Origin of the sequence: Desulforhopalus sp. IMCC35007 (assembly GCF_005116575.1) — a bacterium.
Classification (GTDB): Bacteria; Desulfobacterota; Desulfobulbia; order Desulfobulbales; family Desulfocapsaceae; genus Desulforhopalus_A.
In genome coordinates, this window is sequence record NZ_SWCN01000001.1 from 57672 (window position 1) to 115342 (window position 57671).

The 57671-nt window shown below is 47.3% G+C and carries 52 protein-coding genes (2 of these 52 cut by a window edge); 33 read left to right on the forward strand and 19 right to left on the reverse strand.

All coding sequences use genetic code 11. The features are described from left to right. From FCL48_RS00255 to FCL48_RS25805, 3 genes are all read right to left on the reverse strand, one after another. On the reverse strand, nucleotides 1–822 hold the 5' portion of the coding sequence (locus tag FCL48_RS00255) for a hypothetical protein (protein ID WP_136870230.1). The gene continues 321 nt to the left of window position 1, outside the view; the window shows 822 of its 1143 coding nt (coding positions 1–822); it begins with the start codon at nucleotides 820–822; the stop codon falls past the left edge of the window. 209 nt (nucleotides 823–1031) lie between these two features. After that, entirely contained in the window at nucleotides 1032–1508 is a 477-nt protein-coding gene (locus FCL48_RS00260; protein WP_136870231.1) for a VOC family protein, read from the reverse strand. A 232-nt stretch (nucleotides 1509–1740) separates the two neighbouring features. Further along, nucleotides 1741–2208, reverse strand: a complete 468-nt coding sequence (locus FCL48_RS25805; protein ID WP_136870232.1) for a DUF3592 domain-containing protein — start codon at nucleotides 2206–2208, stop codon at nucleotides 1741–1743. On the opposite strand from FCL48_RS25805, the gene FCL48_RS24880 reads away from it, so the two are divergent. Further along, nucleotides 2132–2338, forward strand: coding sequence for a hypothetical protein (locus tag FCL48_RS24880; protein ID WP_169309007.1), 207 nt, complete (start codon nucleotides 2132–2134; stop codon nucleotides 2336–2338). The genes FCL48_RS25805 and FCL48_RS24880 overlap by 77 nt on opposite strands. A 396-nt stretch (nucleotides 2339–2734) precedes the next feature. On the opposite strand, the gene FCL48_RS00270 is transcribed toward FCL48_RS24880, so the two are convergent. The 6 genes from FCL48_RS00270 to bamA all read right to left on the reverse strand — a co-directional run bounded on the left by FCL48_RS00270 (nucleotide 2735) and on the right by bamA (nucleotide 12584). After that, nucleotides 2735–3622 carry a DMT family transporter gene (locus FCL48_RS00270; RefSeq protein ID WP_136870233.1) on the reverse strand — a complete coding sequence of 296 codons (888 nt, stop codon included), beginning with the start codon at nucleotides 3620–3622 and terminating at the stop codon, nucleotides 2735–2737. A 68-nt stretch (nucleotides 3623–3690) separates the two neighbouring features. Then, nucleotides 3691–4149, reverse strand: coding sequence for a glycine zipper domain-containing protein (locus FCL48_RS00275; RefSeq protein ID WP_136870234.1), 459 nt, complete (start codon nucleotides 4147–4149; stop codon nucleotides 3691–3693). 105 nt (nucleotides 4150–4254) lie between these two features. After that, nucleotides 4255–5505: a glycerophosphodiester phosphodiesterase family protein gene (locus FCL48_RS00280; RefSeq protein WP_136870235.1), complete on the reverse strand. Its 1251-nt coding sequence runs from the start codon at nucleotides 5503–5505 to the stop codon at nucleotides 4255–4257. Between the two features lie 97 nt (nucleotides 5506–5602). Further along, a complete protein-coding gene (gene yrfG / locus FCL48_RS00285; RefSeq protein ID WP_136870236.1) occupies nucleotides 5603–6274 on the reverse strand; it encodes a GMP/IMP nucleotidase in 672 nt (223 codons plus the stop codon). 4 nt (nucleotides 6275–6278) lie between these two features. Beyond that, nucleotides 6279–9827, reverse strand: coding sequence for a transcription-repair coupling factor (gene mfd / locus FCL48_RS00290; protein WP_136870237.1), 3549 nt, complete (start codon nucleotides 9825–9827; stop codon nucleotides 6279–6281). Nucleotides 9828–9893: 66 nt separating this feature from the next. Continuing rightward, nucleotides 9894–12584, reverse strand: a complete 2691-nt coding sequence (gene bamA / locus FCL48_RS00295; protein WP_240744694.1) for an outer membrane protein assembly factor BamA — start codon at nucleotides 12582–12584, stop codon at nucleotides 9894–9896. Between the two features lie 274 nt (nucleotides 12585–12858). Between bamA and FCL48_RS00300 the strand changes: the two genes are divergently transcribed. After that, on the forward strand, nucleotides 12859–13608 hold the full coding sequence (locus FCL48_RS00300) for a ComF family protein (RefSeq protein WP_136870238.1): 750 nt from the start codon (nucleotides 12859–12861) through the stop codon (nucleotides 13606–13608). Between the two features lie 547 nt (nucleotides 13609–14155). Next, nucleotides 14156–15499: a chromosomal replication initiator protein DnaA gene (dnaA, locus tag FCL48_RS00305; protein ID WP_136870239.1), complete on the forward strand. Its 1344-nt coding sequence runs from the start codon at nucleotides 14156–14158 to the stop codon at nucleotides 15497–15499. 235 nt (nucleotides 15500–15734) lie between these two features. On the opposite strand, the gene hemG is transcribed toward dnaA, so the two are convergent. Beyond that, nucleotides 15735–17129: a protoporphyrinogen oxidase gene (gene hemG / locus FCL48_RS00310; protein WP_136870240.1), complete on the reverse strand. Its 1395-nt coding sequence runs from the start codon at nucleotides 17127–17129 to the stop codon at nucleotides 15735–15737. Beyond that, entirely contained in the window at nucleotides 17126–17809 is a 684-nt protein-coding gene (locus FCL48_RS00315; protein ID WP_136870241.1) for a metallophosphoesterase, read from the reverse strand. Before FCL48_RS00315 ends, hemG begins: the two co-directional genes overlap by 4 nt. Nucleotides 17810–17969: 160 nt before the next feature. Between FCL48_RS00315 and htpG the strand changes: the two genes are divergently transcribed. From htpG to FCL48_RS00365, 10 genes are all read left to right on the forward strand, one after another. Next, complete coding sequence (gene htpG / locus FCL48_RS00320) at nucleotides 17970–19856, forward strand: molecular chaperone HtpG (protein ID WP_136870242.1); 1887 nt, start codon at nucleotides 17970–17972, stop codon at nucleotides 19854–19856. A 325-nt stretch (nucleotides 19857–20181) separates the two neighbouring features. Then, on the forward strand, nucleotides 20182–20568 hold the full coding sequence (locus FCL48_RS00325; protein ID WP_136870243.1) for a hypothetical protein: 387 nt from the start codon (nucleotides 20182–20184) through the stop codon (nucleotides 20566–20568). Next, entirely contained in the window at nucleotides 20568–21212 is a 645-nt protein-coding gene (locus tag FCL48_RS00330) for a protein-L-isoaspartate(D-aspartate) O-methyltransferase (RefSeq protein ID WP_136870244.1), read from the forward strand. Before FCL48_RS00325 ends, FCL48_RS00330 begins: the two co-directional genes overlap by 1 nt. Then, nucleotides 21196–21819 carry a YqaA family protein gene (locus FCL48_RS00335; RefSeq protein ID WP_240744695.1) on the forward strand — a complete coding sequence of 208 codons (624 nt, stop codon included), beginning with the start codon at nucleotides 21196–21198 and terminating at the stop codon, nucleotides 21817–21819. Before FCL48_RS00330 ends, FCL48_RS00335 begins: the two co-directional genes overlap by 17 nt. Before the next feature lie 264 nt (nucleotides 21820–22083). Beyond that, nucleotides 22084–22578 (forward strand): hypothetical protein, encoded by a 495-nt coding sequence (locus tag FCL48_RS00340; protein WP_136870245.1) that lies wholly within the window; start codon nucleotides 22084–22086, stop codon nucleotides 22576–22578. A gap of 30 nt (nucleotides 22579–22608) precedes the next feature. Continuing rightward, complete coding sequence (locus FCL48_RS00345; RefSeq protein WP_136870246.1) at nucleotides 22609–23541, forward strand: methyl viologen-reducing hydrogenase; 933 nt, start codon at nucleotides 22609–22611, stop codon at nucleotides 23539–23541. Beyond that, nucleotides 23538–24965, forward strand: coding sequence for a Ni/Fe hydrogenase subunit alpha (locus FCL48_RS00350; RefSeq protein ID WP_136870247.1), 1428 nt, complete (start codon nucleotides 23538–23540; stop codon nucleotides 24963–24965). The genes FCL48_RS00345 and FCL48_RS00350 overlap by 4 nt, the downstream gene beginning before the upstream one ends. Continuing rightward, nucleotides 24958–25209, forward strand: a complete 252-nt coding sequence (locus FCL48_RS00355; protein WP_136870248.1) for a ferredoxin family protein — start codon at nucleotides 24958–24960, stop codon at nucleotides 25207–25209. Before FCL48_RS00350 ends, FCL48_RS00355 begins: the two co-directional genes overlap by 8 nt. Continuing rightward, nucleotides 25206–25688: an L-2-amino-thiazoline-4-carboxylic acid hydrolase gene (locus FCL48_RS00360; protein WP_136870249.1), complete on the forward strand. Its 483-nt coding sequence runs from the start codon at nucleotides 25206–25208 to the stop codon at nucleotides 25686–25688. Before FCL48_RS00355 ends, FCL48_RS00360 begins: the two co-directional genes overlap by 4 nt. Next, nucleotides 25685–26173 carry a hydrogenase maturation protease gene (locus tag FCL48_RS00365; RefSeq protein WP_136870250.1) on the forward strand — a complete coding sequence of 163 codons (489 nt, stop codon included), beginning with the start codon at nucleotides 25685–25687 and terminating at the stop codon, nucleotides 26171–26173. Before FCL48_RS00360 ends, FCL48_RS00365 begins: the two co-directional genes overlap by 4 nt. A gap of 9 nt (nucleotides 26174–26182) precedes the next feature. On the opposite strand, the gene yaaA is transcribed toward FCL48_RS00365, so the two are convergent. Further along, on the reverse strand, nucleotides 26183–26947 hold the full coding sequence (gene yaaA / locus FCL48_RS00370) for a peroxide stress protein YaaA (RefSeq protein ID WP_136870251.1): 765 nt from the start codon (nucleotides 26945–26947) through the stop codon (nucleotides 26183–26185). Nucleotides 26948–27063: 116 nt separating this feature from the next. On the opposite strand from yaaA, the gene FCL48_RS00375 reads away from it, so the two are divergent. Both FCL48_RS00375 and FCL48_RS00380 read left to right on the forward strand, forming a co-directional pair. After that, a complete protein-coding gene (locus FCL48_RS00375; protein ID WP_136870252.1) occupies nucleotides 27064–27489 on the forward strand; it encodes a hypothetical protein in 426 nt (141 codons plus the stop codon). 57 nt (nucleotides 27490–27546) lie between these two features. Further along, nucleotides 27547–28554 (forward strand): diguanylate cyclase domain-containing protein, encoded by a 1008-nt coding sequence (locus FCL48_RS00380; protein WP_169309014.1) that lies wholly within the window; start codon nucleotides 27547–27549, stop codon nucleotides 28552–28554. 91 nt (nucleotides 28555–28645) lie between these two features. Here FCL48_RS00380 and FCL48_RS00385 read toward each other — a convergent pair whose 3' ends face one another. Next, nucleotides 28646–30028 (reverse strand): PFL family protein, encoded by a 1383-nt coding sequence (locus FCL48_RS00385; RefSeq protein WP_136870254.1) that lies wholly within the window; start codon nucleotides 30026–30028, stop codon nucleotides 28646–28648. Nucleotides 30029–30058: 30 nt separating this feature from the next. After that, nucleotides 30059–30619: a glycine cleavage system protein R gene (locus FCL48_RS00390; protein ID WP_136870255.1), complete on the reverse strand. Its 561-nt coding sequence runs from the start codon at nucleotides 30617–30619 to the stop codon at nucleotides 30059–30061. A gap of 310 nt (nucleotides 30620–30929) precedes the next feature. Here FCL48_RS00390 and FCL48_RS00395 point away from each other — a divergent pair, with 310 nt between their 5' ends. The 8 genes from FCL48_RS00395 (at nucleotide 30930) to FCL48_RS00430 (ending at nucleotide 38458) form a co-directional block, all read left to right on the forward strand. Then, nucleotides 30930–31949, forward strand: coding sequence for a 3'-5' exoribonuclease YhaM family protein (locus FCL48_RS00395; RefSeq protein ID WP_136870256.1), 1020 nt, complete (start codon nucleotides 30930–30932; stop codon nucleotides 31947–31949). A 134-nt stretch (nucleotides 31950–32083) separates the two neighbouring features. Beyond that, a complete protein-coding gene (gene holB / locus FCL48_RS00400; protein WP_136870257.1) occupies nucleotides 32084–33055 on the forward strand; it encodes a DNA polymerase III subunit delta' in 972 nt (323 codons plus the stop codon). Between the two features lie 38 nt (nucleotides 33056–33093). After that, nucleotides 33094–33999 (forward strand): regulatory iron-sulfur-containing complex subunit RicT, encoded by a 906-nt coding sequence (locus FCL48_RS00405; RefSeq protein ID WP_136870258.1) that lies wholly within the window; start codon nucleotides 33094–33096, stop codon nucleotides 33997–33999. A gap of 94 nt (nucleotides 34000–34093) precedes the next feature. Further along, entirely contained in the window at nucleotides 34094–36037 is a 1944-nt protein-coding gene (gene metG / locus FCL48_RS00410; RefSeq protein WP_205747605.1) for a methionine--tRNA ligase, read from the forward strand. Nucleotides 36038–36054: 17 nt separating this feature from the next. Beyond that, nucleotides 36055–36354 carry a YggT family protein gene (locus tag FCL48_RS00415; RefSeq protein WP_136870260.1) on the forward strand — a complete coding sequence of 100 codons (300 nt, stop codon included), beginning with the start codon at nucleotides 36055–36057 and terminating at the stop codon, nucleotides 36352–36354. Between the two features lie 60 nt (nucleotides 36355–36414). Beyond that, nucleotides 36415–37245, forward strand: coding sequence for a DivIVA domain-containing protein (locus tag FCL48_RS00420; RefSeq protein ID WP_136870261.1), 831 nt, complete (start codon nucleotides 36415–36417; stop codon nucleotides 37243–37245). Nucleotides 37246–37426: 181 nt separating this feature from the next. Continuing rightward, nucleotides 37427–37723 (forward strand): DUF167 family protein, encoded by a 297-nt coding sequence (locus FCL48_RS00425; RefSeq protein WP_136870262.1) that lies wholly within the window; start codon nucleotides 37427–37429, stop codon nucleotides 37721–37723. A 27-nt stretch (nucleotides 37724–37750) separates the two neighbouring features. Beyond that, nucleotides 37751–38458 carry a triose-phosphate isomerase family protein gene (locus FCL48_RS00430; RefSeq protein WP_136870263.1) on the forward strand — a complete coding sequence of 236 codons (708 nt, stop codon included), beginning with the start codon at nucleotides 37751–37753 and terminating at the stop codon, nucleotides 38456–38458. Between the two features lie 41 nt (nucleotides 38459–38499). On the opposite strand, the gene FCL48_RS00435 is transcribed toward FCL48_RS00430, so the two are convergent. Next, entirely contained in the window at nucleotides 38500–40191 is a 1692-nt protein-coding gene (locus tag FCL48_RS00435; protein ID WP_136870264.1) for an AarF/ABC1/UbiB kinase family protein, read from the reverse strand. After that, nucleotides 40188–41078: an HDOD domain-containing protein gene (locus tag FCL48_RS00440; protein ID WP_136870265.1), complete on the reverse strand. Its 891-nt coding sequence runs from the start codon at nucleotides 41076–41078 to the stop codon at nucleotides 40188–40190. The genes FCL48_RS00435 and FCL48_RS00440 overlap by 4 nt, the downstream gene beginning before the upstream one ends. Before the next feature lie 358 nt (nucleotides 41079–41436). Between FCL48_RS00440 and dnaG the strand changes: the two genes are divergently transcribed. The 9 genes from dnaG (at nucleotide 41437) to FCL48_RS00485 (ending at nucleotide 52553) form a co-directional block, all read left to right on the forward strand. After that, complete coding sequence (dnaG, locus tag FCL48_RS00445) at nucleotides 41437–43236, forward strand: DNA primase (protein WP_136870266.1); 1800 nt, start codon at nucleotides 41437–41439, stop codon at nucleotides 43234–43236. A 213-nt stretch (nucleotides 43237–43449) separates the two neighbouring features. Next, on the forward strand, nucleotides 43450–45105 hold the full coding sequence (locus tag FCL48_RS00450) for a sigma-70 family RNA polymerase sigma factor (RefSeq protein WP_136870267.1): 1656 nt from the start codon (nucleotides 43450–43452) through the stop codon (nucleotides 45103–45105). 103 nt (nucleotides 45106–45208) lie between these two features. Then, nucleotides 45209–46315 carry a DNA-processing protein DprA gene (gene dprA / locus FCL48_RS00455; protein WP_136870268.1) on the forward strand — a complete coding sequence of 369 codons (1107 nt, stop codon included), beginning with the start codon at nucleotides 45209–45211 and terminating at the stop codon, nucleotides 46313–46315. Nucleotides 46316–46379: 64 nt separating this feature from the next. After that, nucleotides 46380–47066, forward strand: a complete 687-nt coding sequence (gene rpe / locus FCL48_RS00460; protein WP_136870269.1) for a ribulose-phosphate 3-epimerase — start codon at nucleotides 46380–46382, stop codon at nucleotides 47064–47066. 18 nt (nucleotides 47067–47084) lie between these two features. Continuing rightward, entirely contained in the window at nucleotides 47085–48677 is a 1593-nt protein-coding gene (locus tag FCL48_RS00465) for a glucose-6-phosphate isomerase (protein WP_136870270.1), read from the forward strand. Nucleotides 48678–48952: 275 nt separating this feature from the next. Next, a complete protein-coding gene (gene dsrA / locus FCL48_RS00470) occupies nucleotides 48953–50233 on the forward strand; it encodes a dissimilatory-type sulfite reductase subunit alpha (protein WP_136870271.1) in 1281 nt (426 codons plus the stop codon). A gap of 52 nt (nucleotides 50234–50285) precedes the next feature. Continuing rightward, nucleotides 50286–51413, forward strand: a complete 1128-nt coding sequence (gene dsrB / locus FCL48_RS00475; protein WP_136870272.1) for a dissimilatory-type sulfite reductase subunit beta — start codon at nucleotides 50286–50288, stop codon at nucleotides 51411–51413. A gap of 84 nt (nucleotides 51414–51497) precedes the next feature. Beyond that, on the forward strand, nucleotides 51498–51734 hold the full coding sequence (locus FCL48_RS00480) for a dissimilatory sulfite reductase D family protein (RefSeq protein WP_136870273.1): 237 nt from the start codon (nucleotides 51498–51500) through the stop codon (nucleotides 51732–51734). A gap of 72 nt (nucleotides 51735–51806) precedes the next feature. Next, nucleotides 51807–52553: a biotin--[acetyl-CoA-carboxylase] ligase gene (locus FCL48_RS00485; RefSeq protein ID WP_136870274.1), complete on the forward strand. Its 747-nt coding sequence runs from the start codon at nucleotides 51807–51809 to the stop codon at nucleotides 52551–52553. 62 nt (nucleotides 52554–52615) lie between these two features. Here the strand turns inward: FCL48_RS00485 and ahcY are convergent, their stop codons facing one another. Then, a complete protein-coding gene (gene ahcY, locus FCL48_RS00490) occupies nucleotides 52616–53914 on the reverse strand; it encodes an adenosylhomocysteinase (RefSeq protein WP_136870275.1) in 1299 nt (432 codons plus the stop codon). Between the two features lie 35 nt (nucleotides 53915–53949). Then, complete coding sequence (metK, locus tag FCL48_RS00495) at nucleotides 53950–55116, reverse strand: methionine adenosyltransferase (protein ID WP_136870276.1); 1167 nt, start codon at nucleotides 55114–55116, stop codon at nucleotides 53950–53952. 292 nt (nucleotides 55117–55408) lie between these two features. Here metK and FCL48_RS00500 point away from each other — a divergent pair, with 292 nt between their 5' ends. After that, the gene (locus FCL48_RS00500) at nucleotides 55409–56380 is read left to right on the forward strand and encodes an SIS domain-containing protein (protein ID WP_136870277.1); all 972 of its coding nucleotides are present in this window, start codon (nucleotides 55409–55411) and stop codon (nucleotides 56378–56380) included. Between the two features lie 18 nt (nucleotides 56381–56398). Here the strand turns inward: FCL48_RS00500 and FCL48_RS00505 are convergent, their stop codons facing one another. Next, on the reverse strand, nucleotides 56399–57671 hold the 3' portion of the coding sequence (locus FCL48_RS00505) for a ubiquitin-conjugating enzyme E2 (protein WP_169309015.1). It continues 1133 nt past the right edge of the window; 1273 of the gene's 2406 nt are visible here — the last part of the coding sequence; its start codon lies off the right edge, out of view; its stop codon occupies nucleotides 56399–56401.

Consider the following 57671-nt stretch of genomic DNA (forward strand, 5'->3'; position numbering starts at 1 on the left):
CAGGCAATCCAGCTGAGCCTGTTTGATGTCATATTGATACACCTTTGAATGAAACGCCTTGCTGTTGTCAAAGGTCGAAGTGAACAACAGCTTGTCATTGTCCCGGAACAGGCCATGATTTTCGTACCATCCGGGTTTCCCGGGAACATACGACTTTAAGTTGGACAAAACGGGTTTGCTTTCTTCGATAGCGAAGTCCGCAACCTGGATTTTCCACTCGCCGTAACCCTTTAGGAAATCCGGCGCTTTATACATCTCGCTCCACGTCAGCTTGCTGCCTTCGTGTGAGAAATGAGGATGCAATACGCCACTGGTGTCATCATCTGGGGTGTTGGTCAGGCGAAAGAGACGTCGTGTCTCCAGTTCCATCAACCACAAATCGGAATGCCTTCCTAACCCAGGCGTGGCGGCCAGATCCCGTCCCCACCTCCCTTGCTTGGGCTTCTTCTGGGCCTGGAAGACCACGTACTTACCGGATGGATGCCATTCTGGTTGGCCTACATGTCCCTTGCCCAGGACCGCCGACAGATCGCAAGTGAGACAGACTTCATCGCCGCCTTCAGGTCGAATCCGGTAGATGTCGTAATAACCGTCCTCGCTCTTTCGATCCAACAGGATATACTGGCCGTCGTAGGACCAGCTGACCCTTCCACCGCTATCAGAGAGCGGAGTGATCTTTTTTACCCGACAATTTAGCGAGCGGGCTGAGCCGACAATTTGTATCAACTCCGGCGTCTCGGTGATGGATGCATCCACTTTCCCCATATTTGCTATAGTGACGAGACAAAACGCCGTGGTGACAAGCAGTTGAGTGATCTTCAATTTCCTAACTCTGTTTACTGCACGCTATCATGGGGTGAAAGTCCCCTGTAAGTGTTCCTGAATGAGGTATTTAATCTAGCATGAATTACCAGCCGAAGGCAAGGGAGTTACCACGAGGCAGGGTCTGCAAAGAAGCCGGAGTGCAGGTAAGTGCAGACTGGCTTACTGGGGCCGGTACAGTGCCGTATGACATGTCCAGTTCGGCGTTTTCAACGCTTAGGTTCCATGGGATCCGTCCGGGAGGACTGCTGCCCGAGTTGTTTGGCGAGGCCGATGAGAATTCCTTCGGGGCCTCGGATGTAACAGAGTCGGTAGATACTTTCGTAATTGACGACTTCATCGACCACTGTCGCACCGAGCTTGCTGAGCCGGGCAAGGGTATCGTCGAGGTCTTCAACGGTGAACATTACGCGCATGTATCCCAGTGAGTTTACCGGAGCTTTGCGGTGATCAGATTCAATGGCCGGGGCGTCAAAGCGCGAGAGTTCGATGCGGCTGTAGCCGTCTGGGGTACGCAACATGGCAATCTCGACGCGCTGGCCGCGTACTCCGGTAACCCGGCCGGCCCATTCGTCATTGATGGTCATGCGGCCTTCGAGGGTAAGACCGAGTTCAGTGAAAAAATCAATGGCGGCATCGATGTTTTCCACTACGATGCCAACATTGTCCAAACGTTTAACTTTCACGATTTTTCCTTATTGTCGAACAGGCTGTGGGGGAGCGTCCATTTTGGCCGTTTGCATTGACGTACAGCCGACAGTGAATAGTGCAAACAGAATCACATACATGTTCTTCAATTGAACTCCTGATTCCTGGCGTCTAAGGTTGACTTGAACGGAGAGTTTCAGCGAGTCCGAGCGGAGTGAGACGAAGCGATTTCAAACGTTTTGCCATCTGCACCGTTTATGGATTATGACGTCAATTCTTACGTGCATGATATGAAATATAAATAAGAATTGATAAAAACATAAAACCAAACGTAAATAACATTATCGCTTGAGCTCTGCCAATTCCTGGTTCAATTATGGATAAATTATGTGAATTTTCTCTATAATATACCGTCACATATGTACCGACCGGGTATTTGCTTAGAATGTCTTTTGTGAATTCATTTGCAGATGAACCACAACATATCGTACTGGATTTATATTCTTTATTATCAACAAAATATTGGTAAATAACCTCAAGAGAGTAGCCTCTTCTTTCAAACTCTGATTTTTCTATGGAGGATTTAATGATAATTCCTCTTGTTGTAGGGTTATTTGTGGGAAAGAAACCACAGTTCAAATATGTCGAGTAAGCAGAGTAGATGAAAGCACTAAAGGTCAGAAATGCCAAAATTGTTAAAATGCATCCTTTTTCAGTATTATCAGTGGGTTGGTACATTATTGTTTTTGTTCAGATAATTGCAGAATTCAGGGGGCGCGATGCTTGCGGGGGCTCTGAAATGTTTTGTGACCCAAATATTATTGTAGTTCTGGTGTCGTACATGGTTCTGATCAACTTCACCGAATAAAATGAAGTCAGCACTGCCGATAGTTTCATCATTGTTCTTCTCGTAAAACTGGATGGCTCTAGAGTTGTGTACCCATGCCAGTAACCATTTAATAGGGCTGAAACTTCGGGATGCACTTTGTAAAAGTTTGCGACCAATACGTTTCCCGACTCCTATGAAGTTGTTTTGTAACATCCTGGATCTACGATGTAAACATCAATGAAACAGCAGTCTTTTGGTTGACAAGGCAAGAGTGATAATCGGCATGGTCTAAACGAGGTTTTTCTGAAGGATCAAAAACAATTCCTCCGACCAATAAGCAGCCAGCAGCACAAACGTTTGTTGCTTCTGCTCCTACCATAAGACGGTACACCTGTCAGTGTTGCCTGGGGGAGTGAGGGGGGATAGTGCAAGTAACTACTTCTGCGAAAGGTAAACCCCGCCTAAGATCAGACCTCCTGCAAAGAATTGCCAGAGGGTAAAGGCCTCTCCTAAGATAAGCCAGCCGAGAATGACAGAGAATATTGGGATGAGATTGACGAAAATGGCACCTTTGTTTGCCGGAAGACATTTAATTCCATAGTTAAATAAGCCATAGGCTCCAAGGGTGATGACGGCGCCCAGATAGATGATCGCCAGACCGGAGTGGGGCTCAAAACGCAGAGGAAGCTGTGTTGAAGGTAAAAAGAGCAGGGGAAAATAAAACACACAGCCAATCAGTGCCTGGATTGCGGTGAGAAAAAACGGTGAATAGCGGTCGGTCAGCGCTTTAAGTGATATCGTATATCCGGCTGCACAGACCATGGCAAGCAGTTCCAGGAAATTTCCAAGGACCGGATTTGGTGCATCGCTGCTGGGACTGCTTTCGGCGGTCAGCCAGAGCACGCCAAGCACTGCGATAACGGCTCCGGCCCATGCTTTTTTACTCACTTGTTCTTTGAGAAACAGAGCCGCTGAAACCATAACGAGGATGGGGAGCATGGCGGTGATGATACCCGCCTGGGACGCGGTGGTGTTCTCAACGGCCTTTGCCTCAAAAATGAAATAGAGACAGGGTTCACAAAAGGCCATAAAGAGGATCAGTTTATAATCACCCTTTTGGTAGTTGAGTGAACTTGTCAGTCTTTTTCCTATCACGAGAAAGCAGATTGAGGCAACCAGCATACGGCCAAAGATAACAACCATCGGGTCGTACTCACGAAAGGCTATCTTTAAAGCTATAAAGGAGCTGGACCAGAGGACCATCGCCAGAACAAGGGCAAGGGTAGGCAGTGGCAGCAGTTTGCTGCTGGTGGTGGAGATCATGGTCTGGTTATTGGTCCTGGAGGAGCCGGTCCCCTGTCAGGAGGGAACCGGCAGAAATGAAGTGTGTCTTAGTTTTGCAATTCCCATTGGCCCATACTGTTTCTACAGGCAGTGGTATAGGTTTTCTGGGTTTTGCCATCAATGGTTGCGAGGATTTCAGCCCTGCGGCAGAAGGTGTTAGGATTCTGAGGTGGGATGTACGCGGGTTGCGGTGTCACCTGATAGGAGTTGCCGCTGTCTGGATTCTGCCACGATGTCGTTTGACCGGATGGACCAAACTCGTAGGTCTGGTTGAGTTCCCGCTTGTCGTATTTATCCATTTCGTTTCCGACGATGTAACCGAGCATGGTACCAACCGCAGCACCAATCAGTGTTGCCTCGGTATTTCGGCCGATGGCCTGGCCGATGATGGCTCCACCTGCGGCGCCAATACCAGCCCCTTGAGTGCCTCTGCTGAGTTGCTGGTTGGCACAGGAGGTGAGGGTAAGCAGTAATATGGGTAGTAAACCTAGAATTAATTTTTTCATTGTAGTCTCCTCTAAAAAAATGATTGTGGTATGGCCTGCGAAAATGTAGCCGATCCCTTAATTATAAACATCCTTTTTCTCTATGGCGGTAATGATTTATTATCCTTATTCGTTCATCGTATCGGGAGTTTCGCTATTCTCTTCTGAGTCCGGAGTATTTTTACGGTTTTGTGGCGGCTGAAGGCCAAGATTTGAGAAAAACGGTGGCAGGGTAGATGTGTTTTTGCGGTCTGTTGTTTGAACTGCAGCATCCACTCCACCCGTGTTATCTGCTCTATTTTCGCTATCTTCCTGGTCCGTCATAACCGGTTCTTCTCGTGTCTCTGCTGCCGGAGGTGTTGCCTCCAAGCTGACCGGTTTTTGTAGTGCAAGTATCTTGGTATATATTCCGTCAGGTATCAGGCCAGTGCTTGCGGGACGGCTTTGCAGGTGGCTTGCTTCACCAGGCTCTGAAGCCTGTGCAAAGGTGTTCTCAGCAGTATTGTCCAGAGCAAAAATCTGTATCCCGTAATTGTGCAACGACTTGAGGTACCGGGTTGTTTCTTCACTGCCTCCGGTTAACATTTCTGCAGGCAGGGCAATGGCTGTTGCGTAGGAGGCCAGAATACGCAACCCGCTGTTGGTGAAAAGCCAATTGTGGAATGAATCAGACTGCATCGCTAACTCCACTTGATCGGAATCCTTAGCCGTAGCCGCCTCAAAGCGCTGGATCAGAGCGTATTTCTCCTGTTTTTCTGATTGAGACCAGTTGCTGATCTTTTGCAGTTCATCGGGGTCGCTGCTTTGGAGGTAGATCTTGTCACCGGGTAAAAATCCAGCAGTTACCAGTTCCTGGAGAATGGCCAGACTAATCTCTTTACCTTCTGTTCTGTAAAACTGTGGATCCTGGATGTCTATGACCACGCCGGTATTTTTATGAAGGAGGGTGTTGAGTCTTTTTATGAGAACAAGTTCTTCTCTGAGAGAGGCAATACCAAGAGAGAAAACGGGCTCTTCCGTTGTAAATGCGTTGCGCTGCCGGAGTTGCCGCAATTCGCTCATGGTAAAATCCACGGTGTAGTAGCTCCCGTCATCTCTCTGCCTGTCTGCAAATAGTTCAGCAACATCAGTTTGTTTGTCCAGTTGAATTCCCCTGGAGACGATCAGCTGATTGTCTGCACTCATGTTGACGGGAAGCTCCAGGTAATCTGTATTCTGTGTTACTGCAACCGTGGTTGCCACAAGGCTGTTTGCCACAAGATTCTGACTGCCCGCGTCCTGGACAATGATTATGCCGGGGGCGGTCTGCCCGTTACAGGGGGATACTGCGAAAAGAAAGAAGAGTGCGGTGCTGAGATGTCTGTAAAAAATGTTCATGGTGTTGTTCTCGATGAAATTTCAAGAGGTAAACTGCTGTCTCGCTGTCAGACTATATTAAGGTGGTTGATAATTGCAAGAAGAGGTCGCAGACGATTTAAAAAAGAAGGTCCCTGAAGCTCTCGATGGAGGGATAGCTGCCGGAAAAAACAGGGGGGAGCTTCGAGCTGGGTTTTGCTATGTGTATCAGATGTTTAAGCCCGTAGGCCCTTGCCGAATCGAGCACTCGTTCAGTGTCATCCACAAAGAGGGTTCGCTCCTTGTGAAAAGGCTGGATAGTCTGGAGAGTCTCCCAGAACTCTATCTGTTCTTTGGCATGTCCCACATCCTGGGAACAGATGATACGCTTAAAGGCGTCCCCTATCTGTATTTTGCCAAGTTTTACCTCCAGGGTCCTTGGATGGGCGTTTGTCACCAGATAGATCTCTTTTCCTCTGTCTTTCAGGTGCTCGAGAAATTCTGTGACAAAAGGTCGAATATTGATCAGATGAGCTATCTCATCTTTGAGCGCAGCAATATCGAGGTTCAGTCTCTCGGACCAGTAGTTCAGGTCAGTCCACTGGAGGGTGCTTTCCACTTGTTTATAGGTGCTGACAAGAAGTTGCCGGCACTCTTGAGGGTCAACATTGTTTTTTTGGCTGTAGACCTCTGGAACATATTCCTCCCAGAAAAAGTCGTCAAAATATTTATCGAGCAGAGTACCATCGAGGTCGAGGAACACCAAGTCGATTGTATTCCAGGTAAAATCTGGGCTGTGTTGTCTTGTCATGGGCTTAGACTGTCCCCGCCAGCTGGTTCAGGGAGCTGAGTGCATCGGTTATTGTGGTAAAGACATGCTCGATGGAGGTGAGTGTGCCAGGAAAAACCAGGCGCCCATCGGGGGTGAATTTCGGGATGATGTTTCTTTTTTTGCTGGTATGTTTTGCAAGAAAAGACAGCAGTATATCAGGAGTGAGCGGCGTGTCGTCGAGGAAGCTGAAAACAACGGAGTCTCTTCCCTGTTCGAGTTTACTGATACGTAATCTGGCCAGATCCTTTTTCAGAGCGACAACACGCAGGAGGGTCTGCGTCTCGGTTGGAATCGGGCCATAGCGGTCGACCAGCTCGTCTTTGAGATCGATCTGCATTTCATCGCTCGAGGTGGCAAGAGCTGCAATTCGTCTGTAGGTGATATAACGCTGACTGATATCCGGGATATAGGTTTCAGGGATATAGGCGGAAAGCTGGAGGTTGATTTCCGGATCTATATCGTCCGGGGTATCGCTGTTATCTCCACGATGTATCTGGGCCTTGAGATCGGCTACGGTCTTCTGGAGCAGATCAAGATAGAGATCGTAGCCGATGGCCGCAATATTACCGCTCTGACTGACTCCGAGCAGGTTGCCTCCCCCGCGAATCTGCAGATCACTCATGGCGAGTTTAAAACCGCCTCCAAGCTCGTTACAATCCATCAGTGCCCGTAGCCGTTCCTTGGAATCTTTACTCAGGCTGTCAATGGATGGTACCAGCAGGTAGGCAAAGGATTGGGTAGTGGATCGGCCGACACGGCCGCGAAGCTGATAAATTTCGGCAAGTCCAAGGGTATCCGCCCGGTTTATGATGATCGTGTTGGCAGAGGGGATGTCAAGCCCGGATTCGATAATGGTCGTCGCCACAAGAACGTTGATCCTCTTGTTGACAAAAGAAACCATAATCTCTTCCAGTTCTTTTCCGGCCATCTGGCCGTGGGCCACGGCAATTTTGGCATCCGGGACGAGCTGCTGCACCATTGAGGCAATCTTCTGGATTGATTTGACCCGGTTATGGACAAAAAACACCTGGCCCCCTCGGCGGAGCTCTTTGCTGATAGCCTCCTTGATGACCAGTTCGTCAAAACGGGCGACAAAGGTCTTCACCGGCTGTCGGTGTTCCGGTGGCGTGGAGATAACCGAGAGATCGCGGATGGAGAGCAGGGACATCTGCAGGGTTCTCGGTATTGGGGTGGCCGTAAGGGTGAGGATGTCCACCTCCGCCCGGAGTTTTTTCAGTTTTTCCTTGTGGGCCACACCAAACCTGTGTTCTTCATCAATGATGAGGAGACCAAGATTTTTAAACTGTACATCTTTGGAGAGCAGGCGATGGGTACCAATAACAATATCAACCTTTGCCTCGGAGATATCTTTGACCAGACGCCGCTGTTCGGCGCTGGTACGAAAGCGGTTGATGCAGCCGATGTTCACCGGAAAGCCCTTCAGACGTTCTGCGAAGGTTTTGGCATGCTGCTCGGCCAGTACCGTTGTCGGTACCAGGATTGCGACCTGATACCCGTCTTCTACCACCTTGAAGGCCGCCCGGATAGCGACTTCGGTCTTTCCATAGCCAACATCCCCGCAAACCAGCCGGTCCATGGGTTTATCCGAGGTCAGATCGTCGATAACGTCACTGATAGATTTGGCTTGTCCCGGGGTTTCATCAAAGGCAAAAGATTCTTCAAGTTCATGAAACAGCGCTCCTGGAGGAGAAAACTGCCGACCCTCTTTAATTTCACGCTTGGCGTAAATATTGAGCAGTTCCTGGGCCACTTTCCACACTTCTTCCTTAACCTTGGACTTGGTTATTTTCCAGGATTGGGAACCGAGTTTGTCAATTTTAGGTTCCTTGTCCGATAGTCCCTGGTAGCGGGAGATCAGGTTGAGACGGTCGACAGGCAGGTAGAGTTTATCCCCTTCACGGTACTCAATGAGCATGAAATCTTTTTTAACAGACTGGATCTCTATGGTTTCAAGGCCGCGGTAGATTCCAAGGCCATGATCCCGGTGGACAATAATGTCACCTTCATTGAGCTCGGTGAAACGAACCGGCTCTCCCTTGCTTTTCTTTTTAGACTTGCCTCCAACCCGCATCTCACCAAAGAGTTCGCTCTCCGAGAGGATGTGGAGAGCAGGCTCGAGAAAAGAAAAACCTTCAGAAAGAGGGTGGTCACAGAGATACAGGGTCTCCACACTGCCACTGGTGCTGAGCGTATCAAGACTCAGGGGAGATTCGATACGTTCTACTCTGTGCTGGTGCTTACTGAGGAGCTCGGCCAGATTTTTGGTATGTCTGGAAGAACGGCAACAGATAACAACCCGGGCCTGCTGTTGCTGCCAGAGATGGATCTGATCCGTGAGTGGAGCAAGCAGACCAAGCTTTGCCCTCTTCAGGGAAATTTCCTGCTTTAACAGCTGGTGATTGCTGGTGGCAACGCTGACACTCGGGGTACCTTCTCTTGGAAAATCGCTGATCTGAACCTGGGGAAAAGATTGGAATGACTTTTCCAGCTCATCCTGGTCGAGAAAGAGTTGCTGAGGCTCAAGGGCAGGGGTGCCGGACATGCAGGCTGTCTGATAGTTTTTTTCAATTCTTTCCAGGCTGAGCTGCATGCTTTGGCGGATGCCCTCGGGGTCGAGAAGACAGAGCAGACAATTTTTGGGAAGAAAATCGAGAACCGTTGAACTCGGTGTCTTCTCATCCTGGTAATAAAGGGGGAGAAAAAACTCCATTCCGGCAAAACGTCTGCCGGTACTACTGCGCTCCATGAGGCGCGCGGTTTCATCACTTCGCCAGTTATTGATTTCCCCAAGTTCTTCAAAAGTTCGGGCGATTTTTCGCTGGTCTGATTTGTTCCCGGAAAGCAGAATATCGGTAACAGGGAGCAGTGTTGCCTGGTTGATATCGGCTGTTGACCTCTGGCTAAAGGGGTCAAAGGACCTCAGCGAATCGATGGTGTCTCCAAAATAGTCGAGTCGAATGGGGCCGTCATGGAGCAGCCCTTCTTCCATGAGGAAGGGGGGCGGAAAGATATCGATGATTCCACCTCTCAGGGAAAAGTCTCCAATGGACTGGACGAGCGACACCTTTTCATAGCCGAGAAGGTCGAGTTTTTTGAGAAGATCATCCTGATCACACCCTTCTCCTGCTTCTATATACTCGGCGACATCTGCAAGGAGCTGCGCTGGCATGATGCGTCTCAGCAGCGCCTCTATGGAGGTTATGACGATTGGTGTCCGGCCTTCCCGTAATCTGTACAGTGTTGCAATACGCTGGGCGGTGATGTTTTGATCAGGAGAGAGCGGGGTGTAGGGTGGAATCTCCTGACCTGGGTAGACGAGGATTTCACGGTCTGTAAAAAGCTTGAGGTCGTTTTCAAAGCCCGCAATCAGATGTTCGTCAGGAACGATAAAGCAGCACGGGTTATGGGAGTCAATTGTTGCAGCAAAATGGGCAGGACTGCTGCCTCTTAACCCCTGCACTGTGAGGGGTGAGGTCTGGTGGACTTGGGATAGGATTTTATCGTATAACATAAACAAAAATTGCCGGTCATGTAAAATACATAACCGGCATGGAAAGAAAGAGTAAAGGTCCAGGTGTTAGAAAGATCCACCTACACTGAAGTCCCATTCCGATGTGGATTCATCTTCATCAGGATCGAGATTGTATCCCCAGAAGACCTGCAGTGGTCCCATGGGCGAGAGCCAGCGAAAACCAAGACCGGCAGCCTGCTTAATTGAGCTGGTTTCTCCAAAAAATTCTTCATCGTCATCGAGGACCTGTCCAACATCATAAAAGACAACGCCATTGATGCCCTGGGATTCAAGAAGTGGAAAGATAACTTCCGTGTTGGTGTACCACATTTTGTCACCACCAATATCTTCGCCAGTGTCAGGATCTTTCGGGCTGATTGAGGCATACTCAAATCCCCGTATGGAGTTTAGGCCACCAAGGTAGAAACGTTCGTACACAGGAAGTTTGTCGGTTTCATTTTCAAAGACCTGTCCGGCTGAACCTTTGACGTGGAAGACCGTTCTTGCAATCATAGGAAAGTACCAGCTGGTAGATCCTTCGACCTTTGTAAATTGAGCATCTCCTCCTAACGGGCCTCCTGCATATTTTACGCTGACAACATTTCGGGAACCTTTGGTCGCGCTATATTTCAGGTTGGTAGTGTCACGCACAAGAGAAAACTTCATCGCACTGGTGAGATGCAGATCTACAGAGTTGCGGATGATATACGAGGCATCGTCGGAGACATCGGTTAGATCAGTGTCTGTAAGGCTGTAATTACCAAAGAGTTTCCACTTTTCAAACACCGGATAGCCGATCCGTATACCGCCACCGGTAGAATCCTTGGTGTAATCGTCATATTCCCGCTCGGTCTTAAAGAGGTCAGTTCCCCAGGAAAGTTCCGAATCGTTGAGATGCGGATTGGTATAGGCGAGATTGTAGAGTGAACTGCTGCTGCTCACATTGGCGGAAAGTGACACGGTGTCACCACGGCCAAGAAAGTTATTTTCACTAATCTGGCCCATGAGAATAAGATTGTCTGACGTGCTATACCCCATACCAATACTGAATGTACCTGTACTCTTTTCTTTCACCTGGATGATGACATTCATCCGGTCAGGATCAGGCGATGGCTCAGGGGTGATATTGACCTCTTCAAAATAGGCAAGCCGCTGCAGGGCCTGGGTGCTTGTCCGGATAGCCTTGGAATCGAACACCCCGCCTTCGGAGATTCGAAGTTCCCGACGGATGACGTTATCACGGGTCCTGGAATTTCCTTTGATGGTGATACGATTGATATAGACAAGATTGGCCTTATCGATATCAAAGACGATATCCATCCGATTGCCGATGGCAGATTTGGTGATGCGTGGACGAATGCTGGCAAAGGCGTAACCTGACTCAGCGTAGTAGTCCGTCATCTTCATTATATCGTCGCGAACGGTCTGACGGCTGAGAAATTTTTCCTTACGGATGGAAAGCAGGTTGAGCAGGTCATTTTTATTGGTGAGGATATCACCTGTGAAATCCACAGTTCCGACACGAAAGCGTGGACCTTCCTCGATGATGAACTTGATGTAGAGCCACTCATCTTTCTGGGTGATGACTGGCTCGCCGATCTTGGCCTCTAAAAAGCCGTTATTGTTGTAAAAAGCAACGATTTTCTGGCCGTCCTGCTCGATTTTGTTCCTGTCGAGAAGGCCTGATTCGGTAAGCCAGGACATGAACCAGCGTTCTCCAGTGTCAATCTGATCCTGAAGTTCATCGGCTTCAAAGGTGGTATTTCCTTCAAAAGAAATTTCCTTGATGTAAATTTCTTTTCCTTCATCAATGACAAATTCGACCACTGCACCAGCTTCATCGGGATAGCTGATATTCGATGAGACCTTGCTGTTGTAAAAGCCTTTGGTTTTGTAGAGCTGTCTGATGGCCTCTTCTGCCTGGCTGATTTTTGCGGGGTTTAAAATGAAATGTTCTTTAATATTGGCAGCCGCTTTGACATCCTCTTCTTTCAGCTCATCGATTCCCTTATAGAGTACCGATTTGATGACCGGCTTTTCAACAACGCGGAAAATTATTTTTTTCCCTTTTGAACTGTCGCTGACATCAATCTGTACATCATTGAAATAGCCCATCTTGTAAATGGATTTGAGGTCATTGCGCAGGGTTGCCTGATTGTAGATGTCTCCTGGCTTGGTTTCAATCTTGCCCAGGATCGCCCCGGAGTCGATACGCTTATTCCCGTCGGGTGCTATGGAGGCGATTTTGAAGTCCTTACTGAGGTAGTTTGCTATTTCTCCTGCTACTTCAGAGAGCATGACAGGTAGATCGTCGAGGGAGTTACCTGTCTTAAAATAATATGTTGGTGTTGTCGGGGCAAACAAATCAAATAATTTGACATCAAGGGCAACCTGGCTGCCGATGACTGTCAGATTTCCGGCAACAATATTATCAGCCTCTGTTTTTGCAGAGATCTTTTCCAGGACACCGGCGGCTGGTGGCCAGCTCCCGCTGTAATCAGCAAGCTTTTCTGCTTCATTCCTTGGGATAAATGAGAGATCCCTGCCACTGATGGTTGCCTGTACTTTTTCATCAGCCAGCTTAGAGAGCTGGTTTACATTTTCAGCACTCTTAATGTTCAGTGGTAAAAACAGAGTTTTGCCTGAAGATGCCCAACTGTTGGACACCGTCAAAAAAAGAAGACATAACAATCTAATGGATAAAACAAGAGATTTGTGCCCACGGCAATGGGATAACTGGGGGGTTGGTGAAGTCATGAATAATTTCCTGTGAATGAGATCAAAGACCGTCTGTATCGATAACCCAAAGTTGGTTTAATAACTGTTTGGAATACAAACCAAGGCCATACAAAGAGGAGTAAGGCAACGCAGTTATAAAATCTCGCATATTATGCCATGTTTGGAGGTAATTGCAAACCTTGCAGTAGCCAAGAGATGAAATTTATCTGAAAATTTGGTTATAGTTGAGATATTCAGGGGTAAAAGAACAGGGTAATCATTTGATAAAGTGCACAGTAAATGAGCGTTAACCATGTGGATCAAAACAATATATCAAGGATGCCTGGACCTGCTTTTCCCGCCTCGATGCGGTATCTGCCAGATTTATCTGGAGGCTGGGAACCGTAAAACATTATGTCCGGATTGCCTGAGCCGTGTCCGTTCTCTTCAGGAACCTGTCTGCTTGAGCTGTGGGATTGAGGTGTACAGTGCCGGTACGGGCCAGCCGCTTTGTGGAGAATGTCTGAGAAAGCCTCCTCCTTTTGATTTTGCCCGCTCTCTTTTTCGCTATGATGACGATATACGCCTTCTCATCTCACGTTTGAAATACAATAAAGACATGTCAGTTCTCCCCTGTCTCAGTGAACTGATCCAACAGAGCGAACTCACTTTATTTGCTTCCTGTGATTATTATGTTCCGGTTCCCCTGCACAGAAAAAGACTGCGGCAAAGAGGTTTTAATCAGGCATTATGGTTGACAAGGCTTTGTTTTGGGAAACATAATCCACGGATTGCCCCTGCGGTTTTACAGCGAACCATAAACAGTGTGCCCCAGGTGACACTTAATGGCAGGGAGCGCAGGAAGAGTCTGAAAAAAGCATTTATCTGCAGTACAAAAATTGATATTTCAGGGGCATCAGTATGTTTGGTGGATGACGTGTATACTACCGGAACCACGGTGTCGGAGTGCAGTAGAGCACTTTTGGCCGGGGGTGCTGAGAGGGTTGTCGTACTCACCCTGGCAAGGGTAGCTGTCCCCCATCGTGGCAGAGGCGGAAGCTGAAAAAAATTACAGTGTGATTATTTTTTTGTGAGTTCTCTGAAGCCCGCGGAATACCGCAGCTCTGATATCGATGACATCGATAATTTGAGATATTTCGAGTTATTTCTATAAAAATAGAGAAATATTGAAATCTAATAAAAACTGTAATTGTTAATAACTTTGTTGAAACTGTTGTAACCCTGCCATATGTCGCGAGAAAAAGTGAATTCTTTCTAAGCGTGGAAAAATAAGGGGAAAAAGGAGGTATATTTTTTGAACTCAAGCTTTACGGGCTCTCTAGCACTGTGTGCAAAAATTCGTACTTCGGTGGAAAAATTTCGCGATACCGTCTTTGACCAAAAACTCATATTGGAGTTAAGTCTGGCAATAATTTTTACATCAGGTGGTTCCACTGGATGTTTCTGCACGGGATGTATTTTGTTGATGATGCTGGTTCTTATTTGAGTTTGCCGGAAAGGTGGTGGGGTATTTTGTTCCCTAAATGCCTTTGTTGGGTAAATGTGTGTGTATGTGATTTAATTCAGCAGAGAGGGAGAAGATCTTCGGTATGATCTGGGATAAAGTTAAAGAGAATCTTAAAACAACTATGGCGGAAAATATATTCCAGTTATGGATAGAGCCGTTGCAGTTTAAGCAACTCAAAGGTGATCAATTTATTCTTAAAAGTCCTGATCGTTATTTTAGTGCGTATGTTAAACAGAACTTTGCGCCTTCGATAGAAAAGCAGCTGGCTGAAAATGGACTGGAGCAGAGCAGGGTCGTTATCTGTGAAGAGGTTGCCTCCAAACCCGTCGTGCCGGTGGTGAGAAAACAGAAGCCGGCGGCTCGAGTTCAGATGCGTCTTCCTAACGTTCCTGCAAATAATTCAAAATATCGTAATCTGCATCCTCGTTACACCTTTGATCAGTTTATGGTTGGAGAGTCGAATATCCTGGCCGAGTCTGCCTGTCGATCTGTAGCGGTCTCAGACGGTCTGGTTGGTCCCTGTCTTTTTATCAACAGCGGAACCGGACTTGGTAAAAGTCATCTTACCCACGCGGTCGCCCATAAGGTGTTTGCCGAATCGCCGATGACACGCTTACACTACCTTACAGCCAAGCAGTTTGCGGCGGAGATGATTCATGGTATCCAGACCAAGACCATGGATGATTTTAAACGCAAATATCAGGAAAACTGTGATATTTTATTGGTCGAAGATGTCCATTCTCTCACGGGAAAGAAAAAGACCCAGGAAGAACTCAACGATGTTCTGGATATGCTGATCAAATCCGGTAAAAGGGTGATTCTGACAGCCAACAGTGCACCAAGAGATTTACTCGGAATTGATAATGAGTTCCGTTCGAGGATGAGTTCGGGACTGGTAACCTCAATAAAGGCCCCGGATATAAAGACTCGTTCCCGTATCATAGAGCAAAAGGCCATGCAGCAGCAACTTGGCCTCAATGAGGAGCTGGTCGCCTTTCTTGCGAGCCACATCAAAGGTGACGTGAGAAAGATTGAATCCGCCCTTATTGCCCTGAGATCAAAGGCGCAGCTCACCGGCGGCTATATAGATATGGATCTTGTCCGGGAAGTTGTGGAAAATGTTGTGGGAGTGGGACAGGGGCTTACGGCGGCTATGATCTGCGATCTGGTGAGTATTCAATTTAATGTCAGCGTCAAAGACCTGCAGTCGAAATCCCGTAAGAAAATCATTACGGTACCGCGACAGATTGCGATGTATCTTGCCAGAAAGCACACCGAAGATTCTCTGGCTGATATTGGTAAGGCATTCAACAGGGACCATTCTACGGTGCTCCACTCAATAAAGGTGGTCTCAACCAAACTGGTGCGTGATACTTCTGTTAGCGCACAACTTGATATACTCGATGATAAGGTGAGCCAGCTTTAGGAAAAGAAAGCATGAAGCAGGATGGGGGAGGTTGCCCCTGTGAAGATTCGAACAGATAGTGCTGAGTCGTATTGAATGTAGTTTTACCCAGTTTATAATGTAATCCCCCGTAAAAGCAGGTTGCTCTTACGGGGGATTCGTTTTTTCCCTTCTTTTAAATCAGCGCGGACGCGTAAAAAGTCATTGTGTTTCTGTAGCGGGTCTCTGATAACAGTTTGATGTCTGAGGCTCTTGATTAAAAATAGACGCCTTTGAGCTCCGCATCGTACTTTTTGCCCGAAGAGTTAAGGAGTGCTTCAGCGACCCTGGTGCCGCTTTTCATCATGTCATTTAGCCCGATACCCTCCCAGCCAAAGCCGCAGATAAAAAGGCTCTTGTCTTTTTCCTGAACAGATTTTTGCCAGGCAAGTAATTCTGGATATTTCCGTTCAAGTTGGGGGATACCGCCATCGGAGCGAAGGATTGTCGTGTAGACGGGATCCTTTTTAATGTTCAATATGTCTTGGACATCTTTTAGAGCGAGCCGCGTCATTGTCTCCTGGTCAAGGTCAAGACGTTCGGGGTGTCGTCTGCCACCAATGAGAGTTTCAAAAACGACGTGGCCTTCCGGTGCCCTTCCGGGAAACATGTTCGAGGAAAAAAGTGCGCCGAGGGTAAAGCGCTGCTCCTGTTCCGGGGTGAGAAAGCCAAAGCCCGGCGGGATGACAACATCATCGGTAAAGCCGAAGACAACCGTTGAGATCCAGGTCTGGGGAACCGATTGCAGAGGGAGGTATGGGTCCACCTCAGCCATGAGTTTTAAGGCCGCGTTGATAGGCAGACAGCAGACAAGGTTCTGAGCGGTGAAAAGTCGGTCTCCGGCGGTAACCTCCCAACCATGGTTGGTTCTGCGAATGGCGGTTACTCCGCAGTTGAGTCTGAGATTTTTACCGGGGACAAGGTTTTCCGCAAGTCGCTCAACCAGACGAACCATCCCAAGGGGAAAACTGGTCATGGCGGGCATGGAGAGTTTTGGACCACCTTCCTTTTTTTTCTGACGCATCTTTGCCAGCAGGCCACGGAGTACAGAGCCATACTGCCGCTCCAGAGCTCTCACCCCAGGCATAACGCTGTCTATGGTGAGTTTATCAAAATCTCCGGCATAGGTGCCGGTGTAAACTGCGTCTACATAGGGAAGAAGAGCAGGGCCAAACCGGTGACTGATCCACTTTGCCACGGTAGGCTCTCCCTCAAGAACGGGTTTCCACAGATCAGCGAGTACCCGCAGTTTGGCATGCCAGGGAATCAGTGGTGCCATGAGAATTTTGCGGGGTGTCTGGGGGATCAGGTTCAGCCTGCCTCCAAGATAGACGTATCTGACAAAGTCAATCAGTGGTGCCTTCACTGTTTCACTGTCAAGGCCGGTTTCCCGAAGAAGCTGTTTTGATTCCTCGCAGTTATCCAAAAAACCATGGGGGCCTATCTCGGTGATAAAGCCACCTTCTCTGTGGGTTTTGATGACACCACCTGTCCGTCCGTCTTTTTCAAGAATACAGAAGCTGTGGTTTGGGGCCTGGAGTTGTAATTTATGTGCCACGGTAAGCCCGGAAAGCCCGCCGCCTAAAATGAGTGTCTGGTATGTATCGTTCATTGAAGATCTATGTTTATTTCAGAATTTTCTATGGTAATAGCAACCCAGCCGCCGTTGCGTAACATCCCGGGATTGACAATGGGGCAGTTTTCTATGGCATCTGTCCCCTTGGCCTCATGGATATGTCCTGCGACACAAAGGGCGGGTTGATATGTTTCTATAAGGTTGCGGATGGCAGTGGAACCAACATGCTTTCCGCTGCGAATCCGATCAAGCCTGGTATTATAGGGCGGTGTATGGGAGATGAGCAGGATCGGAATTTTCCTTTTGTACAGTGGTTCAGCAAGGGAAACGTACTCCATGCCTTGTCTGTAGACGGCTTTGGCCAGGGTGGAAATCTCTGCTTCTGAAAACTCAGAAGGTGTTGAAAAGGGGGTGAAATTAGAGCCACCAATACCAACAAGACAGACCCTGTCGTCAACCAGCCTTGCCTGGCCATGCAAATTTATTCCAAGGTCCTCCAGATAGGTATTCACCTCGGGTTTGTCGAGATTGCCGAATTGGGCAAGGCAGCGTGGATTTACGGCAAGCGCCCGGTTGAGGACCTGACGCACCTCCTGCTTGCCTCCGTAATTGGTAAGATCCCCATTTAATAGAATAAGGTCTGCATCCTCGATCCCTGGAATTCTTTCAAGATATTCCGGGGCCATGTGTATGTCGCCTACGGCTATGATTTTCATGGTAATTTAAGCGGGCAATAGGTGCGAGTCAGAGGCAGATGACAGCTCTTGACAGGGTAACATGGATGCTTAACATTTTGGCCGAATTTAAATAATACATCAATGGAAAGGAAAGATCATTATTCTTTTCTTTAAACAATTGAATTACGTGAGGTAAAAAATGACAGTAGAAAAAGAAACATTTGAGTTCAAGGCAGAGACAAAAAAACTCCTCGATATTGTAATTAATTCTCTCTACACCGAAAGAGATGTTTTTATCCGTGAACTTATCTCAAACGCAGCGGATGCTCTTGAGAAGTTCAGGCATGAGAGTGTGACTGCCACTGAGATTTTTGATGATCATCTGCCTCTGGAGATTACCATTGCGCTTGATGAAAAGAAAAACACCCTGACCATTACCGATACCGGTATTGGTATGACCCGCGCTGAGTTGGAAAACAATCTCGGTACCATTGCTCATTCGGGTTCTAACACCTATCTCGCAGAGCTTGTAGAAGCTGCGAAAAAAGACGTCAGTCTGATAGGTCAGTTTGGTGTTGGCTTTTATTCGGCATTTATGGCCGGAGCGACCGTTAGGGTGCAGAGCCGTTCCTGGAATAAGTCTGAGGGCAACGAGTGGGTATCCGATGGCACAGGATCATACACTATCACAGAGGTGCCAGGGCTGCACAGGGGCACTAAAATCATCATTGAGCTCAAAGAAGACGCCAAAGATTACGCTCAGGAATGGAAAATAAAATCGATCGTCAAGCAGTACTCTTCATTTGTCGCCTTTCCCATTAAACTCGGTGAAGAGACCCTCAATTCGGTACAGGCGCTCTGGACCAAAAATCGCAGTGACATCAAGGATGAAGAATATGTGGAGTTCTATAAATTCGTTGCAAATGCCGCAACAGACCCCATGTATAAGCTGCATTTCTCAGCGGACGCCCCTCTTGCCATTAATGCGTTACTCTTTGTTCCTGCTGAAAACTTTGAGGGTTTTGGTTTTGGCAAAATGGACCCCGGCGTTAATCTCTACTGTCAGAGAATTCTCATCGATCAGCACTCTAAGACCATTCTGCCTGAATGGCTGAGATTTTTAAAAGGGGTTGTCGATAGTGAAGATCTGCCGTTGAATATCTCAAGACAGGCGTTGCAGGACAATGCCCTGGTTGCTAAAATCCGCAAGGTCATCACCAAGCGTTTTCTGAAATATCTCGATGAGCAGGCGACAAAAGAGCCAGAAAAATATCTGGAATTCTGGTCAACCTTCGGCATTTTTCTTAAAGAAGGTGCAACCTCCGACTACGAATATCAGAAAGAAATTGGCAAGCTTCTACGCTTTGAGTCCTCTAAATCTGAGGCGGGCAAGCCAGTTTCCCTTGCGGATTATGTCCTGAGAATGAATCCGGATCAGGAGGAAATCTATTTCATCAACGGGCCAAACAGGGCGTCCATCGAGGCCGGTCCATATGTTGAGATGTTCAAGCAAAAAGATATAGAAATTCTCTATACCCTTGAGCCAATTGACGATTTTGTCCTCAATCATTTAGGCGAGTTTGATGGTAAGAAGTTGAAGTCCGCCGATGGTGCCGACCTTTCGCTGGCAAAAGATAGCGATGAGGAGAATAAAGAGAAAAACAGTGATGAAGAAAAACAGGCCGGTGAGGATATGGAAACTCTCACCAAGTGGATGCAGGAAGTTCTCGCAGACCATGTATCTGAAGTCTCTGTGTCAAAGCGTCTTGTTGATTCTCCTGCAATGATAGTTAACCCCGATAGCTATATGACCTCTTCCATGGAGCGCATCATGGCCGCCAGCAGGAAAGAGCAGGGTTTTCCCGGAATGGAAAAAAGCAAGAAAAAGCTTGAAATCAATCCCAAAAACAACCTCATCATAAAACTTGCTGAGCTGCACAAGACGGATGCTGATTTTGCTGCACAGGTGGCTCAGCAGATCCATGACAATGCAATGATTCAGGCGGGGCTTGTAGTGGATCCTCTCGAGATGGTTGAAAGAAACTATAAAATTCTCAGCAGGGTGGTGGAGAACGACGCCCTGTAAAAGAAAAGATGAGCCAGGCTATTTTGTAGTCTCTTATTGGCTTGTTTTGTCGGCAGAGGTTCAGCGGTAAGGTTACGGCTGTCGGCTGCTCAAGCATTACGCTCCATCCCCGTTGCTTTGGGGGTGGAGTTTTTTTGTTTTTTCTGACAGGCCTTTATGATGCTTTTGGGGCACAGGCTGATGAAAAGCATGTAAAAAGGGAGAGAATTAACTGATTAATATGATAGTATTCATCGGTTCAGCCTGTTATTCGTTGAAAAAAGCCATGTCACAGACTATAGAGTTGTTCTAGAAAACAACAATAATTGCTGGTTTGGAGATTCCCATGAAGACCTCAAGATGCTACGTTGTACTCCTTGCTTTGACTGTCTGCCTGCTCTCAGGCTGTTATATTAACCCGGTGCGCCATCTTGCCGCTGATATTGCACTTGTGCAGGTCGGCCAGTCAACACGGGAAGATGTGCTAATTTTTCTCGGTGACCCTGATGAGCAGCAGGTACTTGAAGATGGCACGGAGAAATGGCTGTATACCCAGGCAAAGAAAAGCGGTTTTGAAAAGACGCCATTGCTCGGTAAATATCTTGGTAGCCCAGAGATCAACAGGGCAGTGATCACCTTTGCAAACGGTATAGTAACTGACAGCCTTTTTTCCTCAAATGATGAGGATGACCTCAACTGGGCAGATGATTTTTCCTGGCAAAATAAAAACTAATGGAACAATTTGCGACAAGTCGCACCAAGATGGTGCAGGAGCAGCTCCTCGCCCGGGGGATTGTTGACCGGAACACCATTGAAGCAATGCTCACCGTGCCCAGGCATCTTTTTGTCGATGATGCCATGCAGGGAAGGGCCTATGGCGACCACCCTCTCCCAATAGGAGCGGGACAGACAATCTCACAGCCGTATATTGTTGCCATGATGACCCAGGCCCTGGAACTCGGAGCTGACGATAAGGTTCTGGAGATTGGCACTGGCTCGGGGTATCAGGCGGCTGTACTCTCCCGAATCTGCAGCCAGGTGTATACCGTTGAGCGGATCAATTCTCTCCTTGCAAGAGCGCGTAAAATTTTTGACAAACTTCGTTACTATAATATCCGGGCAAAGCTTGATGACGGTACCATGGGCTGGCCGGAAAATGGCCCTTACGATGCAATTATTGTGACGGCAGGCGGGCCTGAAATCCCTCAGCCACTCATTGATCAGCTCAATGAAGGCGGCCGGCTCATCATTCCGGTTGGTGATCAGAATGTTCAGGAATTACAGTTGGTACGAAAAAATGAAGGCCAGGTGGAGATCGTATCTCTTGCCAGTGTCCGATTTGTTGACTTGGTAGGAGAGCATGGCTGGAATAAGTGAGGAAAAGGTATCACCTGGAGTTGTGCGCAGACTGTATGATGTCTGTATGGAATGGATAAGCGGCAAGTATGGGGTGTGGGCTCTTTTTTTTATAGCTTTCATCGAGTCTTCCTTTTTCCCGCTGCCTCCTGATATTTTTCTCATTGCTCTTTGTATAGCGCTGCCGGCGCTGTCATTTCGTTATGCTGCTATCTGTTCTGTGGGTTCTGTTTTAGGTGGGGCTCTGGGCTATGGCCTTGGCTACTGGTTTATGGATGGTATTGGTATGTCCATTATTGACTGGTATGGCCTGGGTAACAAATACCAGATGGTACAGCAGTATTTTAAAGAGTACGACGTCTGGATTGTTGGAACGGCTGGTTTTACTCCCATCCCCTATAAGTTGTTTACGATCACAGCCGGTTTTGTCCATTCGAACTTCGTTACCTTTATGATCGTCTCTCTTGTGGCAAGGTCTGCCCGTTTTTTTCTTGTTGCAGGTCTCATCTGGAAATTCGGGCCGCGGATTAAAACATTTATCGACCGCTATTTCAATATCCTCTCCATTGCCTTTGTGGTTCTTCTGATTGGTGGTTTTCTCCTGATAAAACTTGTCCTGGCCGACTAAAAGTTGCACGATCTCCTCAAGCTTTTTTTGTAAAGCCAGGTAAACCGTTCGTTCAGTACACCTCCAGTTGTTTTGTCTGACCCCTTACTTCTGTCAGGCGAAAATCTTTTCCTTGAGTTTATCTCAAAGTCCACATAAAATAAATATTCTTAAGTATTTTTAGGGCCTTTAGCGGGTAACACTTCTTTGCAGGTGGAGCTGCGTCTGCAGTTTTTCTCACCGGCTAAGAAATTGATCTCCCACAAAACAGAGAGGGATTTGCTTGTGGATGAAATTTTAAAAAAGAGACGCACCCTGCAGGAAACCATGAATTTTATGGCAGCCCTGTCCGCCGGTATCGAGCCGATTCTTGGCCGTGGGGCTAACAGCATGACTATGTCGGCGGGGAGAAACCTCGGGCGAAAGTTTTCAGCAGGTGCAAAGCCCACCCAGGACCTCATGGAGGCCATAGACGAGGTCAGAAATATTCTTGTGGCCAACAATTGTCTCTGGGGCTTTGAGCCGTTTAAGCCACAACAGCAGAATGACTTTATCACCTCAACCCCTGAAGGAGACCAGCAGCTGTTACTGGTCTTTCGCGATTGCATGATCCGCCAGGCTCTGCTCCGGTTCGGTCACCTTCAGCAGGGTTCCCTGTGTAACATGATGTACGGTTTTTTTGCAGGTGCCCTTGAATCGATTATGGGCAGAAAAACCACCCTTGAGATAAAGCATGCCGGGGAAAATAGCTGTTTGAAGTTGCTGACGGTGAAAAAGTAAGGTGATACCCGAATGGTCCAGGAGGGGCATATGAGTGGAAGTAAGGTTCGGTTGAATACAGAATGGCTCTGTGACTGTGGCGGCTGTCACGTTGCAATTGTTGATCTGCATGAGAAAATGTTGCAGGTACTGCAATCGGTTGAGATTTTAAAATGCCCGGTACTGACCGATGAGAAAGACTATCCTGAGGCGGATATAGGTATTGTAACCGGTTCTGTGCGAACAGAGCATGACCGTGAAGCCGCCATTGCCATGCGGCAAAAATGTAAAACCATCATCGCCTTTGGTACCTGTGCTGTATATGGCGGTTTCCATGGGGCGGGCCTGGCCCATAGTCGTGAAGAGATCATGGACCACGTATATCGCCATAGTCCGACCACGAAAACGGACACTCTTCCCAATAACTCCATCTCAGCCCTTGGAAAGATGGTAACCCCCATAGACGAGGTCATCGAGGTGGATCTCTATCTGCCTGGATGTCCACCCCATTCACACTTTATACTTGAAGGTCTCAGCAGTCTTATAAACAGGACAGCTCCCCGGGTACACAAAGAGACCGTCTGTGCAGGGTGTCACCGGGTTATGAAGAAAACGGCTGTTACCGAGATACAGGATCCGACATCAAGTTATGCAGATGGAGAAACCTGTTTTCTCAGTCAGGGCTTCATCTGTCAGGGGTCGGTGACCCTTGATCGCTGCCTTGCTCCCTGTCCCAATCATGGTATCGCCTGCAGTGGTTGTGCGGGGCCTACCATGCAGGTGCTGTCCGAGCCCACCCGCGATCTCAGAACCGAAATAAGTGAGCGGATGTCACGGCTTACAAAAATTCCCTATGAGACCATTAAAACCCATCTGGAAAAATCTGCAAAAACCCACTACGCATACGCCATGGCAACCAAGATGATTGGAAATAAGCCTACGTTTTTGATACGAAAGTGGATAGCCGAGAGAGAGGCACGATGACAACAACCATAAAAATTGATCCCGTGACACGTATTGAGGGCCACGCAAGGGTCTTGCTTGACTGTGATGAAAACGGTCAGGTGGATGAAGCCCATTTCTGCGTCAACGAACTCCGTGGCTTTGAGCGAATCCTGCTTGGCATGGAGGCCCATACGCTTCCCCAGGTAACGGCTCGCATCTGCGGGGTCTGTCCCACTGCTCACCATCTGGTGGCTGCAAAGGCCCTTGATAACTGTACTGGTGTCGAGATCCCAGAAGCCGCGCGTCTGCTGAGAGAGCTGATGTACATGGGTCATGTGATCCATTCCCATGCACTGTCGTTGTTTGTCCTTGCCGGCCCTGATCTTGTTTTTGGTCTTGGGGGAGATGCGGCAACCCAGAATATTGTGGGGATGGCTGAAAAAGAACCCGAGCTCACCCAGAAGGGCCTGCGTCTTCGCACCCTTGGCCAGAAAATCAATGAGGTGATCGGGGGCCGGGGGATTCATCCCGTCACAGCTGTTGCAGGAGGGCTCTCTTTTACCATCAGTGATGGCCAGTGCAAGCGCTTGCAGGAGTTGAGCACTGAGGCCCTTTCCCTGATTCAGGATCTCTTTGGTCAGACGAGGGACCTGCTCCTGGGGCTGTTTGATGATAACCCGGCATTGCTCCGCCAGCTCAATATTCCAACCTGGTACATGGGCTCTGTGAATAACAACGGGGGCTTGAGTTTTTATGATGGCATCCTCCGGGTGGTCGATGAAAAGGGGGCTTTACAAAGAGAGTTTCCGGCAAGCGACTATGATAAATATATTGTAGAGCGGACAGTGAGCTACTCCTACGCCAAAGAGGTCTATTTTGACCATCAGGGCAGTGAACATATGTACCGGGTCAGTACACTTGCCCGCTTTAATGTGATCGACGGTATCGATACTCCTCTTGCCCACCGGGAGTTTGAAGTTTTTCGGGAGCGTTTTGGCAGGCCCTGTCACAACGCTGTGGTTCAGATGTACGCAAAACTTGTGGAGTTGATGTATGCCTGTGAAAACGCGGTTGTCCTGAGCCAATCTTCGAAGATAAAAGGGCCTACCCGGGTTCCGGCTCCCATGAAAGCAGGCCGCGGTGTTGCCCATATCGAGGCACCACGCGGGACCTTGATCCACGATTACGAGATTGATGACAAGGGCATCGTTCGGGCGGCAAATATGATTATTGCAACCCAGCAGAATACTGCGGCCATAAATGCTTCGATCAAGCAGGGGGCAAACGCCTTGCCTGCAAACGAATCGGGTGAAAAAATTCTCAATGGCATCGAATTTATCGTGCGCTGCTATGACCCCTGTCTTGCCTGCTCCACCCACGCCATTGGCCGGATGGGCCTTGACGTGGAGATGCGCCAGGGAGGAGAGGTAAGAAAAAGAATAGTGAGAGGAAAATATGCTTGAGATGACAATTCATGAAAACTCCTGCCGGGGCTGCCAGCTCTGTCTTGATGTCTGTCCCACCGACTGTTTTGTCTTTGATGAGCAGACGCAAAAAGCAAGGGTGGCTGTTGTGGAAAATTGTATTGCCTGTCTCAGTTGTGCCTATATCTGTCCCTCCATGGCCATTCGTCACAAGGATTACCACCAGGTGAAAAATTTCTATCGCAACATCGAATTCAGCAGCAGGATGGAGAAATTTCTATGAGTAATACTGAACTGTCTTTGACCTTGGATGATTACGATAAGGCCTTTACCGAGGTGTCCTTTCTTCTGGATATTTTTATAGAGACTATTGTTACCTTTGTTGGCAAGTCGACCCCGGCACTCGCTGTTGCCGCGGGCCGGAAGATGGCGGCGAATCTGCCAGTGCATCTGCAGCAGGGAGATACTGAAGAGGTATTATCCGAGGTACTTCGGGTTTTTCAGATCCAGCAGATGGAAATTGATGGTCGTGTTGAAGGGGCTGGGGTTGTGATTGATCTTAAAAGTTGCCCTATCGGTAGTGTCTGCCGGAATAGAGGCTATGAACTCGGTGGTGAGGCCTGTCAGATGTTTCATTACTATTTTTCCGGAATTATGGCAGAGCTTATCGGCCGTCCCGCTCGTCCAAAAACGCTATCTGTCGGTGAACAGTGTTCTTTTGCCATTGCCTTTAGCGGTGCTGCCCCTTTGAGGCAGGTGTGAGAACGGTCCTTGTCGTCTGCATTGGTAACCAGCTGGTGGCAGATGACGGCGTAGGTCAGGTTATTTTTCAGGAGCTGGCAGGATATAAATGGCCTGAAACGGTGCGGGTGAAATTTCTTGGCCTCGGCGGGATTGATCTCATAGAAGAGCTTCAGGGGGAAGATCTGCTTGTGGTTGTTGACGGGGTGCAGCTGGGGTTTCCGGCAGGGTCTGTGGTGGAACTCTGCTGGGCTGATCTGCCGGCGACTCAAGGCAGGCCGGTAAGCGGCCATGGCCTTGGTGTGCGTGAGGCCATAGAAGTCACACGAAAAATCTATCCAGAGCGTTGCCCTAAAGAGGTCATGCTCGTAGGGGTGGAGGGGCGCTGTTTTGATCAGCTTGGTAAAGGACTCTCCCTGGAAGTGGCCGAGGCAATCCCTGAGGCCTTAGGTCGCATTGTCTCTTTAGCGGGTTGTAAGCCCCGGCCCTTATTCAGAACTTGCTGAATGGCTTCATTACCTTTTTCGGAAGATCCACTTCAGATCATTTGATTCTGCCTTATTGACGCTGTACCCATCCAGATCAAAATTTTTCAGGTCTGCGGTTTTCTCAATTCTGTTGCTGATGGCAAAATGGATCATGAGGCCACGCGCTTTCTTGGAGTGGATGGGAATAGTTTTTAACTTGCCCTTATGTTCCTGTTGAAACACCACCTCAATCATCTTCGCCTTGAGCTGTTTTTTGTCGATGACCCTGGAGTACTCCGCTGAGGCCAGGTTCACGACGGCCTGCTCGTCATCCATTGTACATCTGCTGTTGAGCAGCGCTGTAACCTCCTTTTGCCAGAGTTCATAGAGATTTTTACAACCATTTACTTCAAGCTTGGCGGCCATTTCGAGTCGGTAGGGCTGCATCAGGTCAAGGGGGCGGAGCAGCCCATAGAGTCCTGAGAGGATGCAGAGGTGGTTTTGTGCGTACTGCAGCTGGATTTCACTGTAGCTTTCGGCTTCTATTGCTGCATAGGCATCCCCTTGAAAGGTAAAGAGTGCCTGTCTGGCGTTTTTGAGAGTAAACGGGGTAACGAAATCATGGATTCGTCGATAGGTTGATTCGGTCAGTTTTGGACTGGTTTTCATCAGCTGTGAGAGTCCCTCTTTGTCCATGGCTCTCAGGCTGTTGTTGATCTGTTCACTGGTACGGATACAGTGTGGTATTGTAAAGACGTCAGAGAGTCGACCGTTGAACTCTTGGGTTTTTGATGGAGCTGTAATGAGTTGCATAAAGTTATTTCAAGAATTTATGTGATGGGTTAATAAACTATGATAATGGTATAGTTTATATTGTAGTTCTGGTTGAAATGCAACGTTCCATAAAGGTTCATCGGAAGGAGGATGATATGTCAGGAAATGGTGGAGCAACGGCTGAAATTGAATCATTTATAGCGGAGTGGGCAGGGGATACAGAGCCCATGCGTCAATGGTTTGAACGTTTCTATCTGCAATTAAAGGAACTGGCGGATGTAGAACTCCAGTTTGCCGCAAGGCCAGGCGTCAGCTACTCCATGCGGCCTAAACATGCCAGACAAAAAGACAGGGATCTTTTTGCCATTGTTGACGTGATCGATGATGATCCGGCAGCACGCTGGCTGTCGGTCTGTTTTTATGAAGACATGATCACCGACCCTGATGAACGGGGAGAGCTCATCCCTGGTGGCCTTGCCGGAAGTGACGGCTATTGTTTTGATATGTTTGAAGATGATGAAAAACTTGCCCATTATCTCATGGCGCGAATTGCTGAAGCTGCCGTATCTGCCTCCCGCTGATGGGAAAATGAGTAGAAAATAAAGGGAGAGATGGGATGCACCCTGATGAGGCCTGAAATGAAAAAGACTGCTATTCTCATCGTATCTGATTCAGAGCACGGGGTCGGTTTGGAAATTTCTGTGGCCTTAACCGGACGGACTGACATTGAACTGATGTATGCAACGGACAGGGCTGAAATTGCAAGACTGTATGTAGCCCATGAGTTTGCAGTTGTCCTGTTCGATACCACTGCACGTGGCGTGGATGCAGGGGGCATTGACGAATGGATCAGGATTTTTCAAACCCAACCAGCCACTCCTATTATTTTTATGACGACCAGCCAGGAGGAGGCCTTGCGTCTGTGCAGGCAAACAACCTCAGAGTTCATTGATTACATTGTCTTGCCCTTTTCCCCGAAGTTTCTCCAGGATAAGCTTCAGGTCTATCTTCAACTCCATCAACTGGAAAAAACAGTGACGTTACTTGCAGATGAACTCGATGCCAGAAAATTAGAACTTGAAGTTGTCTATCAGGAGCTTGCCGAAACCTATGAAAAGCAGGAGACATTTTCCGCCCTTGACGGGCTGACCGGTCTTTTCAATCGCCACTATTTTGACGAAAATATGCAAAAAGAGTGGCGGCAGGCGACACGCAACAAAAAGCCGTTGTCTTTGTTGTTTATTGATGTGGATTATTTAAGAGAGTTTAACCGAAGTTACGGTCGCGGGGAAGGTGACAATTGCCTGTGTGCACTGGCGGGGGTAATCCATCTGGGCCTCCTGCGACCTGTGGATATCGTGGCGAGGTATGGAGGGGATCAGTTTGCGGTTATTCTCCCTGATACCGACAGCCATGGGGCAATGCTTGTGGCCGAGAGAATGCTTGAAAATGTCAGAGCTCTTCTCATCGATCATAGCACCTCTCCTGTGGCTGGTCATGTCACTATCAGTGTTGGCGGGGCGACGGTATTGCCATCTGCAAAAGGGAAAAAATTCCATCTGATAGGCGAGGCGGAGAAAGCACTTGCTGAGGCAAAAGCTGCTGGGCGAAACTGTATCCGCCACAATTCCTATAAGGTGCCATAAAAATGAGGAAGGACGAAAGAGGAGAGAACAGGTTGCTCTCTCCTCTTTTTTTAGTTTTTTAAATTGACAAGTGTGCCTGGCGTATCGTGGCTTAGTTTTTAAAACTGTGGATTGGAGCGGGCATTCTTCCACCCCATGCAATAAATCTGCTGGATTTGCCAACGTTATTTACAGGCATAATCGGACTTGCACCAAAAAGTCCTCCAAAGTTGACGTGGTCTCCGACTTCTTTGCCGGGGACTGGAATCAGCCTTGCTGCAGTAGTTTTTGAGTTGATTACCCCAAGGGCCATTTCATCGGCAATAATCGCTGCAATGGTGTCGGCGTCAACGGAGCCGGGGATGGCAATCATATCAAGGCCGACTGAACAGACGCAGGTCATTGCTTCAAGTTTTTCAAGGGTGAGAGATCCATCCCCCACTGCCTCGGCGAGGACCGCATCCTCCATGACGGGGATAAAAGCACCGCTCAGTCCACCCACGGTTTTACTGGCGAAAATCCCGCCTTTTTTCACCGCGTCGTTGAGCATGGCCAGGATGGCTGTGGAGCCGGGAGCTCCGACAGAATCGACACCTAAGATTTTAAAGATTTCCCCGACACTGTCGCCAATGGTGGGGGTTGGTGCAAGGGAGAGATCCACTACACCAAATTCGATGCCAAGGGACATGGATACCGCCCGGCCGATGAGTTCACCACATCTGGTGACACGAAAGGTTGTCTGCTTAATTTCTTCGGCAAGCTCGTCAAACTGGAGGCTGCCTGGCTCGGGGTGTTTGGCGATGAGCCGTTCCAGAGCCCGTGCAATAACGCCGGGGCCACTGACACCAACGTTGAGAACCGCCTCGGCCTCTTCTACCCCGTGGATAGCGCCCGCCATGAAGGGATTGTCACCTGGCTGGTTACAGAAGACAACAAATTTAGCCGCACCAAAGCCACCCTGGTCTGCAGTCATTTCGGCGAGATCTTTTACGGTTTGTCCCATGATTGCAAGGGCATCCATATTGATGCCTTTATGGGTTGTAGCGATGTTGATGGAAGCGCAGATTTTTTCCGTTTGCGCCAGGGCCTCCGGGACCGAGGCAATAAATTCGCGGTCGGTTTCGGTCATGCCCTTTTCAACCTGGGCAGAGAAGCCACCGAGGATGTCTACCCCAACCTTTGTTGCTGCCCGGTCAAGGGTTTTGGCAATGAGGATAAAATCGTCCTTTTTAAAACCGGCTCCAACCAGGGCAATCGGGGTTACCGAGATGCGTTTGTTGACCACCGGGATGCCATACTTCTTGCTCATTTCATTACAGGTGGCAACGAAGTTTCCAGCAAAGGTGATGATCTTGGTTTCAATTTTTTTACAGGTTTCTTCTATATTCCCCGATCTGCAATCAAGAAGGTTTATTCCCATTGTCACGGTTCGAACGTCTAGATTTTCTTTTTGAATCATCTCGACGGTTGAAAGGATCTGGTCAGAGCGTAACATTTTTTTGGTGTCTCCTGAAGTGGTGGACCTTTAGTGCAAGGTGATTTCGTTTGTTACCTGAAAGATATCGTTGTGCTGCATCATGACCGTAAGGTCATTTTCAGCGGAATATGTCTCAAGTTTTTGTTGCAGCTCGCCAATCGGACAGGTGCAGGTTTTGAGGTCGAGCTGCAGCGCCATTGTGTATTGGCCGTCTTTGAGTGTCGTTGCAAGATCAAAGATATTTATATTATGGTCAAAACAGAACTGGCTGATACCGTGCACTATTCCGCCCTTATTTGGGCCCTGTACCGTCAGGATATAGGTGTCTTCCGGAGGGCCGGAGGTTTCTAAAGTATCACCGGAAGCGAGTTCTTTAATGGAAACCTCAAACTTACAATTCGTCTTGATATGGGAAATTGCAGCGTGCAGATCTTCTTTAGTAACGCTTTCCTCAAAGGATGCGTTGAGGATCATGGTCAGGTAGCCACAAAGAACGGTCTGGTTGAGGTCGGCAACGTCCCCTCCGAGTTTATATATAGCCCCCGTTATACTTGCTATGATACCGGGTCTGTCTTTTGACATCACCGAAATGATCATCTGTTTTCTCATCGTTGTTGTGCTCCTGTACGGCGTAATTAATATGGGTCCACGGCTGTGTAGCGATATGGTCTTTTGACTTTGGCAGAACTCGCCATTATTCCACCGATTGTCAAAATGGGCAAGAAAGAAAAAGTATGTGATATAACCTGGGGGTGGCGAAAAGGCCAGTTTTGGCTGACGCAGGTTTTGAAAGTATGGGTGTTTTTTCTCTAATGTTTGTATGTTAAAGTTTTTTGTTTAAGGTGGGTATAGAATTCATCTCTTCTAAAAGGAGAGACGATATTTTGTTTTTTGATGACCGTAGGATGTAGACAGATCGATGGTTAAAAAAATATTCGTGAGCAGTTTACAGGAAGGCGATCTTGTGGATGATCTCTTTCTGGTGAAATCGGTAAAGATGGGGGAAACCAGGGCGGGAAAGCCGTACCTTGTCCTGACCCTGATGGATAAAAGTGGTGAGCTGTCCGGCCCTGTCTGGGAAAATGCCACCTCGCTCAAAGACGTTTGTGTTGTAGGTGAAGTGGTACACTGCCAGGGCAGTGTTCAGGTGTATCGAGACCAGCTGCAGCTGAAAATAGATGATGTGAAAAGTGTGGTGGCAGAAGTTGTTGAGTTAGGAGATTTCTTCCCTACCTCTCTGAAGAGCCGGGAAGAGATGGCAATCGAACTGCAGCAGCTTATCCGCACGGTAAAAGATCCATTTTTGAAAAAACTTCTCGGGGCCTTTTTCATAAAAAGTGACTGGTGGCCACGTTTTAAGGATGCGCCTGCTGCAAAAGGTATCCATCACGCTTATATTGGTGGTTTGATGGAGCATTCGCTCTCCGTTGGGAAGGTCGCTGATTTTCTTGCCAGCCACTATGAAGGGGTCGACCGCTCCCTGTTGATTACAGGGGCCCTGCTTCACGACATCGGAAAGCTGGAAGAGCTGAAAATGGAATGCGGTATTGTTGACTACACTGTTCAGGGTCGACTGAAAGGACATCTTGTCATCGGCAGTGAGATGGTCGGCCGGGTTGCTGAGAAAATCCGTGACTTCCCTCAGGAACTCCTTGGGCAGGTCCAGCATCTGATCCTGAGCCATCATGGGCGACAGGAATTTGGTTCTCCGACGGTGCCCATGACAGTGGAGGCCTTCATGCTGAGTTTTCTCGATGATCTTGATGCAAAAATGAATATTATTGAACAGTTGCGGCGAAAAATGGAAAAGGAAGAGTTGAGCTGGACCGATTATCAGCGCAGCCTTGAGAGATATCTCTATCTTGGCGGCTTTGAAAAGAAACCTGAGACGCCTGCTGAACCTGATTGTGCAGCTTCACGACAGGGAACCCTGTTTTAATAGAGGCAGGTGGTAAATGGCAACTGGTACACAGACCAGAATGACCACACAGGCAGTTTATGCAAGGTGTGGGGTAAACATCACTCAGCGGATTCCTTGGTATTCGTGACAGACTGTCGTAGGTAAAGGCCTCAATGTATAATGCTCCACTGAGTTATAGTCAGCTGTCAGGGCAGGAAAAGGCGAAAAAGTTACTTGCCAGAACCCTGGCGGGAGACCGACTGCCCCATGGCTTTCTCTTCAAAGGGCCCGATGGCGTTGGCAAGTGTCTTTTCGGCCGTGGAATTGCTGCGGCTTTAAACTGTAAAGCGGGTAACCCGGTAGAGGCTTGCGGCGTCTGTGCCTCCTGTAGGAAACTCTACTCGGGAAATCACCCCGATTTTACCGTCGTACGTCCGGATAAAGGTGCGATTAAAATAGATCAGGTTCGTGAGCTGGTTAAATCCTTGAGTTACCCTCCCTATGAATCCGCTCATCGTGTCGTGGTTCTTGAAGATGTGCACACCATGAGGAGGGAGGCGGCAAATAGTTTACTGAAGACTCTTGAAGAGCCGCCTCCAGGTAATCTTCTCATCTTAACCGCGGATTCCTCACGGGAAATCCTGCCAACACTCACTTCCAGGTGTCAGGTTATCGCTTTTATGCCGCTTTCCCGTGAAGAAACATCGGCGATTCTCATCACCCATGGGATTGAAAAAACCGATGCACGCCTTTTAGCACGGCTGTCTGAAGGAAGTCCGGGTTTGGCCCTGACACTGCAGAAGGAAGAGATGGTCGGTTTATGGCGTGAGGTTGTGACGGTTCTCAGTGATCCTGCAGTGCATGTGAATAGAGACGTCGGGCTGATATTGCGGCTGGCTGAAAAGATGGCGGCCACGAAAGAACATTTACCCTCATTTCTGGCTTTGCTTCGTTTGTGGATCCGGGATTTACTTTTGGGTGAAGAAGAGATCCTGTCACTCTTAGGAGTGAATCATGCGCTGAAAAGCTGGAGTTCCAGAGAACTCTTTGATAAATTGCAGGCGATTGATCATGCTGAGTTGGGATTGACTCGGAATTGTAATAAAAATCTTGTTTGTGAGGTCCTGCTCTTTACGTTACAGTAGGGCGCCAGGCAATAGCAGTTATAAAAGGAAGAAGGTCGATGTCAGAAACGGAAAAAACAGAGCCAGTCAAACACGAGCCAGAAGACGAACAGCATTTTTATCGTATTCGTTTTCGTGACGATGGTCAGCACTCCACCGCCTCCTATGGAGCAGGCCGTCTCACTGTTGGCACCGTTGTTCTTGTTCATACGGATCATGGCCTGGAACCGGCTAAAATTACCAGGGATTCTCCGATATGTGGATGTAAGGATGCAAGCAGCAAGGCAACCTATGTCATTCAGCGTGTTGCCCAGGATAATGAACATGAAAAATATCTTAACCTTGCAGAGAGTGAGGAACGGGCTTTTTCTTCCTGCACCAGCCTGATAAAAAAACATAAACTCAACATGCATCTGGTACGGGTAGAGCGATTTTTCAATGGAAGTAAGATGATATTTTATTTTACTGCCGATAACCGGGTTGATTTCAGAGGACTGGTCAAGGATCTGGTCCAGGAATTTCGAACCCGTGTGGAAATGCGCCAAGTGGGAGTGCGCCATGAAACAAAAATGATTGGGGGGATTGGGACCTGTGGCAGGGAATTGTGCTGTTCATCTTTTATCAAAAAATTTGATTCTGTTTCTATCAAGATGGCCAAAGAGCAGGACCTGCCCCTTAACCCGACAAAGATATCCGGAGTATGCAACCGGCTTCTTTGCTGTTTGACATATGAATACGATACGTATAAAAAGCAACGAAAAGAGATGCCAAAACCCGGTAAGCGTATCAAGATTGGCGGGGATGTATTTCTGGTCAGACGGCAGATTGTCCTGAAAAATTCTATTGTAGCCGAAAACAGTTCCGGCGAAGATGTGGTTCTATCAGCAGATCAGTGGCAGTCTTTTCAGCCGGTTAAACGCCAGGCGACAGAGAGGAAAAAAGAAAACAACAGCAGTGACGACTAAAGCGGGCGAACTCCGGCACTCTAAGATATTGAGATATTCACGATCTTGTTTATGGTGGAACAACTCTCACTGAGATTAAAAAAATAAAATTATAATGAAAACTTACATAACAACCCCTATCTACTACGTAAATGCCCAACCCCATCTCGGGCATGCTTACACCACCATTGTCGCAGATACCTATAGCCGTTTTCGTCGTCTCTGCGGAGACAAAGTACGCTTCCAGACCGGCACTGACGAACATGGCGACAAGATTGTCGAAGCGGCGGCAAAACAAGGGGTCGCGCCGAAAGAATATGTTGATACGATCAGCGCCATGTTTAGCAGTACCTGGCCGATTTTGGAAGTTGAGCCGGATAATTTCATCCGGACGACGGACCCGGACCACATAAGGGTCGTCCAGAAAATTCTTCAGGATGTCTACGACAGTGGGGACATTTATTTTGATGAATATACCGGGCTCTACTGTCAGGGGTGTGAGCGGTACCTCACAGAAAAAGAGCTGGTGGATGGCAAATGCCCCGACCACCAGAAGCCTCCTGAAGAAATTGCCGAGGCCAACTATTTTTTCCGGATGTCCAGGTACCAGCAGAAGCTGATTGATCACATCCATGCACATCCTGAGTTCATTACGCCCGAACGATACAAAAATGAGGTTCTTGCCTTTTTAAGCGAACCTCTGGAAGACTTGTGTATCTCGCGCCCGAAATCAAGACTCACCTGGGGGATTGAACTGCCCTTTGATGATAAGTTTGTCACCTACGTCTGGTTTGATGCCCTTATTAATTACCTTACGGGGCTGGGCTACCCGGAGGGCCAGTTGTTTGAGGAAAACTGGGCGGTGGCCGAACATCTCATTGCCAAAGACATCCTCAAGCCCCACGCCATCTACTGGCCGACGATGCTGCTTGCGATGAAGGTACCGCTCTATCAGAAACTCCACGTTCATGGTTACTGGAACGTGGATGATACCAAGATGTCAAAAAGTATCGGAAATGTCGTCAGACCAAAGGAACTTGTCGATGCCTACGGTGTTGATACGCTCAGATACTTTACTCTTCGTGAAATGTCCTTTGGTCTCGACTCATCATTTAGCTCAGAAGCGATTGTCGCAAGACAAAATGCTGATCTGGCCAATGATCTCGGAAATCTTTTCAGCAGGGCCCTTGCCATGGTGCAAAAATATCGGAGTGGGATCATTCCAGCCCCCGGTACCTATACTGCTGCAGACCTTGAGGTACAGGAGGCGGCGGAGACGATGCTTGCGCGTTACCAGGAGGTAATGGGTCAGTTTAATTTTCATCTTGGCCTGCAGGCAGTCTGGGAATTTGTAGGCGTTGCCAATAGGTATATTGTCACCAGTGAACCGTGGACTCTTGCCAAAGATGAAGGACAAGCTAAACGTCTTGATACCGTACTCTATACCATTCTTGAAAGTCTTCGCCTGCTCACCCTTGTTTTGCGGCCGGTCATGGTCGGAGCCACGGTGAAGATGGGTGCGGCTCTCTCTCTTGCCGCAGATGACGCGCGGATCAGTCTGCTGACACAGGGGCGTGTCTGGGGGCTTCTTAAGGCAGGTACACAGCTACAGACTCTTGCAAATCTTTTTCCTCGTCTTGAAAAAGAGGGAAAAGAGCAAAAAGAGCAGAAGGCTGCACCTGCACCTCAAAAACAAGAGCAGAGCAATGCAGGGTCTGAGGATGACAGCCTCATCTCCTTTGAAGACTTTAAAAAGCTGGACCTCAGGGTGGCAGAAATTGTCGCTGCTGAACCGATCAAAAAATCGGATCGACTGCTGAAACTGACAGTCAAGGCGCCGGAGGAAAGAACCATCGTTGCAGGTATCGCCCAGCATTATAATGCAGAGGATGTCATTGGCCGGCAGGTAATTATTGTGGCAAATCTGAAACCGACCAAACTCATGGGTGTCACCTCACAGGGGATGGTTCTTGCGGCAAAAGATATACACGGAGACGAAGAAACACTGATACTTACTTCGGTAAGTGGGGTCATACCAAGTGGTAGTAAAGTGGCTTGATTTAAAGGGAGATTTGTATGTTTGTGGTAAATAATTTTTTAATGGCCGTGGCCCAGTTGCTCGATTTTGTTTTAACAGCCTATATGTGGATTATTCTCGGAAGAGCCGTAATCTCATGGGTGAGTGCTGATCCTTACAATCCAATTGTCCGGTTTTTGTATGAGGCTACCGAACCCGTACTCAGTCGAATTCGTCGTTATATCCCTCTGAGTTTTGGAGGTCTGGATTTTTCTCCGATGATTTTGATTTTGGCGATTATGTTTGTTCAGAGTTTCCTCGTTCAGACGTTGAAGCAGATAGCCGTGGGGATTGGCTGATACAGAGCTCTGTACTGTAAGATAATTTAATGATGTACTAAGGAACTACGAGGAGGGATTATGCTGACACCGCAAGCGATAAAGGACCAGGAGTTTCAGATCAAGTTCAGAGGGTATGACGCCATTGAAGTCAAAGCATACCTGGAACTTCTGGCTGAAGATTTTTTTGAAGTAACTGAACAAAGCCGTGTTCAGGCTGAAGAAATTGAAGCGCTTCGAGCCGAGCAGGAGTCTTTGGTCAGAGAAAAAGAAACCCTTATTGCCGAAGTTAAAGCGAGTCAGGATAATGCTGATGGGATTCAATCGGATATCGAGGAAGGCTATAAGCATAAAGACCTGGAGATAGAGGAGCTCAAAGAAAAGCTTGCAGTTGCAGAACAGAAAGCGGAAGAACTCCAGAAGGAAAATGAGATCCAGACTGTAAAAATAGAAGAACTTGAAGAGCAACTCACGGGGGATCTGGGTCTTGGCCAGCAGGATCAGGCAGAGCTTGATAAATTGCGCGCACGGGTTGCGGTTCTTGAAGAGACGAATAATGAATTGAAAAAAGAAGGCGTTGATTTTAAAACGACGATTCTTGCAGCCCAGAAATTTGCTGACAGTTTGCGCGCAACAAGCGAAGCAGAAGCAGCCCAGCTCCTGGAGAATGCCCGTCTTGAGGTTGAAAAATTCAAGGCAGATGCAGAAGCGCAGCTGTCCCAGCTACCTAAAGAAATCAACGAATTGAAAGAGAAAAAAGGTCGGGTAAAAGAGGAGTTGAAAAACTCTCTGCTGGCTTACCTGAATGCCCTGGATGAATTTCCAGACGAGCTTGTAGATCCAGATGGTGATGATCTCTCTGATCTTTTCGAAAGTATAGAAATTCCAGATACAGACGAGGACAAATTCTAAGAAAAAGCTGGATACGCAGGACGCCACCTCATGCCATCCATGGTTGCAAGACGCTGTATGGACATCAAAGGTGGCGGCAGGCGTACCTCATGGGTACTGCCTGTGTCGCTGTTTTTTATGTGAGGGTTCCTTTTCCCTGCCTGAATAAAATGCTGTCTTTTTTCTGTTCCGGGTAACAGCTATGCCATATATAACAGAAGCATCTGATGGCAGTCTGATTCTTCATCTACATGTTCAGCCAAGGGGGGCAAAGAGCAGAATTGTCGGGCTCCATGATGAGCGCTTAAAGATCTCTATCACCTCCCCGCCGGTTGACGGTAAAGCGAACAAAGAGGTGGTAAAATTTCTCTCAGCGCTTTTTAAGGTGAATCAAAAAAATATTATCTTGAAAGCAGGCCTGCAGTCGAGGAAAAAGACGGTAGTTATCACCTCAATTTCTTCGAGAGCTATTCGGGACGTTGTCCAGATGTTTTTGTAAATTCCATTTTGAGGAAGGGAGTTCTCCATGAAAAAATATGTGATTGGCAACTGGAAATGTCATAAAACCATTGATGATGGTTTGGACTGGTTTCAACAATTTTCTACATCCTACAGGAAAAGTGACAGGGTGAAAGTGGTTGTGGCACCAACCTTTCTCTGCCTCGATCGCTTGTCCGTTACCCTTGATGGCCTGCAACTTTCTGACGTTTCGCTCTCAGCCCAGGATGTCTCTGCTTTTCCCCGTGGGAACTATACCGGTGTGATTGCAGCAGATATGCTGAAACCTTTGGTTGATTATGTCATTATCGGCCATGCAGAGCGCAGGCGCTATTGCCATGAAACTGTTCAGGATGTAATCAATAAAGTTGCAGAAGCCGCCGACTGTGGCCTGATTCCCATTGTCTGTGTTGAAGATTCTGAACTCCTCTCCCAGCTCAGGCCTCTTGCAGACATTGAGTGTAAAGAGCTGATTGTGGCTTATACCCCGGTTGAGGTGCTCACGTTCAATATTCCTGAATCCGTTGATCGGGTTACGGAGGCCGTAAAACGGATAAACGCTTTTTTCCCAACTTGGCCGGTTGTTTATGGTGGCAGAGTTTCAGAAGAAAATGCTAAAGAGTATCTGGCAATTCAGGGGATCAGTGGCCTTTTTGTCGGTGAGGCAAGTCTTGAGCCAGAAAAATTTGCCAGACTTTGTGAATTTGCAGAGCAGAGCGTGGAGCGTAAGGCTTAAAACCATACTGTTGCTCTTGTTCAGAAGGTGCGGCACTCTTGTTATTTCTTTTTTCTGGGCAGGAGAAAAGAGATAATAAAACCCGTTGTGTTAATTCCCGCCAGGATAAGGCCCACTATCCCGAGAGTCCCGATAAACCCGGGTTCGTGCGACATACGGTCAGCCAAGATCAGAATGGAAGAACCGACAATCAACGCTGCTATGATCATAGCAATACCCATTATCCTGCTTGAGGTATCTATTGTTTCTGAGAGATGTTCAATCCGTTTGAGTTCGAGATTGAGAGTGAAGCGACTGTGCTTTGCGTGATCGAGAAAACGCTGTAATTCTCCTGGAAGGTCTTCAAGGAGTTCAAATGTACTCGTCATGGTCTTGCCGATGCGTGCCCTGATAGCCCCCATACTGTATCTTCGCATGACAATTTCCTGGATCTGTGGTTCCACATGGGCCAGTACGTCAAAACTTGGGTCAAATTGTTCAGCTACGCCTTCAATGGTGGTCAACGCCTTGGTAAGGAGCATGAGATCCCCTGGACACTGGATATGGTAGCGTTGCAGCATGGAGAAAAATTCAGAGAGAAGACCTGTAATATTCAGGTGTTGCAGCTCAACGTTTTGGAACTGGCTTGTAAGGTGCCTGAGTTCAAGACGGAATTCCCTGCTCTCAATGACTGTCGGGTCAACGTTGGTCAGTTCCAGGACAACCCTGCAGAGTTTATCAATATCGGCCTTTATTACCGAGGCCACCAAATTGATAAGCTGGTCACTGGTCTTACGGTCGAGCCTGCCGATCATGCCACAATCAATAAAACAGAGTTTATTACCGGGGAGTAAAAAGATGTTTCCCGGATGTGGGTCCGCATGGAAAAAGCCAAAACGGAGGCACTGTTTAAAAACAGCATCAGTGCCATTGGCGACAATGGCCCTTCGGTCACTTGAGCTAAGACTGCCAGGAGAAACCGAAGAAAGAAGACGTCCTTTTATGTGTTGCATGGTAAGAACATTTCTGGTTGTCGCAGACCAGTAGATGATGGGAAAGCTGATATTCTCGTCGTCTTCGAAATAGCGGCGCAATCGGTCTGTTGACTGGCCTTCAATGATAAAATTAATTTCTTTATGCAGTTCTCTGGAAAATTCTTTCGCAACATCGGTGGGGCTGTAACCGAGATCAGAAAAGTATTGCTGGAGGAGCTGGGCCAGCATCTCCACCAGATCCATATCTTCCTCTATAATTGATCTTGCCCCCGGCCGCAGAACCTTTATGACCACCTGAGTTCCATCAAGCATGATGGCCCTGTGCACCTGGGCAATCGAGGCTGCCGCGAGAGGCTCCTCTTCGATGGAAGAAAACAATAGGCTGAGTCGGCCAGGAAATTCAAGATCAAGCACCTCAAAAATTTCATTAAAAGGTACGTGGCTACAGTTGTCCTGCAGCTGTTTAAATTCTTCAGCCCACTCGGCAGGAATAAGGTCGGGGCGTGTGGAGAGGAGCTGGCCAAGTTTGATAAAGGTTGGCCCCAGTTCCTCGAAAACCATGCGAAGTCTGACTTGTGGTGGCAGGTTTTTGGAGTGTTCCGGGACCGATTCATCGAGATCGTTTTTGTTTTGCCCCATTAACCGGTTGAGGCCGGTATCAATTACGAGCTGCCGGAATCCAAACTTTGTCAAAACCTTTACGATTTCGGCAAATCTTTTGGTATTGCGGATGGTTTTCTTTATCGAGGTGATTTTCATGAGGTACTCAGTACTGTGAGTAGTTGATGCTCGTTTTCCCTTGTTTGCTGGAGGGTCTCAAACCAGGTGCCCAGTGTGTTGGGGCCGAGGGAGAGACCATTTTTTTGCCACAAATTTCTGGTTTCTGGAAGAAAGTCAAAAATTGCTTTTTGTACGTCTTCAGCCTCTGAAATATCAGTACAGCAATAGATCATTGAGAGAAGATCAGCAATCTGGACAATCAGCGAATGCTGTCTGTGAGCTGGCGCAGTTTCAGGGACATGGTGAAAGCCGATGGCGTAAGCTATTTGTTCCGGAAGAGCCCACTTTCTGGCAAGTTCCAGGCCGATGTGGTCATGGCTGGTTCCATACAGTTCTCTTTCTGTGCTGATAACACTGAAATGACTGGAAAGAGAGTGTTCCTGAAGGATTGGGTAGCTGCTGGGAAAAGCCATGAGCATGACAAGTTTACCTATATCATGGATGAGGCCGCAGATAAAAAGTTCACTGGGGGAAAGCCTGTAATGTTGGCCTATTATTTTAGACATCAGACCGCAGGTGAATGCGTGTTCCCAGAAAACACCGATCCCCTGGATAGAAATTTTATCCATTTTAGGGAATGAGGCAAAAATGGCCTTACTGATGATGATATTTTTCACCTCATCAAACCCAAGGACCATAAGTGCACGTTCCAGAGTGCTGACTTGGCGCGGTAAGCCAAAAGCTGCTGAATTTGAAATTTTGAGGATTTCAGCGCACATGGTCTGGTCCGGGAGTATGGCCTGCATGAGGTCGCGGGCACTGCTTTCGGGGTCAGAAGTGGTTGCAAGTACCCGGGTGACCGTTGCGGGCAGGGCAGGAAGGGTATCTATCTGATCAAGTATTTTTTGAATGGGTGTTTGTGACATGGCCTGCTACATTTGGGTTAAATTAAACCAGCCAGGAACTCTCTGGTTCTTGTCAGGTAATCGGTATGTTATCGCCTTTGCAGGTCTTTTGCTTGAAGCTCTGACCTTATGACAGTAACGCGTTGCAGGAGTGGTGTCAAAAACAATTGCTCTCGATGTGGTGATTCGTTGTACCGCCCCCAAAAACACAAAGGTCTCTGTAGTGTACAGCTTTTAGGACTATCGTGGCAAATCAGATGACTGCAGATGGTTTCTCGGCTATATTGCATATTTTGCGGCACTTTGCTCTGGGGAAAATGTAAAAACTACAGAGATCTTTTGTTCTTTGCAGCAAAGGACTCTTTCGAAGGAATCAACGATGGCAGGAAATGATACGTGGGAAGACATTACGGCGCGAATAAAAGAACAGGCAGATATCGTCCAGATTATTGGAGAACATGTTGATTTAAAGCGCAGCGGCGTAAGATTCTTAGGCCTGTGTCCATTTCACGGAGAAAAGACCCCGTCGTTTTCAGTGCATGGCGGTCAGCAGTTCTTCCATTGCTTTGGTTGTGGAGAGTCTGGAGATGTTTTTAGTTTCGTGATGAAACAGCAGAACCTTGATTTTCCTGAAGCCGTCAGGCTTCTGGCAGAAAGATATCACATAGAACTGCCCCAGAGAAGACGATCAAAGGAAGACGAAGAGCGGGAAAACAAACGAGCTCAGCTGTTTTCAATCAACGCAAGGGCTGCTGAGTATTTCAAGACATATCTCAAGGAATCCCCGGGAGCGGCAGCGGCCAGGGATTACCTTCTGAAAAGAGGGGTGAGCCATGAGATACAGGAAAGATTTGGAATTGGTTATGCCCCTGATGTTGAAAAAGTTGGCTGGAATTTTCTCGGATCAAAGTTCAAGGGGGAGGAACAGCGGCTGGCGGTCGAAGCGGGTCTTCTTGTAGCCAAAGAGGCGGGGGGCACTTATGATCGTTTCAGAGACCGGATCGTCTTCCCCATCTATAACATAAGCGGTCAGGTCTGTGGTTTTGGAGGGCGAATTATAGGTGAGGGGCAGCCGAAATACCTGAATTCTCCTGAGAGTCCCGTTTTTAATAAGAGCCAGTCGCTGCTTGGGCTCTATCAACAAAAGGATCATATTCGCCAGTCCAACCGGGCAATCTTTGTTGAGGGGAATTTTGATCTCATATCTCTGGTTGCAAATGGTTGTGAAAACGTTGTGGCACCTCTTGGAACAGCACTCACGCGAGAGCAGCTGCGGATGGTGAAGCGGTTTACAGAAGAGGTGACCCTGCTTTTTGATGGAGATGAGGCTGGTAGCAAGGCTGCAGCGAGGGCTGTTCCTCTTTTTCTGGCGGAGCAGATTACAGGAAAAGTGGCAATCATGCCCTCAGGTCATGACCCTGACACCTTTATCCGAGAAGAAGGGCTTGCAGCACTCAACCGTTTGCTGGATACGGCAGAAAACCTTCCTGAGTTTGTTTTAGGCCGGTGGGTGGCGGAGTATGGTCTTGGCTTGGATGGAAAACGAAGGATTGTGGAAGAGCTGAAACCTCTACTTGATGCCGCCGTATCACCTCTGCAGCGAGCGGTCTTTTTATCCCATTTTGCAGAAAAGCTCGGAATGCAGGTGGAGGACCTTGAGCGGCATCTCCAGAAAAAGGTGGTACGGGAGATTCCTGAAGGGCCGCACATTGCCAGAAACAGACAGTATGCCGGGGTCGAAACCCTGTCTATTCAACAGAAACAACTGGTGGAGTTCATGATTCTCAACCCAGGTGTTTATGGTGTTCTTGCAGATAATAAAATACGGGACTGCCTTGAAGGGAGTATCGGTGAGATTCTTTTCCTCGAGTTGGGAAAAATTGTCCGACAAAATGAGGATGCGGAGCCCGAAGAACTGTTGTCGGTCTTGCCAGAGGGTGCCGAACGAAGATTTGTTTCGAACCTGCTGCTGAACGCCTCCGCTGATCTTGATGTGTCAGAAGAGCAGAGTGCAAGGGAACTCGAAGCCTTTGTCGAATTCTTAAAAAAAGATCAGCTCAAACGGGAAAACAGTATGATTATGCAACAGTTGCATAAGGCCCAGGCGGAGAATAATTCCCAGCTTGTGATGGAGTTGATGATGGAAAAAATTAGACTGGCACAAAAACTCCATGAATGAGTTGAGATGTTTTTGTAAAGAATTGAGATCGTAGCATATTAAAGTTTTTAAGGCGGGGTTCATAAAAAGCCTTGACATTTTTGTTCGTTTCGTTTGATTGTGAAGATGTGATACCCAGTGGTGGGTTATAGAGACCAGAGATGGGCAGGTTCGGGGGCGGGCTGATTCATTTGGAAATTGTTAATTATGCAGATTCGGTAGAGGGAGAATTGTATGACATTGGCCGGCGGTGACGATGATATCGTTAAAAGTGTGGATGAAGCTATGATGGATTATAGCGATTTGGAAGAGGCCTCGTCCTATAGCTCGAAAGACGATTCAGCAGATGGTTTTCTGGGGCCTGTAGATTACAGCGACGCGAAATATGAAAGGCGTAGCGAATTCAAGGACCGTCGATCCACCACGTTTAGCGACCGGAGAAAAAACGATAGGAGGAGGACCTCCAGAGATAGTGGGGTGGGGCAATCCGACAAGGCAATATCTTCAGTTGATCCCATGAATATCTACCTCAGGGAAATGGGAACCCTTACTCTTTTAAGCCATGAGGAGGAACTTAAACTCGCCAAGATGATGGAGGATGGCAAAAAGAGAGTACAAACTGCGGTGCTGAAAACACCTATTGCTATCCCTGCACTGGTTGAATTGGTTAAAGGACTTGAGAATAATTATGAAAAGATTTGCCAGATAATCTCAGGAATTGAAGAAAATACGCCTAAGATTGTTGCCAAGGAAAGTAAGGAATTTCTCTCTCGGGTTGGACAGGCTGTGGTGCTTGATAAAAACAGGCAGGAGTTGATGAAGCAATACCTTGTTGAAACACACGGCGGCCAGAATGCCAAAGACCTGTTTGCTGAAATTGAAGGTGTAGGAGAGGCTGTCGTTGAGCTTTTTCAGGATAAAATGATCTGCGCTGAATGCATCAAGGCAATAGCGACGGGGCTGGAGGATTTATCCAAACGTTTTCGTAAGGTTTTTGTAGAGGTGATGGGGGAGCATGTTGAACAGCAGAAAAGTGGCCAAACGGAACTTAAACCGGAGGATATAGAGCGCCAGGTAAACAGGCAGATGATGGAGGAGTCAGGCGTTGACGAAAAACAACTGAGGCTGATACTTCATGAGGTCGATGTCGGTTGGGACATGTATAAGCAGGCCAAGGAAGGTCTGGTGCGCGCTAATCTTCGTCTTGTCATCTCTGTTTCTAAAAAATTTGTTAACAGAGGTTTGCAGTTTTCTGATCTGATTCAGGAAGGTAATATCGGGTTGATGAAAGCGGTGGAAAAATTTGATTATCACCGGGGCTATAAGTTCAGTACCTATGCAACCTGGTGGATCAGACAGGCAATTACCCGGGGTATTGCAGATCAGGGCCGTACTATTCGTCTGCCGGTTCACATGATCGAAACCATTAATCGTCTGCTCAGGGTGTCAAAAGATTACCTGTTGGAGGAGCACCGTGAACCGACGCCGGAAGAGATGGCGGAGCAACTCGGTACAGATGTTGAAAAGGTCAAATCAGCGCTCAAGATTGCCAAAGATGCTATTTCTTTAGATACCCCGGTAGGGAATGACGGTGAGACCTTTCTTGGTGATTTCATTGAAGATAAAGAAAAAATGGGTCCTGATGAGCTTTCCATGGTGGGCAGCTTAAGAGAATGCCTCAACCAGGTCATGTCTTCTCTCTCACCGCGGGAAGCCAAGGTGTTGCAGATGCGATATGGGATAGATGTGGATTGTGACCACACCCTGGAGGAGGTTGGGAAATGTTTTGCTGTTACCCGGGAGAGAATTCGTCAGATTGAAGCCCAGGCAATCATGAAGCTAAAACATCCATCCCGGATTGAGGAACTCAAAGTCTTTATGACTGATTAGCGTTCTGTAGCGGTACTGTTAAAGCCTAAGCTTAATACTATCCTCATGGAGTAATGGTGTGAAGTTGTTATTACCCATGTGAGCTTGCCTCAAAAGATATAATATGTCGGTTAATGATCCCACCCTCGACTGGTTGAGTCTGTCTCTTGTCCCCGGGCTGGGGCTAGGCGGTGCATGGCGTTTACTCGCCCGTTTTAATGAGCCCTCTGCAGTTTTCTCAAGCCCTCCCAGATTATTACAAGAAGTTGAGGGAATCAAGCAGAGCCAGCTGAAGGGGCTGCTTTCCGGAAAAAACTATCACGTTGAGGGCAGGAAAGAATTAAAACGCCTTCAGGATTTTGGCGCCCATATTATCTGCTATCAATCACCGCTGTATCCTCCTCTATTAAAACAACTCGTCGATCCTCCACTTGTCCTGTTTGTCCTAGGGGACCCTGCAAAGCTGAGTCAGGCCGCGGTTGCTATCGTCGGTTCAAGAGCGGCTACGGCCTATGGGCGAAGAACCGCCTTTCATCTTGCTGAAAACCTTGCCTCGTATGCTCTTTCCGTTGTTTCAGGACTTGCCTTGGGTATAGATACAGAAGCGCACCGCGGGGCCCTGCAGGGTAAGGGCGATACGGTGGCGGTTCTTGGCTGTGGGCTTGATATCGTCTATCCCAGACAGAACCGGCAACTGTTTGCTGAAATTGTAAAGCGGGGTGCGGTGGTGAGTGAATATCTTCTTGGTACACGTCCGGAAGGCTTTCGGTTTCCGGCGAGAAACCGAATAATAGCGGGTCTTTCGGCCGGTGTTGTAGTGGTCGAGGCTGCACGAAAGTCCGGGTCTCTTATTACCGCGCAAATTGCTCTCGATATAGGGCGCGATGTGTTTGCGGTACCGGGGCAGGTTGATTCTTTTAAGAGTGAGGGGGCTCACTGGCTTTTGCAGCAGGGTGCAAAACTTGTCATGAGTGCTGCCGATATTGGAGAAGAATATGGTTTATCACCGATGGTAAAAAATATAATGAACATCCCGGGACAAGAAAGTAATGTGGATCTTGAACCGGATGCTCTTGCATTGTTGCAGATCATTGAACCCTATGCCCAGACAAAAGAGGATCTTATTCTTCAGTCCGGGATGTTTCCTGCAAGAGTCAGTGAATTGTTGCTTTTACTCGAGCTTGAAGGTGTGATCGAGATGTTGCCTGGGGATCAGGTAAGAAAAATATAAGCAAAAAACTTTGATTGTTGGACCATCAAGAGGTTAGTTTTTTTATAAAAAATACAGGAGTATTATGAGCCGGGACATTCTGATTGCACCATCTATTTTATCAGCGGATTTCAATAGACTGGGTGGCGAAATCAAGGCAGTGGAAGAGGCGGGTGCAGATCTGATCCATGTGGATGTTATGGATGGTCACTTTGTACCGAATATCACCATCGGACCGCTGGTAGTTCAGGCCGCAGCCAATATAGCGAGCAGGCCGCTTGATGTGCACCTGATGATATCAGATCCAGACAAATATGTTGATCAATTCGCCAGGGCTGGCGCTGACTGGATAACGGTTCATGTTGAGGCGTGTACCCATCTGCACCGGACTATTGCAAGAATAAAAGAGCTCGGTAAAAAGGCTGGTGTGGTCCTCAACCCTGCGACCTCACTCTCAACGCTTGACTATATTCTGGAAGAGGTTGATGTTGTCATGTTGATGTCAGTAAACCCTGGTTTTGGTGGACAAAAGTTTATCGCCTCAACCCTTGCAAAAATCTGGGAGTTACGTCAGCGAATAGATGCAATGGGGCTTGAGGTCGACATCGAGGTGGATGGTGGTATCAGTCCTGCTACCATTGGAGAAGTTGCCGAAGCTGGTGCAAATGTCTTTGTCGCCGGATCTGCGGTGTATGGCAGTAGAGATTACAGGGAAACTATTGTGGCTCTCAAGAAGAATGGTGATCTTGGAGCGGCCAGGTATACGTCCTAATACAGAGGGAATATTGCTATGGGATACAAATTTAGAGCACTTACAGAAACCACTGTCTATGAAAAACTAAGGGTTCAGGCCGAGAAAGCCTATGATTTAACTGGGGCGGATGCTCTGACTCAAGATGGTCGGCTGCGTCGTTATGTGGCACGCTCGCCTCTATTAAATTTTCATTATGCAACCCAGAGGGTGGATGACAGCGTTCTTGGATTATTCCAGCAGCTCGCAGACGAATTGGACCTTGTCGGCCAGTTTGCTTTAATGCGGCGTGGCGCTGTTCTCAACACGATAGATGGGTATGAGAGTGAAGACCGTCAGGTGTTGCATACGAGCAGCCGTGATCTGTTTTCGTCATCACCAGCAGAACCTGTTGCCACAGCAGCGGCACGAAGTGAACTTGACAAGCTGCACCTATTTTTAGAGGAAATTGCCGCAGGCCGTCTGTCCAATCGGGACGGTAAATCGTTTGATACGATGGTTCATGTAGGAATTGGAGGGTCAGATCTTGGTCCCCGGGCCATTTATGAGAGCCTGGCCGCCTACGGGCAAAAGGGACGAACCGTACATTTTATTTCAAATGTTGATCCTGATGATGCCGCAGCGGTACTAAAAAATATTGATTTGTCAACCACTCTGATTGTGATTGTTTCAAAAAGTGGAACGACCCTCGAGACTCTGACGAATGAAAAAATCGTACGTCAGGCTCTTGAAAATAAAGGGCTGCACCCCAAAGATCACTGTCTGGCTGTTACCGGGCAGGGGAGTCCTATGGATAACCCTGAAGCGTATCTGCGCTCATTTTATATGTTCGACTACATTGGTGGCCGATTTAGCTCAACTTCAATGGTCGGTGCCGTTGTTCTTGGTTTTTACCTCGGGTTTGATGTCTTGATGGATTTTTTAAGAGGGGCATCCTCTGTCGATCAACTTGCAGAAAAGAGAGACATAAAGGACAATATTCCTCTGTTAATGGCACTGCTCGGTATCTGGAACCATAATTTTCTTGGGTATCCAACCGTTGCGGTACTTCCATATAGTCAGGCCCTGAAAAGATTCCCGGCACACCTGCAGCAATGTGATATGGAGAGTAACGGCAAAAGTGTTAGGAGAAATGGGAAAAATGTGGAGATCAAAACAGGCCCTCTTGTCTGGGGAGAACCGGGTACCAATGGGCAGCACGCATTTTATCAATTGCTGCATCAAGGTACAGAAATAGTACCAGTGGAGTTTATAGGCATTAAGCAGTCGCAGTATGGGGAAGACCTGAGTGTAGCGGGGTCACTGTCGCAGGAAAAACTTCTGGCAAACCTGTATGCACAGATTCTAGCCATGGCCGTTGGGCAGTTTTCTGAAAACCCAAACAAAAACTTTCCCGGTAACAGGCCATCCTCATTGATAGTCGCCGAAAAACTTACTCCGGAAGTGATGGGAGCAATCTTGGCTCTTTATGAAGCCAAGATTGTTTTTCAGGGATTTACTTGGGATATTAATTCGTTTGATCAGGAAGGGGTCCAGCTTGGCAAGCTGCTGGCAACTCGATTTCTTGCGGAAATGAATGCCAGGGGCGAAGCGGGTGAAACCTTGGAAAAACAATTTCTTGATCAGGTGTGATCTCAGATTTAGTCAAGATCAGAGGGTGAATTGCGGTTCAGTTCCTGGGGGAAAATCTATTGGATTTTTGTTGACAAAAGTGCATTGCGAAGATATTCTCACACGCTGAATGAAAATATAAGTCTCTGGACGGACAAATTGCACAAAATGCAAGAGTGTCGGGAGGCTGTAGCTTACAATGAAAATGATAAACCGTATTTTGGTTTCAGATTTTCTAAATTAGTAAGATTTTTGGTAAAGGTAGAAGTTTAAACAGAAATTCAAAGGAGGAAATCATGGCAAAGCATGAGACGCCCTTGTTGGATCAATTGGAGACTGGCCCGTGGCCAAGCTTCGTTACCGACCTTAAGAGACAAGCGGCAACCAAGCCGGAGTGTTGGGACATTCTTGGCATCCTGGAGCTGTCTTACAAAGACAGAATCACTCACTGGAAGCACGGTGGTATCGTAGGTGTTTTTGGTTACGGTGGTGGTATCGTTGGTCGTTACGCTGATATGCCTAAGCAATTCCCAGGTGTTGAGCATTTCCACACAATTCGTGTCGCCCAGCCATCGTCCAAATATTACTCAACTGCAAACCTTCGTCAGTTGATGGATCTTTGGGAAAAGCATGGATCAGGTATGACCAACTTCCATGGTTCTACAGGTGATATCATCCTTCTTGGTACCCGTACTGAGAATCTTGAGCCATTCTTTTGGGATCTTACTCATGATATGGGCCAGGATCTTGGTGGTTCCGGTTCTAACCTGCGTACTCCTGCAAACTGTATCGGACATTCCCGTTGTGAGTGGTCATGCTATGATACTGAAGAAGCATGTTACCATTTAACTCAACACTATCAGGATGAGATTCATCGTCCTGCTTTCCCTTACAAGTTCAAGTTTAAGTTTTCCGGATGTCCAAATGACTGTGTAGCTGCTATTGCACGTTCAGATGTCTCCGTTATCGGTACCTGGAGAGATGAAATCCGCATCGACCAGGCTGCCGTGAAAGAATATGTCGCTGGTAATTATCCACCAAACGGTGGATCACACTCTGGTAAAGACTGGGGTAAATTTGACATTCAGAAAGAAGTTATTGACCTTTGTCCTACCGATTGTATGTGGATGGAAGGTGGTGAACTGAAAATTGATGATACTGAGTGTACTCGTTGCATGCATTGCATCAACGTTATGCCTCGTGCCCTTCGCCCAGGTGCAGATCAGGGTGCTTCCATTTGTGTTGGCGCTAAAGCTCCAATTCTTGATGGTGCACAGTTTTCTACCCTTATTGTTCCTTTCATGAAAGTTGAAAAAGAAAATGAGTTCGAAGAACTCATTGAGTTCATTGAAAGTATTTGGGACTGGTGGATGGAAGTTGGTAAGAATCGTGAGCGTGTTGGTGAAACCATGCAGCGTGTTGGTCTCCCGACCTTCCTCAAGGTTATGGGTATTGAGCCGATTCCACAGCATGTTAAAGAGCCTCGTTCAAATCCTTACGTCTTCTGGAAAGAAGAAGAGGTTGAAGGTGGTTTCGAGCGTGATGTCGAGGAGTTCCGTCGCAAGCACGCCGCTTAATGCTGTTTTAATTTGAGCTAAAAATTCATATTAAATATAAGGAGATTTTACAATGGGTTATAATCCAGACAAACCAATGGACGGACGTATTTCTGACCTTGGTCCACCTCACTACGAACAATTTTTTCCACCTGTCATCAAGGCAAACAAAGGCAAATGGTTGTGGCATGAAATTACCCAGCCTGGCGTTTTGATGCATAAATCAGAAACCGGTGACGAGGTTTACAGTATACGCTGTGGTACAGCACGTCTTGTATCCATTGAGTATATCCGCGAAGTGTGTGATATCGCAGATGAGTTCTGTGACGGTTACTTACGTTTTACCACCCGTAACAACGTTGAGTTCATGGTTGATTCTAAAGAAAAAGTTCAACCTCTTCTCGATAACCTCGCAAGTCGTGGTAACAAGTTCCCAGTTGGTGGAACCGGTGCTGGTGTAACGAATATCGTTCACACCCAGGGTTGGGTACACTGCCACACCCCTGCAACGGATGCATCTGGTGTTGTTAAGGCGGTAATGGATGAATTGTTTGACTACTTTACTTCCATGACTCTGCCTGCTCAGGTGCGTATTGCTCTCGCATGTTGTCTCAATATGTGTGGTGCTGTCCACGCTTCTGATATCGCAATTCTTGGTGTTCACCGTAAGCCACCAATGATCGATCACACCCGTATTACCGGTGTTTGTGAGCTTCCATTGGCTATTGCGTCATGTCCACTGGGCGCAGTTAAGCCTGCTAAAGCAACCGTTGATGGCAAAGAGATCAAGACAGTTCAGGTAAATGTCGATCGCTGTATGTTCTGTGGTAACTGTTACACCATGTGCCCTGCAATGCCACTGGCTGATCCAGAAGGTGACGGCATCGCAATTCTTGTTGGTGGAAAGGTTTCTAACAGAATCAGCCATCCTAAATTCTCTAAACTGGTTATTCCATTTTTGCCAAACACCACCCCTCGTTGGCCTGAAACTGTAGCAGCTGTCAAGAAAATTCTTGAAGCCTATGCAGCTGACGCTAATAAATACGAGCGTCTCGGTGATTGGGCAGAGAGAATTGGTTGGGAGAAGTTCTTTGAAAAATGTGACATCCCATTTACCGATAAGAGCATTGATGACTATCGTCTTGCTTATGACACCTGGCGTACAACGACTCAGTTCAAGTATACCAGCCACATTAAATAGTAGGGTAGAAATGTTGTTTGTTGATCAGGCGGTGTTTGCCTGATCAACTGATGTTTTTCTCACCTCTACTTGAGGAGCACTATTATGGCACTGGATATCGAAGCTTTAAAAAACGCCATTGAGGAGAAAGCTACCAAATCTCCTAAACCACAGCTTTATATCAAGGATTTTTATGCATGTGATCCTGATTCAAAGCCGCGTGTTATTAAAAACGTCGCAAATGAGATGGTAAGAGAAGGTCGCCTGATGTTCTGGTCCTCCGGGTCTACCACTATGTATGGTATTCCATCTCGTATTCAGGATGAGGAAGGGGAAGAGTAGATTCCACTTTTTACATCCAGTAAGTTAAGGCGCAAGGATTGTATAATCTTTGCGCCTTTTTTGTGTGATCTTATGTTACCTATATTTGCCTATACCTCCATTGATTCGACCAACATCAAAGCCAAAGAACTGGCATCGACAGGCGCTGCAAACGGGACGATGGTAATTGCCGATTATCAGACCCAGGGCAGGGGCCGCTTAGGCAAAGACTGGCTGTCGTCTGCCGGGCGAGGATTATATTGCTCTATTATCGTTCGACCAAAGATATTGATAGATGCATACCCGCAAATAACACTTGTTGCCGGCGTCGCACTCGCGCAGTATTTCGAACAGCTTATCAATAGGAAAATTCAATTAAAATGGCCGAATGATATCTTTATTGGAGGGCGAAAATGTGCCGGAATATTGACAGAATCAGCATTGCCCGCTGCTCGGGAAGAGAGATATGCTGTGATAGGGATTGGAATTAATATCAATCATAAATTGACAGATTTCCCACAGGAACTGAGAAGTAAAGTTACCTCGCTGTATTTGCAAAAAGAGATGTTATTTGACATTGCCACAATCGGTCAGGAGGTACGTGATACAGTTCTTGAGCAATTGTCTTTGTACGAGAAAAATGGATTGAAACACATAATTGGTCAATGGAAAGAGAGAGACTTTCTCAAAGGAAAAAAGACACAATGGGTTTCAAGTCAGAGAAAGTTGATTGTAGGTACAGCCCTTGGAATTGATGATAAAGGCCTGTTGTACGTTGAGGATGAGCAAGGTGCAATCCACGAGGTCCTGTCAGGAGATGTACAGCTGGCGGAGAAATAACAAAGGGGAGCCACAGTAAGCGCTGTAGATCCCCCCCTATAACAGAGAGTAGCTCAGTATTGTTAATAACGATAATATTCTGGCTTATAAGGGCCTTCCTGACTCACACCTATATAAGCGGCCTGTTCTTTTGTAAGTTCTGTAAGGTTTGCCCCAATTTTCTTGAGGTGGAGACGGGCGACCATTTCATCAAGGGATTTTGGCAGAAAATACACCTTTTTCCCGTACTTTTCTGAATTCTGCCATAATTCGATTTGAGCAAGTACCTGATTTGTAAACGAGTTGCTCATGACAAAACTCGGATGGCCGGTTGCGCAACCAAGATTTACCAGTCTTCCTTCTGCGAGAATTATTATTCTTTTGCCGTCAGGAAAAATCACATGATCTACCTGTGGTTTAATGTTTTCCCATTCAAGCCCTCTGATACCTGCAATATCGATTTCTGAGTCAAAATGCCCTATATTGCACACTATTGCCTGATCAGGCATACGGTCCATATCAGCTCTTGTTATGACATTCAGGTTTCCAGTACAGGTCACAAAAATATTTCCAATATGGGCAACTTCATCCATGCGTACAACACGATAACCTTCCATGGCCGCCTGAAGAGCACAGATAGGATCGATTTCGGTAACATAGACAGTTGCTCCCATACCTTTGAGGGCCTGGGCACAGCCTTTTCCTACATCTCCGTAGCCGACTACAACGGCATTTTTCCCGGCAATCATGACATCGGTTGCACGTTTGATACCATCGATAAGGGATTCTCTGCAGCCATAGAGGTTGTCAAACTTTGACTTTGTTACAGAATCGTTCACATTAAAGGCAGGACAGGCTAAGGTACCTGCCAGAGCCATTTCATTGAGTCTATGGACGCCTGTGGTTGTTTCCTCACTGATTCCTTTGATGTTTTTCAACTCGGTATGATATTTATCGTGGAGGATAAGTGTGAGGTCGCCTCCATCATCGAGGACCATATTCGGATTCCAGCCATCGGGGCCGAAGATGGTTTGGTCGATGCACCACCAGAACTCTTCTTCAGTTTCACCTTTCCAGGCAAATGTTGGAATTCCGGCAGCTGCAACTGCCGCCGCGGCGTGATCCTGAGTGGAGAAGATGTTGCAGCTTGACCAGCGGAGCTCTGCTCCAAGAGCCACAAGGGTCTCCATGAGTACTGCAGTTTGGATAGTCATGTGAAGACAGCCGGCGATCCGGGCACCTTTGAGGGGGGCCTTGCCTGCATATTCTTCTCTTAATGCCATTAAACCAGGCATCTCTGTTTCTGCTATAGCTATCTCTTTACGGCCCCAATCTGCAAGGCTCATGTCCGCAACTTTATAATCTGAAAATGAAGTACTCATTTGTGTGTCCTTAAATCGTTAAGTCTAATAGGGGATCAGCGTATTTTTGCTGCATCGCGGAGTATCTCAGCTTTATCTGTTTTTTCCCAGGTGAACGAGTCGAGTTCACGGCCAAAGTGGCCATATGCGGCGGTTGCCTCATATATTGGGCGAAGCAGATCGAGCTGCTGAACAATGGCCTTTGGTCGAAGGTCAAAGTGTTGTTGAATCAGTTTTTTTATTTCCTTATCTGAAATCTTTCCAGTTCCAAAACTGTTAACATTGATGGATACAGGTTGGGAAACTCCGATTGCATAGGCAACCTGAACCTCAATTTCTTTGGCAATGCCCGCTGCAATAAGATTTTTGGCAACATATCGGCCATAGTAGGCACTGGAACGATCGACCTTGGATGGATCTTTTCCTGAAAATGCGCCGCCACCATGGGAGCCTTTGCCGCCATAGGTATCTACTATAATTTTTCTCCCGGTAACTCCACAGTCACCAACCGGGCCACCAATTACAAACCGGCCAGTGGGATTGATGAAAAATTTAGTGTTTGCATCCAGCATCTTGGCAGGAAGGATAGGTTTAATAATTTCTTCCATCACCCCTTCTTTTAGATTTTCATAGGATACGGTCGTGTCATGCTGGGTAGAAAGGACTACGGCATCAATACGGGTAGGCACGTTATTTTCATACTGGATAGTAACCTGGCTTTTGGCATCTGGACGGAGCCAGGGAAGAATCTTGGCCTTACGTACATCCGCTTGCCTTTTGGTAAGTCGATGGGCCAAAGTGATGGGAAGAGGCATTAGCACTTCTGTGTCACTACAGGCATAACCAAACATCAAACCCTGGTCACCTGCCCCCTGGTCAAGGTCAATGCCGCTGCCTTCGTCAACACCCTGGGCAATGTCAGGAGATTGTTTGTCAATGGAGGTCATGACAGCACAGGATTGCCAGTCAAAACCCATATCAGAAGAGTTGTAGCCTATTTTTTTAATGGTTTGTCTGACAACTTCAGGCATATCGACCCATGCCGTAGTTGTAATTTCTCCTGCAATGAGGGCCATACCGGTGGTTACCAGGGTTTCACAAGCAACCCTAGCAGATTTATCCTGTACAAGGATGGCATCTAATATGGCATCTGATATTTGGTCGGCAACCTTATCAGGATGCCCTTCTGAAACGGATTCAGAAGTAAAAAGATAATCTGTCATAGGAACTCCAAAAAAATTGAGATAAAAGTGGCTAAAAATAACTGCCATACCATAGTTCTTATATTAAAAAAAGCAACTAGATTTGAGGTAACAGGCCCTTCTGGTGTGTTTCTTTTGCGAAGAGCAGAGAGAGAAAATGAGAAATGGTGTCTTTGACTTCCGGTAAGCATATTTTCCTTAATCTACAAGGTCCTTGCAAGGAAAATAAACAGTGATTAGTTTGGAAATCGTCTTTGCAGACCGAAGTGAGCAAGGTTTGTCTATTATTAATGTTGTTAAGGAAATATAAAACATGACTATTGAAATTGCCAAGGAAGTGCTTCTCATTGAAGAACAGGGCCTGGCCGCAGTAAGGGAACGGATTGGAAAAGAATTTGTTGACGCCATAGAAATCATTCTTGCGAGTCCTGGTCGTCTGGTTATTACAGGAATCGGCAAATCAGGTCTCGTCGGACAGAAAATATCGGCAACCCTCAATAGCACAGGAACTCCATCTTTTTTCCTTCATCCGGTTGAAGCAATGCATGGAGATCTGGGAATGGTTATGGCCGGAGATGTGGTTGTCGCCATCTCCTACTCCGGTGAGACCCCCGAATTAAACAGCCTTTTGATCAGTTTGAAGAAAAGAGGCAATAAAATTATTGCAATGACCGGAGGGAAAAATTCCTCACTTGCTGTTGCTGCAGATGTGGTTCTTGACATTCATATTCCTAAAGAAGCCTGTTCTTTAGGGCTTGCACCAACCACAAGTACCACTGCAACTCTTGCAATGGGGGACGCATTATCGGTTGTTCTACTCAATAGAAAGAAATTTCAGGCGGAAGATTTTCGACACAACCACCCGGGAGGAAGCCTAGGGCAGCGTCTGAAAGTGAAGGTGACTGAAGTTATGTTTCAGGGGGATGACATTCCCATGGTGCGGCCCCAGTTGTCGGCTGCAGAATCGATTGTTGCCTTGAATGAAAAAGATACTGGGGTGGTGCTTGTCGTAGATGAAAACAATACGATACTGGGTATCGTCACAGATGGGGATGTGCGTCGGTGTGTTGTTAAAAATGGCGGAATAACGGATATAACTGCCGAACAATTAATGACGAAAAATCCAATTTGCATAGGGCCAGAACAGTTGGCTGCTGATGCACTGTCCATTATGCAAAAACATGAAATTACAGCTCTGCCTATTGTCGATGCGGAAAAACGACTTCTCGGCCTTCTCCACTTGCATAATCTCCTTGGAAAAGGCGAGTTTCGTTTCCTGGTTTAGCCATGAGAGCTGTTGCTATTACTGCTGTCCTTCTGTCGATAGCTCCCATTGACCGTTGGTTTTGTCATAGGCATAGAACATAACGAGGGTCAATGGCCGGCTTCCTATCCTTTTCTCTGTACATTGCATGCGAAAGAGAAGTTTTCCGGCCACCTCTTTGACATAGCTTATAACCGGCTGAGTGAGATTGTCTCGAACTGCTGCGGGGTAGTTACTGAGAAAGAGAGTCTGAAAGTTCGCCCGTAAATAGTCCTCTTTTTCGGATATATATATTTTTTGATTCAGGTCCTCGAGGGTCGAGTGAATCTCTTCTTTTGCTTTGATAAAATCCTCATCCCTTGAAAATTTACTTCCCTCTATGGATTTGAGTATCTGATTGTACAGTTTACCGGCTTCATGTAGTTCACTATTTTCTAGCTGCGATTTGACGGTCTGTTTGTCTCGAATTATCGATGCCTGGAGAATTATTTTTCCAAGTTTTTTACGGTTAATATCAATCTTTGCCTCATCGAGAAGGGTTTGATTTGAGGCGAGGGCTGTACTGGCTTCCGCGTAGGCATCAATAGCCTCATTCCATAAACCTTGAGAGAAGGCTTTGTTGCCTCGCTCAATTATCAAATAGAGTTTTGATCGTTCTATAGTGTTGGAAATTTTTTGGAGCTGCGAAGGCTTGATGGCGCTGTAGGAGTGGGCGATATCCAGACAGGCCTCATAGGAAATAATGGCGTCCTGCCAGTTGCCACGATTAAAAGCGTTGTCAGCATTTTTGAGAGAAATTTCAAACTTGCATCTGTTTAGCGCGCTCTTTAATTTTTCTTTATATATTGCACGCTCATCTTCGGGAAGTCCTGCAAGCAGACTTTGTGTATGGGTTAAACTGCCGATTGCCAAATGCCATTGTTCCTCACTTATGAACCTGTCGGCAGATTCAATGGCGATTTGAAACTGACAAATAAACTTATTCTCCTCAATAGTCGTTAAAAGTTCCGGTGAAAAAGTTTTGATGTTGGTACTTTTTTCCTGGAGAAGGGTGTATTTTTCAGAGGCCTTCTCCCATTTTTTTTCTTTAAATAAGGCATTGGCTTCATCGACCAGTGATTTTATCTTCTTGAAATTATCCACCTGCTGTTTTGACAGGTACATTCCTTCAAATAGAATTTTTCCCTCAAGACCATTGCGCAGTTCTTCCGAAAGAAGAATCGAGTCGGTACCTGTTCGGATTGCACTTCTTTGGGCCTGGTGGAAGAGGAAAATCTGATCCAGTAGTTGTCTGCTATTTTCGCAAAACTGT

What these genes read in the sequence shown, in the direction of transcription:
- FCL48_RS24880 (WP_169309007.1), top strand. Translation starts at nt 2,132, where the DNA reads ATGAAAGCACTAAAGGTCAGAAATGCCAAAATTGTTAAAATGCATCCT.
- FCL48_RS25805 (WP_136870232.1), bottom strand. Translation starts at nt 2,208, where the DNA reads ATGTACCAACCCACTGATAATACTGAAAAAGGATGCATTTTAACAATT.
- FCL48_RS00270 (WP_136870233.1), bottom strand. Translation starts at nt 3,622, where the DNA reads ATGATCTCCACCACCAGCAGCAAACTGCTGCCACTGCCTACCCTTGCC.
- FCL48_RS00275 (WP_136870234.1), bottom strand. Translation starts at nt 4,149, where the DNA reads ATGAAAAAATTAATTCTAGGTTTACTACCCATATTACTGCTTACCCTC.
- FCL48_RS00280 (WP_136870235.1), bottom strand. Translation starts at nt 5,505, where the DNA reads ATGAACATTTTTTACAGACATCTCAGCACCGCACTCTTCTTTCTTTTC.
- yrfG (WP_136870236.1), bottom strand. Translation starts at nt 6,274, where the DNA reads ATGACAAGACAACACAGCCCAGATTTTACCTGGAATACAATCGACTTG.
- mfd (WP_136870237.1), bottom strand. Translation starts at nt 9,827, where the DNA reads ATGTTATACGATAAAATCCTATCCCAAGTCCACCAGACCTCACCCCTC.
- bamA (WP_240744694.1), bottom strand. Translation starts at nt 12,584, where the DNA reads ATGACTTCACCAACCCCCCAGTTATCCCATTGCCGTGGGCACAAATCT.
- FCL48_RS00300 (WP_136870238.1), top strand. Translation starts at nt 12,859, where the DNA reads ATGTGGATCAAAACAATATATCAAGGATGCCTGGACCTGCTTTTCCCG.
- dnaA (WP_136870239.1), top strand. Translation starts at nt 14,156, where the DNA reads ATGATCTGGGATAAAGTTAAAGAGAATCTTAAAACAACTATGGCGGAA.
- hemG (WP_136870240.1), bottom strand. Translation starts at nt 17,129, where the DNA reads ATGAACGATACATACCAGACACTCATTTTAGGCGGCGGGCTTTCCGGG.
- FCL48_RS00315 (WP_136870241.1), bottom strand. Translation starts at nt 17,809, where the DNA reads ATGAAAATCATAGCCGTAGGCGACATACACATGGCCCCGGAATATCTT.
- htpG (WP_136870242.1), top strand. Translation starts at nt 17,970, where the DNA reads ATGACAGTAGAAAAAGAAACATTTGAGTTCAAGGCAGAGACAAAAAAA.
- FCL48_RS00325 (WP_136870243.1), top strand. Translation starts at nt 20,182, where the DNA reads ATGAAGACCTCAAGATGCTACGTTGTACTCCTTGCTTTGACTGTCTGC.
- FCL48_RS00330 (WP_136870244.1), top strand. Translation starts at nt 20,568, where the DNA reads ATGGAACAATTTGCGACAAGTCGCACCAAGATGGTGCAGGAGCAGCTC.
- FCL48_RS00335 (WP_240744695.1), top strand. Translation starts at nt 21,196, where the DNA reads ATGGCTGGAATAAGTGAGGAAAAGGTATCACCTGGAGTTGTGCGCAGA.
- FCL48_RS00345 (WP_136870246.1), top strand. Translation starts at nt 22,609, where the DNA reads ATGAGTGGAAGTAAGGTTCGGTTGAATACAGAATGGCTCTGTGACTGT.
- FCL48_RS00350 (WP_136870247.1), top strand. Translation starts at nt 23,538, where the DNA reads ATGACAACAACCATAAAAATTGATCCCGTGACACGTATTGAGGGCCAC.
- FCL48_RS00355 (WP_136870248.1), top strand. Translation starts at nt 24,958, where the DNA reads ATGCTTGAGATGACAATTCATGAAAACTCCTGCCGGGGCTGCCAGCTC.
- FCL48_RS00360 (WP_136870249.1), top strand. Translation starts at nt 25,206, where the DNA reads ATGAGTAATACTGAACTGTCTTTGACCTTGGATGATTACGATAAGGCC.
- yaaA (WP_136870251.1), bottom strand. Translation starts at nt 26,947, where the DNA reads ATGCAACTCATTACAGCTCCATCAAAAACCCAAGAGTTCAACGGTCGA.
- FCL48_RS00375 (WP_136870252.1), top strand. Translation starts at nt 27,064, where the DNA reads ATGTCAGGAAATGGTGGAGCAACGGCTGAAATTGAATCATTTATAGCG.
- FCL48_RS00380 (WP_169309014.1), top strand. Translation starts at nt 27,547, where the DNA reads ATGAAAAAGACTGCTATTCTCATCGTATCTGATTCAGAGCACGGGGTC.
- FCL48_RS00385 (WP_136870254.1), bottom strand. Translation starts at nt 30,028, where the DNA reads ATGTTACGCTCTGACCAGATCCTTTCAACCGTCGAGATGATTCAAAAA.
- FCL48_RS00390 (WP_136870255.1), bottom strand. Translation starts at nt 30,619, where the DNA reads ATGAGAAAACAGATGATCATTTCGGTGATGTCAAAAGACAGACCCGGT.
- FCL48_RS00395 (WP_136870256.1), top strand. Translation starts at nt 30,930, where the DNA reads ATGGTTAAAAAAATATTCGTGAGCAGTTTACAGGAAGGCGATCTTGTG.
- holB (WP_136870257.1), top strand. Translation starts at nt 32,084, where the DNA reads ATGTATAATGCTCCACTGAGTTATAGTCAGCTGTCAGGGCAGGAAAAG.
- FCL48_RS00405 (WP_136870258.1), top strand. Translation starts at nt 33,094, where the DNA reads ATGTCAGAAACGGAAAAAACAGAGCCAGTCAAACACGAGCCAGAAGAC.
- metG (WP_205747605.1), top strand. Translation starts at nt 34,094, where the DNA reads ATGAAAACTTACATAACAACCCCTATCTACTACGTAAATGCCCAACCC.
- FCL48_RS00415 (WP_136870260.1), top strand. Translation starts at nt 36,055, where the DNA reads ATGTTTGTGGTAAATAATTTTTTAATGGCCGTGGCCCAGTTGCTCGAT.
- FCL48_RS00420 (WP_136870261.1), top strand. Translation starts at nt 36,415, where the DNA reads ATGCTGACACCGCAAGCGATAAAGGACCAGGAGTTTCAGATCAAGTTC.
- FCL48_RS00425 (WP_136870262.1), top strand. Translation starts at nt 37,427, where the DNA reads ATGCCATATATAACAGAAGCATCTGATGGCAGTCTGATTCTTCATCTA.
- FCL48_RS00430 (WP_136870263.1), top strand. Translation starts at nt 37,751, where the DNA reads ATGAAAAAATATGTGATTGGCAACTGGAAATGTCATAAAACCATTGAT.
- FCL48_RS00435 (WP_136870264.1), bottom strand. Translation starts at nt 40,191, where the DNA reads ATGAAAATCACCTCGATAAAGAAAACCATCCGCAATACCAAAAGATTT.
- FCL48_RS00440 (WP_136870265.1), bottom strand. Translation starts at nt 41,078, where the DNA reads ATGTCACAAACACCCATTCAAAAAATACTTGATCAGATAGATACCCTT.
- dnaG (WP_136870266.1), top strand. Translation starts at nt 41,437, where the DNA reads ATGGCAGGAAATGATACGTGGGAAGACATTACGGCGCGAATAAAAGAA.
- FCL48_RS00450 (WP_136870267.1), top strand. Translation starts at nt 43,450, where the DNA reads ATGACATTGGCCGGCGGTGACGATGATATCGTTAAAAGTGTGGATGAA.
- dprA (WP_136870268.1), top strand. Translation starts at nt 45,209, where the DNA reads ATGTCGGTTAATGATCCCACCCTCGACTGGTTGAGTCTGTCTCTTGTC.
- rpe (WP_136870269.1), top strand. Translation starts at nt 46,380, where the DNA reads ATGAGCCGGGACATTCTGATTGCACCATCTATTTTATCAGCGGATTTC.
- FCL48_RS00465 (WP_136870270.1), top strand. Translation starts at nt 47,085, where the DNA reads ATGGGATACAAATTTAGAGCACTTACAGAAACCACTGTCTATGAAAAA.
- dsrA (WP_136870271.1), top strand. Translation starts at nt 48,953, where the DNA reads ATGGCAAAGCATGAGACGCCCTTGTTGGATCAATTGGAGACTGGCCCG.
- dsrB (WP_136870272.1), top strand. Translation starts at nt 50,286, where the DNA reads ATGGGTTATAATCCAGACAAACCAATGGACGGACGTATTTCTGACCTT.
- FCL48_RS00480 (WP_136870273.1), top strand. Translation starts at nt 51,498, where the DNA reads ATGGCACTGGATATCGAAGCTTTAAAAAACGCCATTGAGGAGAAAGCT.
- FCL48_RS00485 (WP_136870274.1), top strand. Translation starts at nt 51,807, where the DNA reads ATGTTACCTATATTTGCCTATACCTCCATTGATTCGACCAACATCAAA.
- ahcY (WP_136870275.1), bottom strand. Translation starts at nt 53,914, where the DNA reads ATGAGTACTTCATTTTCAGATTATAAAGTTGCGGACATGAGCCTTGCA.
- metK (WP_136870276.1), bottom strand. Translation starts at nt 55,116, where the DNA reads ATGACAGATTATCTTTTTACTTCTGAATCCGTTTCAGAAGGGCATCCT.
- FCL48_RS00500 (WP_136870277.1), top strand. Translation starts at nt 55,409, where the DNA reads ATGACTATTGAAATTGCCAAGGAAGTGCTTCTCATTGAAGAACAGGGC.